This is a genomic window from Streptomyces sp. NPDC001903, from assembly GCF_042891345.1.
Taxonomy (GTDB): domain Bacteria; phylum Actinomycetota; class Actinomycetes; order Streptomycetales; family Streptomycetaceae; genus Streptomyces.
Window position 1 is genome coordinate 394,268 of record NZ_JBIASZ010000001.1, and the last position, 54,217, is coordinate 448,484.

The 54,217-nt window shown below is 74.0% G+C and carries 57 protein-coding genes (2 of these 57 cut by a window edge); 21 read left to right on the plus strand and 36 right to left on the minus strand.

Annotated elements, in window-relative coordinates:
* A protein-coding gene (gene lon / locus ACFYZS_RS01810) for an endopeptidase La (RefSeq protein WP_389005727.1) crosses the window boundary here: on the plus strand, positions 1-839 show its 3' end. 1,558 nt of this gene lie to the left of the window's left edge; 839 of the gene's 2,397 nt are visible here — the last part of the coding sequence; the start codon falls outside the window, past its left edge; its stop codon occupies positions 837-839.
* 160 nt (positions 840-999) lie between these two features.
* Entirely contained in the window at positions 1,000-1,452 is a 453-nt protein-coding gene (locus tag ACFYZS_RS01815; protein WP_030153656.1) for a MarR family transcriptional regulator, read from the plus strand.
* Between the two features lie 48 nt (positions 1,453-1,500).
* On the opposite strand, the gene ACFYZS_RS01820 is transcribed toward ACFYZS_RS01815, so the two are convergent.
* Entirely contained in the window at positions 1,501-2,274 is a 774-nt protein-coding gene (locus tag ACFYZS_RS01820) for a protein phosphatase 2C domain-containing protein (protein ID WP_389005729.1), read from the minus strand.
* Between the two features lie 471 nt (positions 2,275-2,745).
* On the opposite strand from ACFYZS_RS01820, the gene ACFYZS_RS01825 reads away from it, so the two are divergent.
* The 5 genes from ACFYZS_RS01825 (at position 2,746) to ACFYZS_RS01845 (ending at position 8,725) form a co-directional block, all read left to right on the plus strand.
* Positions 2,746-5,835: a nitrate- and nitrite sensing domain-containing protein gene (locus ACFYZS_RS01825; protein WP_389005731.1), complete on the plus strand. Its 3,090-nt coding sequence runs from the start codon at positions 2,746-2,748 to the stop codon at positions 5,833-5,835.
* Positions 5,832-6,332, plus strand: a complete 501-nt coding sequence (locus tag ACFYZS_RS01830; RefSeq protein WP_389005733.1) for a roadblock/LC7 domain-containing protein — start codon at positions 5,832-5,834, stop codon at positions 6,330-6,332. The genes ACFYZS_RS01825 and ACFYZS_RS01830 overlap by 4 nt, the downstream gene beginning before the upstream one ends.
* Positions 6,329-6,760, plus strand: coding sequence for a DUF742 domain-containing protein (locus ACFYZS_RS01835; protein ID WP_389005735.1), 432 nt, complete (start codon positions 6,329-6,331; stop codon positions 6,758-6,760). Before ACFYZS_RS01830 ends, ACFYZS_RS01835 begins: the two co-directional genes overlap by 4 nt.
* A 13-nt stretch (positions 6,761-6,773) precedes the next feature.
* Positions 6,774-7,391 (plus strand): ATP/GTP-binding protein, encoded by a 618-nt coding sequence (locus ACFYZS_RS01840; protein WP_389006288.1) that lies wholly within the window; start codon positions 6,774-6,776, stop codon positions 7,389-7,391.
* An 83-nt stretch (positions 7,392-7,474) separates the two neighbouring features.
* Positions 7,475-8,725 (plus strand): styrene monooxygenase/indole monooxygenase family protein, encoded by a 1,251-nt coding sequence (locus ACFYZS_RS01845; protein WP_389005737.1) that lies wholly within the window; start codon positions 7,475-7,477, stop codon positions 8,723-8,725.
* On the opposite strand, the gene ACFYZS_RS01850 is transcribed toward ACFYZS_RS01845, so the two are convergent.
* The 3 genes from ACFYZS_RS01850 to ACFYZS_RS01860 form a co-directional block, all read right to left on the minus strand.
* The gene (locus ACFYZS_RS01850) at positions 8,686-10,269 is read right to left on the minus strand and encodes an NlpC/P60 family protein (RefSeq protein WP_389005739.1); all 1,584 of its coding nucleotides are present in this window, start codon (positions 10,267-10,269) and stop codon (positions 8,686-8,688) included. The genes ACFYZS_RS01845 and ACFYZS_RS01850 overlap by 40 nt on opposite strands.
* A gap of 146 nt (positions 10,270-10,415) precedes the next feature.
* On the minus strand, positions 10,416-10,751 hold the full coding sequence (locus tag ACFYZS_RS01855) for a hypothetical protein (RefSeq protein ID WP_389005741.1): 336 nt from the start codon (positions 10,749-10,751) through the stop codon (positions 10,416-10,418).
* Positions 10,751-11,140, minus strand: a complete 390-nt coding sequence (locus ACFYZS_RS01860; protein WP_389005743.1) for a DUF6325 family protein — start codon at positions 11,138-11,140, stop codon at positions 10,751-10,753. The genes ACFYZS_RS01855 and ACFYZS_RS01860 overlap by 1 nt, the downstream gene beginning before the upstream one ends.
* 95 nt (positions 11,141-11,235) lie before the next feature.
* Here ACFYZS_RS01860 and ACFYZS_RS01865 point away from each other — a divergent pair, with 95 nt between their 5' ends.
* The gene (locus ACFYZS_RS01865) at positions 11,236-12,618 is read left to right on the plus strand and encodes an FtsW/RodA/SpoVE family cell cycle protein (protein ID WP_389005745.1); all 1,383 of its coding nucleotides are present in this window, start codon (positions 11,236-11,238) and stop codon (positions 12,616-12,618) included.
* A complete protein-coding gene (locus ACFYZS_RS01870; protein ID WP_389005747.1) occupies positions 12,615-14,084 on the plus strand; it encodes a penicillin-binding transpeptidase domain-containing protein in 1,470 nt (489 codons plus the stop codon). Before ACFYZS_RS01865 ends, ACFYZS_RS01870 begins: the two co-directional genes overlap by 4 nt.
* Before the next feature lie 11 nt (positions 14,085-14,095).
* Here ACFYZS_RS01870 and ACFYZS_RS01875 read toward each other — a convergent pair whose 3' ends face one another.
* A complete protein-coding gene (locus ACFYZS_RS01875; protein ID WP_389005749.1) occupies positions 14,096-15,226 on the minus strand; it encodes a ferritin-like domain-containing protein in 1,131 nt (376 codons plus the stop codon).
* Positions 15,227-15,395: 169 nt separating this feature from the next.
* On the opposite strand from ACFYZS_RS01875, the gene ACFYZS_RS01880 reads away from it, so the two are divergent.
* Genes ACFYZS_RS01880 through ACFYZS_RS01890 form a run of 3 tightly spaced genes read left to right on the plus strand, consistent with a single transcriptional unit; the run spans position 15,396 to position 17,369 of the window.
* On the plus strand, positions 15,396-16,325 hold the full coding sequence (locus ACFYZS_RS01880; RefSeq protein ID WP_389005751.1) for a diiron oxygenase: 930 nt from the start codon (positions 15,396-15,398) through the stop codon (positions 16,323-16,325).
* A 29-nt stretch (positions 16,326-16,354) separates the two neighbouring features.
* The gene (locus ACFYZS_RS01885; RefSeq protein ID WP_053689378.1) at positions 16,355-17,071 is read left to right on the plus strand and encodes a TetR/AcrR family transcriptional regulator; all 717 of its coding nucleotides are present in this window, start codon (positions 16,355-16,357) and stop codon (positions 17,069-17,071) included.
* 10 nt (positions 17,072-17,081) lie between these two features.
* Positions 17,082-17,369 (plus strand): hypothetical protein, encoded by a 288-nt coding sequence (locus ACFYZS_RS01890; protein ID WP_389005753.1) that lies wholly within the window; start codon positions 17,082-17,084, stop codon positions 17,367-17,369.
* Here the strand turns inward: ACFYZS_RS01890 and ACFYZS_RS01895 are convergent, their stop codons facing one another.
* From ACFYZS_RS01895 to ACFYZS_RS01905, 3 genes are all read right to left on the minus strand, one after another.
* A complete protein-coding gene (locus tag ACFYZS_RS01895) occupies positions 17,370-18,638 on the minus strand; it encodes an ATP-binding protein (protein ID WP_389006290.1) in 1,269 nt (422 codons plus the stop codon).
* Positions 18,639-18,643: 5 nt separating this feature from the next.
* Entirely contained in the window at positions 18,644-19,369 is a 726-nt protein-coding gene (locus ACFYZS_RS01900; protein ID WP_389005755.1) for a hypothetical protein, read from the minus strand.
* A 71-nt stretch (positions 19,370-19,440) separates the two neighbouring features.
* A complete protein-coding gene (locus tag ACFYZS_RS01905; RefSeq protein WP_389005757.1) occupies positions 19,441-20,043 on the minus strand; it encodes a hypothetical protein in 603 nt (200 codons plus the stop codon).
* A gap of 182 nt (positions 20,044-20,225) precedes the next feature.
* Here ACFYZS_RS01905 and ACFYZS_RS01910 point away from each other — a divergent pair, with 182 nt between their 5' ends.
* Positions 20,226-21,083 (plus strand): nuclease-related domain-containing protein, encoded by an 858-nt coding sequence (locus ACFYZS_RS01910; protein WP_389005759.1) that lies wholly within the window; start codon positions 20,226-20,228, stop codon positions 21,081-21,083.
* 4 nt (positions 21,084-21,087) lie between these two features.
* On the opposite strand, the gene ACFYZS_RS01915 is transcribed toward ACFYZS_RS01910, so the two are convergent.
* Positions 21,088-22,047, minus strand: a complete 960-nt coding sequence (locus ACFYZS_RS01915; protein ID WP_389005761.1) for a GlxA family transcriptional regulator — start codon at positions 22,045-22,047, stop codon at positions 21,088-21,090.
* Between the two features lie 109 nt (positions 22,048-22,156).
* On the opposite strand from ACFYZS_RS01915, the gene ACFYZS_RS01920 reads away from it, so the two are divergent.
* Positions 22,157-22,687: a PaaI family thioesterase gene (locus ACFYZS_RS01920; RefSeq protein WP_389005763.1), complete on the plus strand. Its 531-nt coding sequence runs from the start codon at positions 22,157-22,159 to the stop codon at positions 22,685-22,687.
* A gap of 13 nt (positions 22,688-22,700) precedes the next feature.
* Here ACFYZS_RS01920 and ACFYZS_RS01925 read toward each other — a convergent pair whose 3' ends face one another.
* Positions 22,701-23,792: a Ku protein gene (locus ACFYZS_RS01925; protein WP_389005765.1), complete on the minus strand. Its 1,092-nt coding sequence runs from the start codon at positions 23,790-23,792 to the stop codon at positions 22,701-22,703.
* A gap of 31 nt (positions 23,793-23,823) precedes the next feature.
* On the opposite strand from ACFYZS_RS01925, the gene ligD reads away from it, so the two are divergent.
* Both ligD and ACFYZS_RS01935 read left to right on the plus strand, forming a co-directional pair.
* Positions 23,824-24,729 carry a non-homologous end-joining DNA ligase gene (ligD, locus tag ACFYZS_RS01930; RefSeq protein ID WP_389005767.1) on the plus strand — a complete coding sequence of 302 codons (906 nt, stop codon included), beginning with the start codon at positions 23,824-23,826 and terminating at the stop codon, positions 24,727-24,729.
* Positions 24,729-25,622, plus strand: a complete 894-nt coding sequence (locus ACFYZS_RS01935) for an ATP-dependent DNA ligase (RefSeq protein ID WP_389006291.1) — start codon at positions 24,729-24,731, stop codon at positions 25,620-25,622. Before ligD ends, ACFYZS_RS01935 begins: the two co-directional genes overlap by 1 nt.
* Positions 25,623-25,712: 90 nt before the next feature.
* Here the strand turns inward: ACFYZS_RS01935 and ACFYZS_RS01940 are convergent, their stop codons facing one another.
* Positions 25,713-26,114, minus strand: coding sequence for a DUF6479 family protein (locus tag ACFYZS_RS01940; RefSeq protein ID WP_389005769.1), 402 nt, complete (start codon positions 26,112-26,114; stop codon positions 25,713-25,715).
* A 131-nt stretch (positions 26,115-26,245) separates the two neighbouring features.
* On the opposite strand from ACFYZS_RS01940, the gene ACFYZS_RS01945 reads away from it, so the two are divergent.
* Positions 26,246-26,569, plus strand: a complete 324-nt coding sequence (locus ACFYZS_RS01945; RefSeq protein WP_389005771.1) for a plasmid stabilization protein — start codon at positions 26,246-26,248, stop codon at positions 26,567-26,569.
* Between the two features lie 39 nt (positions 26,570-26,608).
* Here the strand turns inward: ACFYZS_RS01945 and ACFYZS_RS01950 are convergent, their stop codons facing one another.
* Positions 26,609-27,589, minus strand: coding sequence for an XdhC family protein (locus tag ACFYZS_RS01950; RefSeq protein ID WP_389005773.1), 981 nt, complete (start codon positions 27,587-27,589; stop codon positions 26,609-26,611).
* Positions 27,590-27,835: 246 nt separating this feature from the next.
* Here ACFYZS_RS01950 and ACFYZS_RS01955 point away from each other — a divergent pair, with 246 nt between their 5' ends.
* Both ACFYZS_RS01955 and ACFYZS_RS01960 read left to right on the plus strand, forming a co-directional pair.
* Complete coding sequence (locus ACFYZS_RS01955) at positions 27,836-29,149, plus strand: phosphoribosyltransferase family protein (RefSeq protein WP_389005775.1); 1,314 nt, start codon at positions 27,836-27,838, stop codon at positions 29,147-29,149.
* A gap of 124 nt (positions 29,150-29,273) precedes the next feature.
* Positions 29,274-29,966, plus strand: a complete 693-nt coding sequence (locus ACFYZS_RS01960) for a hypothetical protein (RefSeq protein WP_389005777.1) — start codon at positions 29,274-29,276, stop codon at positions 29,964-29,966.
* Between the two features lie 66 nt (positions 29,967-30,032).
* Here the strand turns inward: ACFYZS_RS01960 and ACFYZS_RS01965 are convergent, their stop codons facing one another.
* From ACFYZS_RS01965 to ACFYZS_RS02080, 24 genes are all read right to left on the minus strand, one after another.
* The gene (locus ACFYZS_RS01965; protein ID WP_389005779.1) at positions 30,033-31,307 is read right to left on the minus strand and encodes a glycosyltransferase; all 1,275 of its coding nucleotides are present in this window, start codon (positions 31,305-31,307) and stop codon (positions 30,033-30,035) included.
* Positions 31,304-31,948 carry a tetratricopeptide repeat protein gene (locus ACFYZS_RS01970; RefSeq protein ID WP_389005781.1) on the minus strand — a complete coding sequence of 215 codons (645 nt, stop codon included), beginning with the start codon at positions 31,946-31,948 and terminating at the stop codon, positions 31,304-31,306. The genes ACFYZS_RS01965 and ACFYZS_RS01970 overlap by 4 nt, the downstream gene beginning before the upstream one ends.
* 80 nt (positions 31,949-32,028) lie before the next feature.
* Positions 32,029-32,637: a DNA-binding response regulator gene (locus ACFYZS_RS01975; protein ID WP_078621836.1), complete on the minus strand. Its 609-nt coding sequence runs from the start codon at positions 32,635-32,637 to the stop codon at positions 32,029-32,031.
* A 98-nt stretch (positions 32,638-32,735) separates the two neighbouring features.
* Entirely contained in the window at positions 32,736-33,980 is a 1,245-nt protein-coding gene (locus ACFYZS_RS01980; RefSeq protein WP_389005783.1) for a sensor histidine kinase, read from the minus strand.
* Between the two features lie 84 nt (positions 33,981-34,064).
* Complete coding sequence (locus ACFYZS_RS01985) at positions 34,065-36,374, minus strand: TOMM precursor leader peptide-binding protein (protein ID WP_389005785.1); 2,310 nt, start codon at positions 36,372-36,374, stop codon at positions 34,065-34,067.
* Positions 36,371-36,568 (minus strand): hypothetical protein, encoded by a 198-nt coding sequence (locus ACFYZS_RS01990; protein WP_389005787.1) that lies wholly within the window; start codon positions 36,566-36,568, stop codon positions 36,371-36,373. The genes ACFYZS_RS01985 and ACFYZS_RS01990 overlap by 4 nt, the downstream gene beginning before the upstream one ends.
* Positions 36,569-36,718: 150 nt before the next feature.
* The gene (locus ACFYZS_RS01995; protein ID WP_389006293.1) at positions 36,719-37,927 is read right to left on the minus strand and encodes a cytochrome P450; all 1,209 of its coding nucleotides are present in this window, start codon (positions 37,925-37,927) and stop codon (positions 36,719-36,721) included.
* Between the two features lie 49 nt (positions 37,928-37,976).
* The gene (locus ACFYZS_RS02000; RefSeq protein ID WP_389005789.1) at positions 37,977-38,888 is read right to left on the minus strand and encodes a carboxymuconolactone decarboxylase family protein; all 912 of its coding nucleotides are present in this window, start codon (positions 38,886-38,888) and stop codon (positions 37,977-37,979) included.
* The gene (locus ACFYZS_RS02005; protein ID WP_389005791.1) at positions 38,885-39,757 is read right to left on the minus strand and encodes a class I SAM-dependent methyltransferase; all 873 of its coding nucleotides are present in this window, start codon (positions 39,755-39,757) and stop codon (positions 38,885-38,887) included. The genes ACFYZS_RS02000 and ACFYZS_RS02005 overlap by 4 nt, the downstream gene beginning before the upstream one ends.
* Positions 39,751-40,560 (minus strand): alpha/beta fold hydrolase, encoded by an 810-nt coding sequence (locus ACFYZS_RS02010; protein WP_389005793.1) that lies wholly within the window; start codon positions 40,558-40,560, stop codon positions 39,751-39,753. The genes ACFYZS_RS02005 and ACFYZS_RS02010 overlap by 7 nt, the downstream gene beginning before the upstream one ends.
* The gene (locus tag ACFYZS_RS02015; protein WP_389005795.1) at positions 40,557-41,207 is read right to left on the minus strand and encodes a LysR substrate-binding domain-containing protein; all 651 of its coding nucleotides are present in this window, start codon (positions 41,205-41,207) and stop codon (positions 40,557-40,559) included. Before ACFYZS_RS02015 ends, ACFYZS_RS02010 begins: the two co-directional genes overlap by 4 nt.
* 1 nt (position 41,208) lies before the next feature.
* On the minus strand, positions 41,209-41,952 hold the full coding sequence (locus tag ACFYZS_RS02020; protein WP_389005797.1) for a DUF6182 family protein: 744 nt from the start codon (positions 41,950-41,952) through the stop codon (positions 41,209-41,211).
* Complete coding sequence (locus ACFYZS_RS02025; RefSeq protein WP_389005799.1) at positions 41,949-43,091, minus strand: hypothetical protein; 1,143 nt, start codon at positions 43,089-43,091, stop codon at positions 41,949-41,951. Before ACFYZS_RS02025 ends, ACFYZS_RS02020 begins: the two co-directional genes overlap by 4 nt.
* A complete protein-coding gene (locus tag ACFYZS_RS02030) occupies positions 43,088-44,569 on the minus strand; it encodes an NAD(P)/FAD-dependent oxidoreductase (protein WP_389005801.1) in 1,482 nt (493 codons plus the stop codon). Before ACFYZS_RS02030 ends, ACFYZS_RS02025 begins: the two co-directional genes overlap by 4 nt.
* Before the next feature lie 2 nt (positions 44,570-44,571).
* Complete coding sequence (locus ACFYZS_RS02035) at positions 44,572-45,426, minus strand: class I SAM-dependent methyltransferase (RefSeq protein ID WP_389005803.1); 855 nt, start codon at positions 45,424-45,426, stop codon at positions 44,572-44,574.
* Between the two features lie 65 nt (positions 45,427-45,491).
* Positions 45,492-47,195: a GH3 auxin-responsive promoter family protein gene (locus ACFYZS_RS02040; RefSeq protein ID WP_389005805.1), complete on the minus strand. Its 1,704-nt coding sequence runs from the start codon at positions 47,193-47,195 to the stop codon at positions 45,492-45,494.
* A complete protein-coding gene (locus tag ACFYZS_RS02045) occupies positions 47,192-47,821 on the minus strand; it encodes a hypothetical protein (RefSeq protein WP_389005807.1) in 630 nt (209 codons plus the stop codon). The genes ACFYZS_RS02040 and ACFYZS_RS02045 overlap by 4 nt, the downstream gene beginning before the upstream one ends.
* On the minus strand, positions 47,818-48,549 hold the full coding sequence (locus ACFYZS_RS02050; RefSeq protein WP_389005809.1) for an HAD family hydrolase: 732 nt from the start codon (positions 48,547-48,549) through the stop codon (positions 47,818-47,820). The genes ACFYZS_RS02045 and ACFYZS_RS02050 overlap by 4 nt, the downstream gene beginning before the upstream one ends.
* Entirely contained in the window at positions 48,546-49,436 is an 891-nt protein-coding gene (locus tag ACFYZS_RS02055) for an AfsA-related hotdog domain-containing protein (RefSeq protein WP_389005811.1), read from the minus strand. Before ACFYZS_RS02055 ends, ACFYZS_RS02050 begins: the two co-directional genes overlap by 4 nt.
* Positions 49,437-49,476: 40 nt before the next feature.
* On the minus strand, positions 49,477-49,695 hold the full coding sequence (locus tag ACFYZS_RS02060) for a tautomerase family protein (RefSeq protein WP_030857091.1): 219 nt from the start codon (positions 49,693-49,695) through the stop codon (positions 49,477-49,479).
* Between the two features lie 12 nt (positions 49,696-49,707).
* Complete coding sequence (locus ACFYZS_RS02065) at positions 49,708-50,616, minus strand: hypothetical protein (RefSeq protein ID WP_389005813.1); 909 nt, start codon at positions 50,614-50,616, stop codon at positions 49,708-49,710.
* A complete protein-coding gene (locus ACFYZS_RS02070; RefSeq protein ID WP_389005815.1) occupies positions 50,609-51,229 on the minus strand; it encodes a hypothetical protein in 621 nt (206 codons plus the stop codon). Before ACFYZS_RS02070 ends, ACFYZS_RS02065 begins: the two co-directional genes overlap by 8 nt.
* A gap of 87 nt (positions 51,230-51,316) precedes the next feature.
* Positions 51,317-51,559, minus strand: a complete 243-nt coding sequence (locus ACFYZS_RS02075) for a phosphopantetheine-binding protein (protein WP_389005817.1) — start codon at positions 51,557-51,559, stop codon at positions 51,317-51,319.
* Positions 51,560-51,730: 171 nt separating this feature from the next.
* Positions 51,731-52,591, minus strand: coding sequence for a helix-turn-helix transcriptional regulator (locus ACFYZS_RS02080; protein WP_389005819.1), 861 nt, complete (start codon positions 52,589-52,591; stop codon positions 51,731-51,733).
* A 150-nt stretch (positions 52,592-52,741) separates the two neighbouring features.
* Here ACFYZS_RS02080 and ACFYZS_RS02085 point away from each other — a divergent pair, with 150 nt between their 5' ends.
* Both ACFYZS_RS02085 and ACFYZS_RS02090 read left to right on the plus strand, forming a co-directional pair.
* Positions 52,742-53,545 (plus strand): thioesterase II family protein, encoded by an 804-nt coding sequence (locus ACFYZS_RS02085; protein ID WP_389005821.1) that lies wholly within the window; start codon positions 52,742-52,744, stop codon positions 53,543-53,545.
* 56 nt (positions 53,546-53,601) lie between these two features.
* Positions 53,602-54,217, plus strand: the 5' portion of a protein-coding gene (locus tag ACFYZS_RS02090; RefSeq protein ID WP_389005823.1) for a helix-turn-helix transcriptional regulator. The gene runs 257 nt beyond the window's last position; the window shows 616 of its 873 coding nt (coding positions 1-616); its start codon is at positions 53,602-53,604; its stop codon lies beyond the right edge, outside the window.

Here is a 54,217-nt window from a genome sequence, read left to right on the forward strand (position 1 = left end):
AGCGCGCCGGGCTCGGCGCCGACGAGGTGGTGCTGGAAGAGGACGCCCTGCGCAAGCTGGCCGGTGAGTACACCCGCGAGGCGGGCGTGCGCACCCTGGAGCGGTCCATCGCGCGCCTGCTGCGCAAGGTGGCCTCCCAGCACGAGCTGGGGGAGCGGGAACTGCCGCTGCGCATCGGCGCCGAGGACCTGCGCGGGCTCATCGGGCGCCCGCACCACGTCCCGGAGTCCGCGCAGGACCCCGCCGAGCGGCGCACCGCCGTCCCCGGCGTGGCCACCGGGCTCGCCGTGACCGGCGCGGGCGGCGACGTCCTCTTCGTCGAGGCCTCGCTGGCCGACCCCGAGACGGGGGCCGCCGGACTCACCCTCACCGGGCAGCTCGGCGACGTCATGAAGGAGTCGGCGCAGATCGCGCTCAGCTTCCTGCGCTCGCACGGCGCGGAGCTGGAGCTTCCGGTCGCCGACCTGAAGGACCGGGGCGTGCACATCCACTTCCCGGCGGGCGCGGTGCCGAAGGACGGCCCGAGCGCGGGCATCACGATGACCACGGCGCTCGCCTCGCTGCTCTCCGGGCGGCAGGTGCGGACCGACGTGGCCATGACGGGCGAGGTCTCGCTGACCGGGCGCGTGCTGCCGATCGGCGGGGTCAAGCAGAAGCTGCTGGCCGCGCACCGGGCCGGCCTGACCACGGTGATCATCCCGAAGCGGAACGAAGCCGACCTGGACGACGTGCCGTCCGAGGTGCTGGAGGGCCTCGAGGTCCACCCGGTGACGGACGTGCGCCAGGTCCTGGAACTGGCCCTCGCGGCCGACGCCGTCCCGGTGACCGCGGCCGCCTGACCGGCCCCGCCACGCGACGAAGCCGGCCCCCGGGACCACATGCGGTCCCGGGGGCCGGCTTCGTCGCCGGTGGCTCCGGGTGGTGCGCCGGAGCGGTGTGGCGGGGTCCCGGGGCGGGGGCGGGGGTGCTGCGAAATACTGGTGCCTCAGGACACCACCGATGGGAGCGGACGTGCACGGAAGCGAAGACCAGGAGTTCCTCGCGCTGGAGCGGGAGCTGTCCGTCTTCCTCCGGCGCGCCAGGGCCTCCTCCGGGGAGATGGCCCGCGCGCTCCATCCCGAACTGGAGCCGGCCGCGTACGGGCTCCTCGTGCGGCTGGAGGCCGCGGGGCGGCAGCGGGCCACCGAGCTCGCCGCGTACTTCGGGGTCGGGAAGGCCACTATGAGCCGGCAGCTGCGGGCCCTGGAGGTGCTCGGGCTGGTGGCGCGCGAGCCGGACCCGGCCGACGGCCGCGCCTTCCTGGTCGGCCTCACGGACGAGGGCCGGGAGCGGTTCCTGCGCGTACGCGGGGCCCGGCGCGAGCAGTACATGCGCAAGCTCGCCGACTGGGACCGGGGAGAGGTCGCGGAACTTGCCCGGCTTCTCCACCAGTTGAACCAGGGCGCGGAATAGCGGCCCGAACGGCCGTGGCCATGGCCACGGCCCAGCCCGCGGCCGCGGCTACAGCTCCGCGTACGCCGCCGAGGCGTCGTCGTGGCGCTTGCCGCGCCGCAGGGGGCGGGCCGGGTCCGACTCCAGTGCGCGGACCCGGGCGATCAGGGACTGCGCGCCCTCCTTGCGGAGCACCGCCAGGCACTGCGCCCAGTCGCCCTCCCCGAAGGTGTCCGTCCACCGGCTCGCCCCGTCCGTGAGCGCGGCCAGCGCCCGGACCCGCCCGCGCGGGGTGCGCCCCGTCACCGCGCGCGCCGCGACCTCCGGGTCCGCGGCCGCCGTGAAGAAACCGCCCTCCGCGTTGCGCAGCGCGTCCGCCGAGGCCCGCGTGCGCAGCAGCTCGCGCGGGATCCGGTCCAGCCGGTCGTCGAGCACCGCCGTCACCTCACCGCCGGGCGCTTCGAGGAGCAGTACGGAATCCGAGAGCACGAGGTGCTCCACGTACGCCTCGTCCCACCGCACGACCACCACCGTCGCCTGCGGGGTCCGCACGTGAGAAAGGTCACAGGTTTCGCGGTGCGCGTCCGCGGCGCCGCGGATGGACTCCGCCAGGATCCGGTCGAGCGGCATGTCCGGTCGCGATCCGGACAGTTCGGTCAATCGGCCCCCGAGGCGGGCCGCGAACCAGGGCACGCCGTGCGAACAGCCCACCTCGCCGCCCGGCGGGGTGACCCCGTCCAGGGCGACCAGGACTCCACCTCCCGCGGCGGGCATCGCCGCCGATAGCCAGTCCTCGTTGGGGCGTTCCGGGTCGCCGGGGGCCGAGGCGAGGTCGATGCGCATACGGACATTCTGCCCGCCCCGCCTGCACCGGGCAGCGGGAGCCGGATGAAAAGTCCGTACCAATGGGGTGTCCACCGGACGCGGGGCGTCCGCCCGGCCGGGAGGGGGTTCGGCGCGCCGGCGGAGGCTGTGGGCGCGCATATTGCCAAAGCCCTCACCGATCTTTCAACCACCCGTCCATGACGGCCCCCTGAAGGCGCACCGCCGAGTTGGTCGCCAACTCATCCGTGATGTTCACTCGTTCGAGTGGCCGGGTGGGCGATGTCAGGCTCTCTCCCCAACACACTGCAAAGGTCTGAGGCGGTACGAGGGGGCAGGGGGCGTTTACTTGTTGACCGGCCGTTACCTCGGCCACACGAGTAGACGAGCACGAGCACACGTACAGGATTGCGAGCACCGGTGCAGAAGAAGCGGTCTCGGAAGAACGGCACCGCCACCGACGGACCAGCCCCCGCAGGACGCCCCGTCCGCGTGCGCAGCAGGCTCGTCATCGGCGTCGCCGTCGCCGGCCTCACCGTCCTCGCGGCCGGCGCCCCAGCCGTGGTCTCCGCGACGCGGGAGCTGAACGACTCCCAGCAGCTGGTCACGCTCGCCGAGCAGACCCAGCACACCCTCACTCTCGCGCACCTCCTCGGCGACGAGCGCGACGCCGTCGTCGAGTACGTGGCCAAGGGCCGCCCCGGAGCCCAGGCGAAGGGCCCCGTCCAGGAGCGCGCCGCGCTCACCGACCGCCAGCTCGCCGAGGTCCAGAACGAGGCCGACGAGGCGCTCGCCCGCGCCATCGGCCGCGTCCAGGCCGTCCGCACCGAGGCCGTCGACGGCAAGGGCAGCGCCCTCGCCGCCCACCAGGCCTACGCGGCCGTCATCGCGGAACTGCTCGCGCCGGGCGACCGGCTCGCCGAGCTGACCCCGCCGCGCGCCGTCTCCGCCCTCGCCACCACCCGCCCCCTGGCCCCCCTCGGGCAGGCCGTGGAACAGGCCTCGGCCACCCGCGGGCTGCTGCTCGCCGCCCTGGCCGTCCCCCGCGGCGAGCAGCCCTCCAACACGGCCGCCGCGGACGAGCTCAGCACCGCCGCCCAGCGGGCCCGGGTACGGGAACAGGCCGCGCTCGACGACTTCAACCGGGTCGCACGGCCCGACGTACGCCAGACCCTCGCCGCCACCGTCACCGGACCCGACGTCAAGACGGCCGACGACTACCTCAAGCGGCTCACCGAACGGCCCACGCTCTCCCCGGCCGACCGCCGGCTCGACGGGGCCTCCGTCGCCCCCTCGCTCACCGCCCGCATCGACCGGATGCGCTCCGTCGAGGCCACCCTCGCCGGACAGCGCGCCACCGCGCTCGCCACCCTGCGCGACGACGACGTGACCCGGCTGGAGATGCTGGTCGCCGTCCTCGGCCTGCTGTTCCTGGTCGCCGTCGGCTTCTCCACGGCCGTCGCGCGCTCGCTGACCCGGCCGCTGTCCGTACTGCGCCGCGGCGCCGCCCGGCTGGCGACCCCCGAGGGCTCGGTGGAGCCGGTCCGCTTCACCGGCCGCAACGACGAGTTCGCCGAGGTCGTACGCCACCTCAACGCGGTCCGCGACCAGACCGTCTCCCTGCACACCCGGATCGCGGGCCTGGACGCCGACGGGCGCCGCCTCATCGGCCGCAACGAGGCGCTCTCCGCCGCCCGCGACGCGCTGGAGCAGGAACTGACCACGAGCCGCGAGGCGCTGGAGGAGGAGCTGACACAGCTGCGGGCCCGGCTCGAAGAGCACCGCCGCATCATGTCGACGACCTCGGTCTCGCTCTCGCTGCGCACGCTGGGACTGGTGGAGCGACAGCTCGCGGTCATCGAGGAGCTGGAGTCCAAGGAGCAGGACCCGGACCGGCTGGCGACCCTGTTCAAGCTCGACCACCTGGCGACGGTCATGCGCCGCCACAACGAGAACCTGCTGGTCCTGGCCGGGCAGGAGCACGGCCACGGCGCCGGGGCCGCGCCGGTCCCGCTGGTCGACGTCATGCGGGCCGCGGTCAGCGAGATCGAACGCTACGAGCGCGTCGACCTGGCCTCGCTTCCGCCGTTCACTCAGGTCGCGGGACACGCGGCCGACGACATCTCGCACGTGCTCGCCGAACTGCTGGAGAACGCGACGACGTTCTCCCCGCCGGAGGCGAAGGTACGGGTCTCCGGCTGGCTGCTCGACTCGGGTGACGCGGTGCTGTCCGTCGTGGACGAGGGCATCGGGGTCACCGGCGACCGGCTGGAGGCGCTGAACGCCCGCCTGGCCACGCCGGAGGCCTACGACGAGGAGCCCGAGGCCGAACACGGCCTGGGCCTCGGCCTGTACGTGGCGGGCCGCCTCGCGGCCCGGCACGGGGTCACCGCCGAGCTGCGCCCCGGGCGCCACGCGGGCACGGAGGCCCTGGTGGTCGTCCCCGCCTCGCTGCTGCCGACCACGCCGCCGAGCTCGCCGGTGCACACCTTCGCCGCGCCGGCGCCGGGCGTGCCGCAGCTGCGGCTGCCGGGTGTGATCGCGGAGGCCAACGAGAACACGATCCCGGGGCGCCGCCTGCCGGAGCCCGCGGAGACGGAGCGGGAGCCCGAGGCGTCGGCCGACGCGGCCCCGACCCCGGTACCGGTGACCCCGGCCCCGGCTGCCGAGCCCTTCCGGGACCCGGGCCCGGAGGCGGACGCGGAGCTCCTGCGGGGCATGGAGTGGGACCCGGCCGAGCCGGAGGCCCCGGAGGCTCCGGACGAGCCCCTGGCCCCGGGCTTCGGACCGGACCTGGCGGGGGGCCTGGAGCCCGACGCGGGTCTGGCCCCGGACTTCGGACCGGACCTGGCCGGAGGGCTGGAGCCCGACGCGGGTGGGCACACGCCGGCCGTGGACGGCCCGCTGCCGCCCGCCGACCAGGTGTTCACCGCCGGACACGGCTTCGAGGACCCCTCGCACGCACCGGCCCCGGCCGAGGAGCTGCTGGCCCGGGTGGTGCCGGACGCCGCCCCGCCGGCGGAGCCCGAGCTGCCCGGCCCCGACCAGGTGTTCACCGCGGCCGGCGGCACCGAACAGGCCCCGGGCGAGTCCGATCCCGGCGAAGAACTCCTCGCGCGCGTCGTCCCCGACGCCGCACCGGAGGCCTTCGCGGAGCCCGACACCGACCCGGCGTCCCCCGACCGGCTGCCCGATGCCGGCCCGCGGGCCGACGTACCGGAAGCAGAACTGCCGCTGCCCGGGGAACCCGCCACCGCCGTCGCCCCCGACGGCCCGGCGGAGCCCCACCGGCACGCGCCCGACGAGGCCGACTGGGTCCCCCGCCAGGGGAGCCACCCCGACTCCGGGCCGGAGACGGCCGTCACCGACAAGGGGCTGCCCAAGCGCACCCCGCGCACGGTGGCCGCGCGCCGCCCCGAGGCCGTACGGCCGCCCGAGCCGCCGCGCCGCGTGGACGCCGACGAGCTGCGCCGCCGACTCGGCGGCTTCTACCAGGGGACGCGGGACGGACGGCGCGTCGTGGCCGCCGAGCTCGCACAGGACACCGACCAGGGGGACACCGCACAGGAGGCACGCACATGACCGCGCCCAGTACGTACGGACTGAGCACCCAGGCCCGCAACCTGCAGTGGCTGCTGACCGACCTGGTCGAGGAGGTGCCCGGCGTCAACTCCGTCGCCGTCGTGTCCTCGGACGGGCTCCTGCTGCTGTCCTCCGACCCCGGGGGAGCTGCCGCGGGAGCCGCCGCCGCCCCCGGCGAGGGCCCCGCGCGCACCAAGGGCCCGCGCGGCGCCTCGGCCGACCTGGCCACCATCGTCTCCGGCCTCGGCAGCCTCACCACGGGCGCCGCCGAGCTCATGGAGGGCGGGGCGGTCAAGCAGACGATGGTGGCGATGGAGCACGGCTCCGTCTTCGTCATGGCCATCAGCGACGGCTCGCTGCTCGGCGTGCACGCCACCCCCGACTGCGACATGAGCGTGGTGGCGTACCACATGGCCCTGTTCGTGGGCCGGGCCGGCCACGTCCTGACCCCCGAAGTCCGCAGCGAGCTGCGCCAGTCGATGGAGAAGACCCCGTGAGGAGTACGGCCTCGGCGGCGGCCGCCCCGGCCTCGGCGCCCGCGTCCGACCGCCTGCCGATACGCGGCGCCGACCGCCGGCCCGCCCGCGTCCGCCCGTACTCGCTGACGGGCGGACGCACCCGCTTCGCGCAGGTCCTGCACGTGGAGACGTTCGTCGCCGCCTGCGACACCCGGGCCTCCGAGCCGCAGCGGCCCGAGCCCGACGACCGCATGCCCGAGATGCCGGCGATCGTCGAGGTCTGCCGCCGCATGCGCACCATCGCGGAGATATCCGCGCTGCTGAAGCTGCCGCTCGGGGTGGTCCGCGTCCTGGTCAGCGACCTCGCCGACCAGGGGCGAATACGCGTCTACGGAACCGGGCACGGCCCCGGGCGACCCGAACGCGCGCTGCTGGAAAGGGTGCTCAGTGGTCTTCGCAGTCTCTGACCCGCCCGCCGGCATGCCCGCCCACGCCAAGAGCGTCCTGGACGACGAGCCGGTCCAGCCCTGGCAGTACGACCGCTCCCGCGCACCCGTCGCCGTCAAGGTGCTGGTCGCGGGCGGCTTCGGCGTCGGCAAGACCACCTTCGTGTCCTCCGTCTCCGAGATCACCCCGCTGCGCACCGAGGCGGTGATGACCCAGGCCAGCGTCCCGACGGACGACCTGTCCGGCACCCCGGACAAGAGCACCACCACCGTCGCGATGGACTTCGGCCGCATCACCCTCGCCGACGACCTCGTGCTGTACGTGTACGGGACCCCGGGCCAGGAGCGGTTCTGGTTCATGTGGGACGACCTGGTGCGCGGCGCCATCGGCGGCATCGTGCTGGCCGACACGCGCCGGCTGCGGGACTGCTTCCCGGCGCTCGACTACTTCGAGAGCTGCGGGCTCCCGTACGCGGTCGCCGTGAACCACTTCGAGGGCTCGCACGCCTACGAGCCGCAGGACGTGCGGGAGGCGCTGACCATCCCGGCGCACGTGCCCGTCCTGATCATGGACGCGCGCCGCCGGGACACGGTGGTCGAATCCCTGGTGACGCTGGTGGGCCACGCGCTGGACGCGACGCCGGAACCGTAGGACAGCCGCATCGCCCAGCGCTGCATCGCCGCAGCACAGCACCGCCGAATCGCCGTACCGCACAGCCGAATCGAGAACGTGACATGCGCAAGATACTCGTCGTGGGGGCCGGCCAGTCCGGCCTCCAGCTCGCCCTCGGCCTCCAGGCGAAGGGGTACGAGATCACCCTCATGTCCAACCGGACGGCGGACGAGATCCGCACCGGTCAGGTCATGTCCACGCAGGTCATGTTCGACACGGCGCTGCGGCACGAGCGCGACCTCGGGCTGGGCTTCTGGGAGCGGCAGGCCCCGCGGATCGAGGGTGTCGGCCTCTCGGTCGCCGCCCCGGACGGTTCGCGCCCGATCGACTGGCTCGGCCGGCTCAAGGGGTACGCGCACTCCGTCGACCAGCGCGTGAAGATGGCCGGGTGGCTCGACGTCTTCGTACAGCGGGGCGGACAGCTGGTGGTCCACGGCGCGTCCGTCGCCGACCTGGACTTCTTCTCCCGCACGTACGACCTGGTGCTGGTCGCGGCGGGCAAGGGCGAGCTGGTGTCGCTGTTCGGGCGGGACGCGGCGCGCTCCCCGTACGACGCGCCGCAGCGCTCGCTGGCCGTCTCGTACGTGCATGGGCTGGAGCCGCGGCCCGAGCACCCGCAGACGGAGGCGCTGCGCTGCAACGTGATACCGGGGGTGGGCGAACTGTCCGTCATACCGACGCTGACGGTGTCGGGACGGGCGGACATCCTGTTCTGGGAGGGCGTTCCGGGCGGTCCCCTGGACGCGTTCCGCGGGGTGCGGCATCCGGGTGACCACCTCGCGCTCACGCTGGAGCTGATGGAGAAGTTCACGCCCTGGGAGCACGCGCGGGCGGCGGGGGCGGAGCTGACGGACGCGGGCGGCACGCTGGCCGGGCGGTACGCGCCGGTCGTCCGGAACCCGATCGGGCGGCTGCCGGGCGGCGGGGCGGTGCTGGGCGTCGCGGACGTGGTCGTGGCGAACGACCCGATCACCGGACAGGGGTCGAACGCGGCGTCGAAGTGCGCGGCCTCGTACCTGTCGTCGATCCTGATGCACGGGGACAAGCCGTTCGACGAGGCCTGGATGAAGGCGACGTTCGACAAGTTCTGGTTCACGACGGGCAAGCCGGTGACCCAGTGGACGAACGCGATGCTGAGCCCCCTGCCGGAGCACGTCCTGAGCCTGATCGGTGCGGCCGGGCGGTTCCAGGCCGTGGCGGATCGGTTCGCCAACGGCTTCGACCAGCCGGCCGACTTCGACGCGTACTTCTACGACGCGCAGGACGCGCAGGACTACTTGGCCGAGGTCGCGGGAGCCTCTTCGGCGGAGTAGCCGGTGTCGTCGCCGTCGCCCCCGCTCCCGTTGTCGGGAAGCGCCGGCGCCGTGAACGCGGCGAGCGGGGCGGCCTCGGGATCGGGCCGTACGGCGCCGAGCAGCGGATTGGCCGCGATGGGGGACACCTTGACCTTCGCGCCGGGGCGCGGGGCCTGGATCACCTTTCCGTCGCCGACGTACAGGGCCACGTGGGTGGCGGTGGGGAAGTAGACCACCAGATCGCCGGGGCGCAGCTCGTCCAGGGGCACCTTCGGGAGCTGCGCCCACTGCTCCTGGCTGGTGCGGGGGATGGAGCGGCCGGCGTGTGCCCAGGCCTGCGAGGTGAGCCCCGAGCAGTCGAAGGAACCCGGGCCCTCGGCGCCCCAGACGTACGGTTTGCCGATCTGCTCGGTGGCGTAGGTCAGGGCGGCGCCGCCGGCTGCCGTGGGCGTACGGGGGGTGGCGGCGAGCCGGCCGGAGTCCAGCAGCTCCCGCTGCGCGGTGGCGGTGTTCGCGGCCTCGCGCGCCCCGAGCCGGGAGAGCTGCTCGGGGGTGAGGGAGGCGAGGACCCGCTCGACCTGTCTGAGCTTGAGATCGACCTGCTGTTTGTGCAGTCTGCGCTGCGCGGTCAGGTTCTGGCGGGCGTCGAGGGACTTGCGGGCGGCGGTGGCGAGGAGCTCGGCCCGGCGCTCGCCGCGGGTGAGGCGGGCCAGCACCCCGGCCCGCCGGGCGCCCTCGCGAGCGGCGAGCCGCCGCTGGTCCTGGGCGGCCTGGGGGTCGCCGGTGAGCAGCATCCGGGCGTACGGGGAGAGGCCGACGGCGCCCTGGTACTGCTCCCGGGCCACCCGCCCGGCGGCGGCCTTCTCGGCGCCGAGGGCGGTACGGGCCCTCGCCAGCTCGGCACTGAGCCGCCGCTCCTCGTCCTGCCCGGCCTTGAGCGCGATCTCGGTGGCCTTGTACCCCTCGGCGGCGGCCTCGGCCTCCCGGTAGAGCCCCTGCAGCCGCGCGAGCAACTCCCCGACGCCCAGCCCCTCCGGCCCGCCGGCCCCGGACGCGGCCGCTCCCGACCCCGGCTCCGGCAACGGGTCGGCACCTGCGCCGCCGGGGTCCGGCGCGGCGGAGCCGTCCGCCGCTGCGGTGGCCGCCGGGTCGGCGGCGGCCGCGGTGCGGGGGCTCCGCGGGGCGGTTGCGTCCGCGCCGGGCCCCTGCCCGGCGCCGGGGCTCCGCCGGGAGGGGGCGGCTTGCGGATCGGGGTCCCGCGTCGCGCCGGCGTCCCCGGACGCCGCGCCCTCCGGGACGTCGGCATCCACCGGGCGGAGCCCCTGGCCGTGGGCGGCGCCTGCGGCGGGGGCCGCCGGGGCGGCGGCCCGCCGGGCGGTGGGGGCGGCGGGGGCCGCGGTGGTGCGGGCGGCGGGGGCCGCGGTGGTGCGGGGCGGGCGGGTCGTGGCGGCGGCCGAGTCCGCCGGGAAGCCGGGCACGGACCCGGCGTGGGTGACGGGGAGCGGGCCGGCCGACACGAACAGGGCGGCGAGGCAGGCGGCACGGAGCACGCGGCGTGACATGGGGTCACCTCCAGGCGGCCGATGCTGCCACGCCCGGTATGACAAATCGCCCACCCGGGACGGCCGGTTGCCCGCGCCCACCCGTCCGGCCCAGCTCCCGCGGCTTCGCGGGGGCCGGTGCCGGGCGGGCGGGGCCTGTCGGGCCGTCAGGAGTGGAGGAGGCGGGTCTTGGCCTCCTTGAACTCCTGGGGGGTGAGGAGGCCTTCCCGGGCCAGGTTCGCCAGTTGGGCCAGTTCCGCGGCCAGGCCGGCCGGCGGGATCCCCTGGTCGGCCGCCTTGTGCCCGGCCGCCTTGTGCCCCGCCGCCGCGGGTCCGGCCGGTGCGGGTGCGGCCGGCTCGAATTCGGCCGGCTCGGATTCGGCCGGCGTGGGGCCGGACGGCTCCGGGCGGCCCGCCGCGCGGGCGAGGAGGCCCTGGAGGAGCGGGCGGCCCGTGGGGCGGCGGGCCGGTTCCACCCTCGTGCCGATCGGGCGGATGAACATCAGGCCGCCTCCGTCCGCTCCGGCGGGATCCGGACCGAGCCCGCGATGCGCCCGCCCGCCGCCCGTACGGCGATCGCCGCGTCCTCGGCCCACACGTGCTCCACCAGCAGCAGCAGCGCGCAGCTGCCCCGCTCCAGCAGCTCCGCCGACTCCTTCACGTCCTCGGCCCCGATCAGCTGCGCGGCCTCCCGGTGCCGCAGCAGCCCCTGCAGCTCCAGGAAGGCGTCGAACTCCGCCGCCAGCACCTCGCCGCCCGCCGTCTTCGTGACCACGAGCCCGTCGATCAGCCGTACGACCCCCGCCTTGCGCAGCCCCATCACGGCCTCGACCGCCGGCACCCGCAGCTGCTCCTCCGGGAAGGCCAGGACGATGAATTCCACTGGTCCCATGTCGCGCCGCTCCCACTCGTGACCGATTCTGACTACTCATCGGCACTCTATGACATAAGCGGACATACCATCCGTCCGCTTGCTACGTTTCCGATATGACCGCTCTGACGGCAGAGGTGGCGGAGCCCGCGCCGCCCCCGCCCCCCGACGGCTCCGCGTCCACGCGCAGAGGCGTCGAGCTGACGCTCCTCGCCGGAGCCGTCCTCATCTGCGTCCTCGGCCATCTCTACGTCGGCCTCGCCACCGCCGGCCGCACCCCCGGGTCCGCCGGCCGCTACGCCGCCGGGCTCGCCGGCGCCGCCCTGCTCGCGCACCTCGCCGTCCGCCTCCGGGCCCCGTACGCCGATCCGCTGGTCCTGCCCATCGCCGTCCTGCTCAACGGCCTCGGCCTCGTCCTCATCCAGCGCCTCGACGCGACCACCCCCGGCCACCTCACCGCCGGGGACCAACTGCGCTGGTCGGCGCTGGGGGTGGTGCTGTTCGTCCTCGTCGTCGTGCTGCTGCGCGACCACCGCGTGCTCCAGAAGTACGCGTACCTCTCGGTGGCCGCGGCCCTCGCGCTGATGCTCGTCCCCGTGTTCTTCCCGGCCGTCAACGGCGCCCACATCTGGATCCGCTTCGCCGGACTCTCCTTCCAGCCCGGCGAGTTCGCGAAGATCCTGCTCGCCGTCTTCTTCGCCGCCTACCTGGCCGCCAACCGCACCGCCCTCGCGCTCACCGGGCGGCGGCTGTTCTGGAAGCTGCGCCTGCTGCCCGGCCGGGTCCTGGGCCCGATCCTCGCGATCTGGCTGCTCAGCGTCGGCCTGCTGGTCCTGGAAAGGGACCTGGGGACCTCGCTGCTGTTCTTCGGGCTCTTCGTGATCATGCTGTTCACCGCCACCGGCCGGATCGGGTGGATCGCGATCGGGCTGCTGCTCGCCGCGGTCGGCGCGTACGCCGTCGGGACCTTCGAGCCGCACGTGCACGGCCGCGTCGAGGACTGGCTGAATCCTTTCGCCTCCATCGACAGGGGGGAAGGACCCGGCCAGCTCGCCCAGTCCCTCTTCGCCTTCGCCGCCGGCGGACTGCTCGGCGCGGGGCTCGGCCACGGCCAGTCCTTCCTCATCGGCTTCGCCGCCAAGTCGGACTTCATCCTCGCCACCGCCGGCGAGGAGCTCGGCCTCGTCGGCATCACCGCGATCCTGCTGCTCTACGGACTCCTCGTCCACCGCGGATTCCGCGCCGGGCTCGCGCTGCGCGACCCCTTCGGCCGCCTCCTCGCCACCGGGCTCGCCTCGATCGTCGCGCTCCAGGTGTTCGTCATCGCCGGGGGAGTCACCGGGCTGATCCCGCTCACCGGCATGGCCATGCCCTTCCTCGCCCAGGGAGGCTCCTCCGTCGTCACCAACTGGGTCATCGTCGCGCTGCTCGTCCGGCTCGGCGACAGCGCCCACAGCCCCCGCCCGGCCGCAGCCGGCGGCCAAGGGGGCGGCGCGTGATCCGGTACATCCGCTGGTGCGCGTACTTCTGCGCGCTGCTGCTCGCGGCCCTGCTCGTCAACGTGGCCCGGGTGCAGGTCTGGGAGGCCGCCGCGTACGGGGCGAACCCGGCCAACAAGCGCCCCGCCGTCCAGCGCTACGCCGAGCCCCGCGGGGACATCCTGGTCGACGGGCGGCCCGTCACCGGATCCCGGGACAGCGGCCAGCTGCTGCGCTACGAGCGGACGTACGCGAACGGCCCGCTGTACGCGCCGGTCACCGGGTTCTCCTCGCAGACGTACGGGACCAGCCTCCTCGAGCGCGCCGAGGACGCGGTCCTCTCCGGCACCGATCCGGGGCTCTCGGCCTTCCCGCTCTGGTACGACCTGGCCCGCGGCCGCCCGTCCGGCGGCAACGCCGAGACGACCGTACGGGCGGGTGCGCAGCTGGCCGCGTACACCGGGCTCGCGGGCCGGCGCGGCGCGGCGGTGGCCCTGGAGCCGGCCACCGGCAGGATCCTCGCGCTGGTCAGCAGCCCCTCGTACGACCCGGCGGCGCTCTCCGGCACCGGCGGGCAGGTCAAGGCGGCCTGGGCCCGGCTGAACGCGGACCCCGCGCGGCCGATGCTGAACCGGGCGCTGCGCGAGACGTACCCGCCCGGCTCCACCTTCAAGATCGTGACGGCGGCCGCGGCCCTGGACGCGGGGGTGGTCACCGATGTGGACGCGCCCACGCAGACGCCCGACCCCTACCCGCTGCCGGGTACGGACACCCTGCTGCCGAACGCGGGCACCGGCTGCCAGGACGCCTCGATGGCGGACGCGGTGCAATGGTCCTGCAACACCGTGATGGCGAAGATCGGCGTACGGGTGGGACTGCGCGCGATGGCGGACGCGGCGCGCCGGTTCGGGTTCAACGACGGCGGGCTGCGGGTGCCCGCCTGGGTCTCGCGCTCGAACTTCGACACCGACATGAGCCCGGACCAGCTGGCGCTCTCCTCGATCGGGCAGTTCAACACGACGGCCACGCCGCTCCAGATGGCCATGGTGGCGGCGGCGGTCGCCAACGGCGGTGAGCTCGCCTCCCCGTACCTCGTCGACCGGACCACCCAGGACGACGGGGACCAGGTCCGGCGCGGGCAGCAGCGCAGTCTGGGCCGGGCCATGAACCCGGCGACGGCGCTGCGGCTGCAGGAGCTGATGGTGCAGGTGGTGGAGAACGGCACGGGGCGCAACGCCGCGATCCCGGGCGCGGTGGTGGGCGGCAAGACCGGCACCGCCCAGCACGGCGTCGGGAACGCGGGCACCCCGTACGCCTGGTTCATCGGCTGGGCGAAGGCCGAGGACGCGCCGCGGCCGGGGGTCGCGGTGGCGGTGGTCGTCGAGGACGCGGAGGCGCGCCGCGGGGACATCAGCGGCAATGGCGCGGCGGCCCCGATCGCCCGGGCGGTGATGGAGGCCGCGCTCGCCGCGCCGGCGGACCGTTGACCGGAGCCCTGCTACTGCGCTTGCGTCCCCTCCTCGATCGCCGCCCGCACCTCCGCGACCCGCTCCGCCTCCTCCGCCGCGAAGCGTTCGCGGTCCAGTGCCTCGGCGATCTCCTCGTCCTGGGTCATCAGCAGGTCCAGGTTGGAGTTGCCCATCTCGAAGACGCCCATGTCCAGGTACGCCTTCTGCAGCCGCTCGCCCCACAGCCCGATGTCCTTCACGCACGGCACGATCCGGCTGAACAGCAGCTTCCGGAACAGGTGCAGGAACTCGGACTGCTCGGTGAACTCCTCGGCCTCCTTGCGGGAGATGCCGAAGTTCTCCAGCACCTCCACCCCGCGCAGCCGGTCACGCATCAGGTGGCAGCCCTCGATGACGAACTCCTCGCGCTCGCGCAGCTCGGCGTCCGTCAACTGCTTGTAGTAGTCGCGCAGCGCCATCCGCCCGAACGCCACGTGCCGGGCCTCGTCCTGCATCACGTACGCCAGGATCTGCTTCGGCAGCGGCTTGTCGGTGGTGTCGCGGATCATCCCGAACGCCGCCAGCGCCAGCCCCTCGATGAGCACCTGCATGCCCAGGTACGGCATGTCCCAGCGCGAGTCGCGCAGGGTGTCGCCGAGCAGCGCCCGGAGGTTGTCGTTGATCGGGTAGAGCATCCCGACCTTCTCGTGCAGGAAGCGGCCGAAGATCTCGGCGTGCCGGGCCTCGTCCATCGTCTGGGTGGCGGAGTAGAACTTCGCGTCCAGGTCCGGCACCGACTCCACGATCCGCGCCGCGCAGACCATGGCGCCCTGTTCACCGTGGAGGAACTGGCTGAAGTTCCAGGCGGTGTAGTGCCGGCGCAGTTCGCCCTTGTCCTTCTCGGTGAGCTTGGACCAGTGCCGGGTGCCGTAGAGGGTCAGCGCCTCGTCCGGGGTGCCGAGCGGGTTGTACGGGTCCACCTCCAGCTCCCAGTCGATGCGCTTGGCACCGTCCCACTGCTTGTCCTTGCCCTTCTGGTACAGGGCCAGGAGCCGCTCGCGGCCTGAGCCGTTCTCCTGGCCGACGAACATGGCCTCCCAGCTGAAGCGGGCCGCGCCGGAGGCCGGAACCTGCCAGACGTCCGCGCCCGGGTCCTTGGTGTAGAGCTCGTGCGTCGACACTGACGCCCCCTCGGCTCGTGTACTTCCGTACAGGACTGGATGGTTGGCAGCGTCACACGTTGGTAGACGCGGGGTCAACAAGTCGTGCGCAGGGGATTGACGGTCTTGCTGACAAGCAGTCTCATAAGTGTTGACCGCCGGTAACCCGATGAGCGAGGTATCCGAAGCCATGACGACCGTGACCGATCGAGGCGCGCTGCAGGACGCGCTCGGCCTCCTCAAGGACCGCGAAGAGATCGCCGCGCGACTGCTCGAATCCTCCGCCAAGCACTCCTTCGACCCCGACAAGGAACTCGACTGGGACGCCCCGCCCATCGACGGGAAGTACTACTGGCCGCCCGAACTGCTCTCCCTCTACGACACCCCGCTGTGGAAGAAGATGGGCGAGGAGCAGCGCATCGACCTCTCCCGGCACGAGGCGGCGGCGCTCGGCTCGCTCGGCATCTGGTTCGAGATCATCCTGATGCAGCTGATGGTCCGGCACATCTACGACAAGTCCCTGACCAGCAACCACGTCCGGTACGCGCTCACCGAGATAGCCGACGAGTGCCGCCACTCCATGATGTTCGCCCGCATGATCCAGAAGGCCGGAGCCCCCGCCTACCCCGTCTCCCGCACCAACCACAACCTCGCCCGCATCCTCAAGACCATCTCCACCACCCCCGGTTCCTTCGCCTGCACCCTCCTCGGCGAGGAGATCCTCGACTGGATGCAGCGCCTCACCTTCCCCGACGAGCGCATCCAGCCCCTCGTGCGCGGCGTCACCCGCATCCACGTCATCGAGGAGGCCCGGCACGTCCGCTACGCCCGCGAGGAACTGCGCCGCCAGATGCTGACCGCCCCGCGCTGGGAGCAGGAGCTGACCCGCGTCAGCTGCGGCCAGGCCGCCCGCGTCTTCTCGCTGGCCTTCGTCAATCCGAAGGTCTACGAGAACGTCGGCCTCGACCGGCGCGAGGCCCTCGCCCAGGTCCAGGCGAGCGGCCACCGGCGCGAGGTCATGCAGACGGGCGCCAAGCGGCTCACGGACTTCCTCGACGACATCGGCGTCCTGCGCGGAGTCGGCCGCAGGCTCTGGAAGAGCTCGGGACTCCTCGCCTGAACCGGCTGTTTCGGAGCTACCCTGCGGGCATGACGACCGTACGCGCGTACCGCAGGCTGAGCGTCGAGGAGCGGCGGGCCCAGCTCCTCGACGCCGCCTTGTCGCTGTTCGCGCACCGGGCCCCGGAAGAGGTCTCGCTCGACGACGTCGCCGAGGCGGCGGGCGTCTCGCGGCCCCTGGTCTACCGCTACTTCCCGGGCGGCAAGCAGCAGCTGTACGAGGCCGCCCTGCGGTCGGCGGCCGACCTGCTGGAGCAGTGCTTCGCCGAACCGCAGGCCGGCCCGCTCACCCAGCGCCTGTCCCGGGCCCTGGACCGCTACCTGGCCTTCGTCGACGAGCACGACGCCGGCTTCTCGGCCCTCCTCCAGGGCGGCAGCGTCGTCGAGACCTCCCGTACGACGGCCACGGTGGACGGCATCCGCCGGGCCGCGGCCCAGCAGATCCTCTACCACCTGGCCGTCCCGGCCCCCGGCCCGCGGCTGCGGATGATGGTCCGCACCTGGATCACCGCCGTCGAGGCGGCCTCCCTGATCTGGATCGACGAGGGCAAGCAGCCGGAGGTCTCGGCCCTGCGCGACTGGCTGGTCGACCAGTTCATAGCCCTCCTGACGGCGACGGCCGCCACCGACCCGGAGACCGCCGCCGCCGCGCGGGCCGCACTGGCCCTGGAATCGGCGGACGGCCCGGTCGGGGTCCTGGCCCGCCGCGTGATCCCGGTGGTCTCCGAGGCCGCCCACCTGCTGTGACACTGGTGGAGTGAGAAGCGAACCCACGCCCTTCGAGGGCGGCCCGATGGACGGCCGTGTCCTCCCGATCCTCCTCGGCCCGACCGGCCACCCGCCGAAGTGGTACGAGATCCCGGTCCCCTCTCCCGACGGCGGCCCCGCGACGGTCCTGCTGTACGAGCGGGTCCCCGCGGGCCATTCCAAGCGGCTGCACCTGCAGAAGGGCTGGAAGTACGCGTACTCCCCGTCCGGCCGCAAGCCCGGGCTCCGCTGGCCCTGGACGAAGTCGAAGCCGAAGACGACCCCGCCCGCCGCCTGATCAGAGCCCGGGCACGGGTGCGGCCGAGGGCTCCGGCAGCGTCAGGACGGCCAGCGCCCCGCCGCCCTGCGCCTCCCGGAACTCCAGCCGCGCGCCGATGACCTCCGCCTGCCCCACCGCGATGGTCAGCCCCAGCCCGTGCCCCTTGCCCGAGCCCACGCCACCGGTCCGGAACCGCTGCGGGCCGTGCGCCATCAGGTAGTCCGGGAACCCGTCGCCGTGGTCCCGTACGGTCACCACCGGACCGTCCACCGTCAGCACCACCGGCGCCCTCCCGTGCTTGTGCGCGTTGGCCACCAGATTCCCGAGCACCCGCTCCAGCCGGCGCCGGTCCGTCTCGACGTGCGCGTCCCGGACCACCACCAGCTCCGTCGGCGTCCCGGACGCCCGGACCACCCGCCCCGCCAGGCGCGCCAGCTGGTGCAGGTCCGTCTCCACCACCTCGCGCCCCGAGTCCAGCCGCGAGATCTCCAGCAGGTCCTCGGTCAGCTTGCGCATCGTCCGCACCCGCTCCCGGACCAGCTGCGTGGCCCGCCCCTCGGGGAGCAGCTCCGACGCCGCCTGCAGACCCGTCAGCGGCGTGCGCAGCTCGTGCGCGACGTCCGCCGTGAACCGCTGCTCGCTCAGCAGCTTCGCCTGCAGGGTCCCGGCCATCGTGTCGAGCGCGCCCGCCACCGTCGCCACCTCGTCCTGGTGCCGGGAGGGGTCCTTCGTACGCGGATCGTCCACCCGCGCGTCCAGATCGCCCTGGGTGATCCGCCGGGCCACGGTCGCCGTCTGGTGCAGCCGGCGCGTCACCCGGGTCACCGCGAAGGCGCCCACCAGCAGCGTGCCGCCGATCGCGAGCACGGAGGAGCCGATGATCGCGTTGTCCAGGCCGTTGATCGTCCGCGCGCTCTGCGCGTAGTCCACGGCCGCGGCCAGGACCTTGCCGTCCGCCGGGGCGGCCGCCCACATCGTCGGCCGGCCCCGGTGGTCGGCCACCATCGTGGCGCGCTGCCCGGACATCGCCAGGGCGCGCAGCTCCGGGGGCAGCCCCACCGGGTCGATCCCCGCGCGGGGCGGGAGGGCCTCGCCGGCCTCGTACTCGCGGGACACGTCGTGCAGCCTCTCCAGCGCCCTGTCCCGCGCGGCCGCGACGGTCTGCCGGGTCACCTCCACGTGCACCAGTGCGCCGAGCACGGCCGCGAGCGAACAGCACATCACGACGATGAACAGCCCGGCCTTCCAGGTCAGCGTGGCCGTCCAGGCGGGCAGCCGCCCCCGCACCCTTCTCACGGCGCCCCCTCGGCGGTCGGCTTCGGCGGCCGGGAGGGGGAGGGGCTCTGCGCGGTCCCCGGCAGCCGTACGATCTGCTCGCGCGTCGGCAGCATCGTCCGCTGCTTCTCGTCCCAGGACCACGCGGTGATCAGCTCGTAGCCGGGATGGCCGCTCGGCATCCGCAGGATCACGTCCCGCCCGGCCACCTCCACGGTGACCACGGTCTGCGTCGTCGCCATGATCCGGTTGAGGCGCCCGTCCGGGTCCGCCGTGTACGCCCGTACGGACATCATCCGATCCGGCATCTCGATGCCGATGACGAGCTCGTCGCGGCCGTTGCCCGTCAGATCCCGGTAGTACGGGGCCAGGACCGGGCACTTCTCGCGGGGCTGCCCCGCCCGCCCGCACGCCTTGATCGCGGCGACGGTCTCCGCGGGCATCCCGTCGGGGCCGACCTCGGTGTTCGGGTGGGCGGTCAGCTCCGCCTGGACGAGGGCCACCGGATCGACCTCGTGCACGTTCTGCCCCGTCACGGGCGCCAGCCCCCGCACGTACTCCGGCGGGGCGCCCCCCGGATCGGCAGGCGGTACGGACGCCCCCTTGCGCTCCGGCCACAGGTGTACGGGCCCGCTCGCGGTCGGGGTCGGACCGGCGCTCACGGGGCCGCCGGTGTCGCCGCAGCCCGCGAGCAGGGGCAGCAGCGGGAGCAGGGGCAGGGCGAGCAGGGCGGCGCGGGTCATCGGCGAATCTTAGCCTTATGCGGAGATATGACCGTTTAAGGAGCCTTCGGGGCCTCCCGGGCGGTCGCGGATCAGCCCTCGGTGCGCCCGCGGCGCAGCATCGCGAAGCCCAGTCCGGCGGCGCCCACGGCCGCGATGCCGCCACCCGCGGCGAGCAGCAGCACACCGTCGCCCGGCCCGTCCGCCAGCGTGTCCAGCGTCCCGCCGGCGACCGTGCGGGCGTGCCCGGCGGAGGCCTGGACGACCTTGCCGTCCCGGATCCCGGTCTTGTACCCGTCGGCGACGGGCGTGGCGGTGTGGCCGCCCGCGCCGTCCGTCTCGCCGACCCAGGAGGAGAGCCGGCCGTCGGGCTGCAGGGCCGCGTGGAGCGTGCCCGAGCGGCCGAAGCCGGCCACCCCGTCACGGCTGGTCAAGGTGGCGGCCTTGGCGCCGTCGGCGGCCAGGATGTCGGCCTGGAAGCCGCCCCCGGCGACCCGGTAGACGTTCGCCCTGGACACGCCGTCCGCCAGGGCGAGGCTCTTGACCAGGGTCCGCGGCACGCCTGCGGACCGCGCTGCCGACGCGGCGGGCACCCCTTCGGCGAGTGCGGCAGCGGCGGGCAGCGCGAGGAGGGTTCCGGCGCAGACGGTCACTGCGGCGGCTCGTACGAGAGTGCGGCGGTTGACGGTGCTCACGGGAAATCCTTCGGTCCGGTCCAGGTGCGACAAACCTAGGAGCCCGCTGTGTCAGTACCGCGATGAGCATGTAACAGGCACCCGGCGGAGTCCCGTAGAAGCTGTTACACGGCCGAGAACTCCACCGGGGGATTGCCGAGGGGCGTCCGGGCTGCTCCCATGTACGGCGGGGGGTGAGGTCCATGCGTGGACTCAAGGTGCTGCCGAGCGGCCGCCCCGGCCGCGGCCGGCTCTACGTCAACCTGCCCGACGGCCGGGCGGTGGCCTGGTACGACCGGCAGACCAACCGGATCAGCGTGCTCGCCGACCAGCACCGCGACGCGGTCGTGGCGGCGTTGCGCCCGTACATCGCCGGCCCGTTCACGGTCGGTCCGCCGCCGGTGCCCACACCGGCGGACCTGCGCAGACTCGCCCTTCCGCCGGACGAGGACCTGGCCCCGAACCGCCCCGGCGAACTCCTGCTGGGCGAACTGGAACACGGTGCGGCGGGCACCCGGACCCGCCACCGGCTCCGCCAGGACCTGACCGCCCAGCAGCGCATGGGCGACCTCCTCGACACCCTCGAACCGGACGGCTGGCGGGTCCTGCACGGCGTCCCGCTCCCGGGCCTGGGCGGCATCGACCACCTGCTCATAGGCCCCGCGGGGATCTTCTGCGTCCGCACGGTGCCCGGGCGCCGCCAGCGGGCGGCCGTCGGGGACCTGCTGCTGACGGTGGGCCGCGCCGAGCCGCGCCCGGACCCGCGCTGGATCCGCCGGGCCGCCGCCGCGGCCACCCGGGCGCTCGCGGCCCCGGTCCTGCCGGCCCTGGCCCTGGTCGACGCCTCCCGCGTCGACGTGGCCCCGACGGTCCGCGACATCCGCGTCCTGGAGGCGGCGACGGCCCGGGCCCACCTCGCCTCGGCCCCGACCACCCTCAAACCCCCGGACATGGAAGCCCTGTTCACCCAGGCCCGCGACGCGCGCACCTGGCTCCCGCCCCTCCCGCACCGACCCCGCCCGCGCTCGTCCGCGTTCCGCAGGCCCGGGAGCGGCAGGTAGGCCGTCAGGAGCGCAGCGCGCGGGGCTCCTTGCCCAGGCGGCGGCGCAGCAGGGCCCGCAGGGCGCCGGGGCTCTCGTAGCCGACCCTGCGGGCGACCGCCGCCAGCGGCAGGCCGGTGGTGCGCAGCAGGTGCTCGGCCTGCTCCACCCGCAGGTCCTGCACCAGCCGGATCGGCGTGCGGCCGAGCGTGCGGGCGACCGTGCGCTGCAGGGTGCGCTCGCTGACCCCGAGGTCGCGGGCCGCCTCGGCGATGGACAGCGGCTGCGCGATGCGGGCCCGTACCCACTGCTCGAAGGCGGCCACCAGCGGATCGTGGCGGGCCAGGGCGCTCGGGATGGCGTAGGCGGCCTGCGAGGCCCGGTCGTCGACCACGAGGTAGTGCCGCACCAGGTCGGCGAGGGCGGGGCTGCGCATCCCCACGATCGCCAGCGCGAGGTCGAGGTGGCCGAACGCGGCGCCGGCGGTGGTGATCCCGTCCGAGGTGGTGACCATCCGCGTCTCGTCCACGGTGACCTTGCGGTAGCGGTCCCGGAAGACCGGGGCGAGCCACCAGCTGGTGGTGGCCCGGTGGCCGTCGAGCACCCCGGACTCGGCGAGCAGGAACGTTCCGGTGCAGGACGTGGCGAGGGGGGTGCGCCGTTCGCGGGCCTCGGTGAGCAGCCGGCGCGCGGTGCGGTGCCCGGCGGAGGCCACCGTCTCCACCAGCGCCTCGGGGCGGCGCTCCATGAGGGCGGGCACGACGAGGAGGTCGGCGTCCTCGGCGGTGCGCGCGGGCTCGGTTTCGATCCGGTGGCCCAGGCCCGTACGGACCGTGCGCCTGACGCCGACGGTGCGGATGTCGAAGGCGGGCGGCGGGGCTCCCGCCAGCCGGCCGCGCAGGGCGTTGGCCGTGTGCAGGACGTCGAGGACGGCCGAGACGCCGGAGTCGAACACCCCGTCGAGGACCAGGACGGCGGTTTTCACCGGCTCACCCTAGCGGTCGCGACCGTGTAGGGGCGAGTGTCGGAATCGGTGCGCAAGGTGCCGGATCCGTCACTCCCGCGGCGGGCGGGGGCGCGCCTAGGCTCGGGTCATGACCACGCTCCGGACCACCCCGTACGCCGCCTCCGCCGACGCCGACCGCTCCCGCACCCACACGTGGCACTCGCGCCCCGAACTCACCCCGGAGATCCTGGGCATGAGCGGGCTCGAGATCCTCCAGGCGTGCCTCAAGGGCGTCCTGCCCGCGGCCTCGATCATGAGCACCCTGGGCTTCCGGCTGACGGAGGCCGAGGAGGGCTTCGTCGTCTTCGAGGGGGATCCGGGCGACCACCTCCTCAACCCGATGGGCACGGTGCACGGCGGGTTCCTCGCCACGCTCCTCGACTCCGCGCTCGGCTCGGCCGTGATGACCCGCCTCCCGGCGGGCACCACGTACACGACCGTGCAGTTGGGGGTGCACATGATCCGCCCGGTGCTGGCGCACACGCCCACGCTGCGGTGCGAGGGGACCGCCCTGCACGTGGGCCGCACCACCGCCACGGCCGAGGCGCGGGTGGTCGGCGCCGAGGACGGCAAGCTGTACGCGCACGCCACGACCACCTGCGTGGTCCTGCGCTCCTGATCCCGGCGCGCGTTCAGGCGGAGGCCCGCTTGCGCGGGGTCGCCTTCTTCGCCGCGGCGGTCGTCTTCTTCGCCGAGGCCGCCTTCGACGTGGACTTGGCGGTGGACTTGGCGGTGGACTTCGTGGCCGTCGACTTCGCGGCCGCCGGCTTGCCCGCGGCGGACTTGGTCGAAGTCGACTTGGTGGAGGCGGTCTTCCTCGTCGCGGCGGCCGCCGTCTTCTTCGTCGCCGCGGCCGTGGACTTCTTCCCGCCCACCGCCTTCGGCGCGGCCGCGGCCGTCTTCCGCCGCAGCGGGGTGACCTCCGCCTCCGGGCCCGCCTCCCCCCGCGAGGCCTTCGCCGCGCTCACGCTCTTCTCCAGCGCCGCCATCAGGTCGATGACCTTCCCGCCCGCCGGTTCCACCTCGGCCTCAGCGGGAGGCTCGAACGCGCCCTCCGACTTCGCCGAGATCATCGCCTCCACGGCCTGCCGGTACTCGTCCGTCAGCGAGTCCATCTCCACCTCGCCCAACGTCGCCATCAGCGCGTCCGCCAAGTCCAGCTCGGCCTCCCGCACCGACACGTTGCCCTCCGGAGCCACCCCCTCCGGCGCGCGGATCTCGTCCGGCCAGAGCAGTCCGTGCATCGCGATCACGTCGTCGACCACCCGCAGCATGCCGAGCCGCTCCCGCCCCCGCAGCGCGTACTTGGCGATCGCGACCTTCCGGCTCCGCTTCAGCGCCTCCCGCAGCAGGGTGTACGGCTTGGCCGCCGTGGGGCCGTTCGCCGCGAGGTAGTACGCCGCGTCCATCTGGAGCGGGTCGATCTCGTCGGCCGGTACGAACGACACGATCTCGATCGTCTTCGCCGTGGCGATCGGCAGCTGCGCCAGGTCCTCGTCGGTGATCGGGATGATCGACCCGTCCGCCTCCTCGTACCCCTTGCCGATCTCGGCGGTCGCCACCTCCTCGCCGTCCAGCTCGCACACCTTGCGGTAGCGGATCCGTCCGCCGTCGCCCAGGTGGATCTGGCGAAAGGAGATCGAGTGGCTCTCGGTGGCGTTCACCAGCTTGATCGGGATGCTGACCAAGCCGAAGGAGATCGCCCCGTTCCAGATGGATCGCACGGTTCCTCCCGATTCATGGCAATCTCATCGTATGACGCCGATCACCATGGTGGAGGGGCGTCGCATCCCGCTCTCCAACCTCGACAAGGTCCTGTACCCCGAGACCGGCTACACCAAGGGCGAAGTGCTGCACTACTACGCCACCGTCGCCGGTCCGCTGCTGGCCCACGTGCACGACCGGCCGGTGTCGTTCCTGCGCTATCCCGACGGCCCGGACGGCCAGCTCTTCTTCACGAAGAACCCGCCGCCCGGCACCCCCGCCTGGGTGAAAACCACCCCGGTGCCCCGCTCCGAGGACCTTTCGGCCGAACAGGTGGTCGTCGCCGACCTGCCCTCCCTCATGTGGGCCGCCAACCTCGTCGTCGAGTTCCACACCCCGCAGTGGCCGGCCGGCAGCCCGGCCGTCGCCGACCGGCTGATCATCGACCTCGACCCCGGCGCGCCCGCCACCGCCGTCGAGTGCTGCGCCGTCGCGCTGTGGCTGCGCGAGCGCCTCGCCGCGGACGGGCTGGACGCCTACGCCAAGACCTCGGGCTCCAAGGGCGTGCACCTGGCCGTGGCCCTGGAGCCGACCCCGTCCGCGCGGGTGTCGGCGTACGCGAAGGGCCTCGCCCAAGAGGCCGAGCGCGCACTCCCCGACCTCGCCCTGCACCGCATGGCCAAGGCCCTGCGCCCCGGCAAGGTCTTCGTCGACCACAGCCAGAACGCCGCCGCCAAGACCACCGCCGCCCCCTACACCCTGCGCGCACGGGCCCGGCCCACCGTCTCCGCCCCCATCTCCTGGGAGGAGGTCGCGGCCTGCCGCACCCCCGCGGACCTGGTCTTCCTCGCCGACGACATCCCGCCGCGGCTGGAGCGCGACGGGGACCTCTTCGCACCGCTCACCGATCCCGCCCGCGCCCGCCGGCTGCCCGCACTCCCCGGGGGCTGGCCGTGATCCGCGTCGCGCTCGCAGCCTCCGTACGCACCCTCCCGCGCGGGGACGGCCTGGCGTACGAGCCGAAGTTCGACGGCCACCGCCTCGTGATCGTGCGCACCGCCGAGGACGTGGTGCTGCAGGCGCGCTCCGGCCGCGTCGTGACGGCCGCCTTCCCCGATCTGGCGGCCGCGGCCCGGCAGTTGCCGGCCGGGACCGTCCTCGACGGGGAGGTGGTCGTCTGGCACGCCGGCCGTACGGACTTCGCGCTCGTCCAGCGCCGGGCGGCGGCCACGGCCGCGCGGGCAGCCGTACTCGCCCAGAGCCTGCCGGCCTCCTACGCGGCGTTCGACGTACTGGAACTGGCCGGGCTGGACCTGCGCGGGCGCACGTACGAGCGGCGCCGGGCGCTGCTGGTCGACCTCCTGCTCCCGCTGGGCCCGCCGCTGCAGCCGGTCCCGATGACCACCGACCCGGAACTCGCCGCCACCTGGTACGAGACCCTGCCCGCCAGCGGCATCGAGGGGCTGGTCGTCAAGCGGCTGGACCAGACGTACCCGGCGGGCCGGCGTGGCTGGCAGAAGCTGCGGCACACGGAGGTGAGGGACGCGGCGGTCGTCGGCTACACCGGCACCCCGCGGCGCCCCCTCGCGCTGGTCCTCGTCCTGCCGGTCGGGGACGAGACCCCCTTGGTGTCGAGCCCGCTGACGGCGGCACTCCGGGCGGACGTGGTGGCGGTGATGGCCGCCCGCGAGGGCGGGGCCGCGGCCCCGGCGGGGGCCACGGTCACGGCGATCGGGCTCGGCGAGGTGCCCTACCGCCCGCTCGACCCGCCGCTGACGGCCGAGGTCCGCCACCCCTCCACGGCCCGGCACCCGCCGCCGGAGGTGCTCAGGCTGCGGACGGAGCTCTGACGCCGTCGACGCTTCTGATGCCTTCGACGCCGCTGACGCTTGCGACCCGCGCCGTGGCGTGGCGCGGGTCGCAGGCGGGACGGGGGAGCGTCAGGCGTTCCCGGTCGGCTTGTAGACCGGCGGCTCGCCGTGCGGGGGCTGCTGCGGCCCGGGGTACCGGGGCGGGTTGCGGTACCCGGCCTCCCGCTCGGCCCGAGCCTCTTCCTGATGGCTGTTCGTGGTGGAGCCGAAGTTCCCGTAGCCCTGCATCTCGTGCGGGCGCAGGCCGCCTTCGGGGATCTCCACGCCCTCGCGCTCCTCGCGGACCTCGTAGACCGCGCCCCCGTTCGGCAGGTGGGGCTGGCTCTCGGCGGTCGGCGGCGGGGGCTCCTTGGCCCGGACCCGCTGGCCGAGCTTGAAGGCGCCCAGCAGGAAGCCGACCACGATGATCCCGACGACCAGGAACCACGCGATGTTGCTCAGGGTCTGGTCCAGACTCAAGGTCATGTCCATACGCACTATTTTCCCGCATTGGTGCCTGTTTCACCCTGAGTGCGGGGAGAGCTCTGATCCGAGGACCGGGCGACTGCCGCGCCGGATCGGGGGCAGGCGCAACGGCGACCCGCCCGGAAAGGAGTCCGAAAATGCCCCGCGGATCTTCACCCAAACGAGAACGCCAGTACGAGCACATCAAGGAGAGCGCCGAGCAGCGCGGCGAGTCCGAGGAGCGGGCGAAGGAGATCGCGGCCCGGACCGTCAACAAGGAGCGGGCCCGGGCCGGCGAGTCCAAGACCGCCAGCCGGGAGTCGCTGGAGGACATGTCCTCCGGCCGGCGCGGGGGCCTGCACTCCCATTCGGGATCGGAGGGGCCGACGTACGAACAGCTCTACGCGGAGGCCAGGCGCCGCAACATCCACGGCCGCTCCGACATGAACAAGACGCAGCTCAAGCGCGCCCTCGGCGGCTGAGACCCCGGCCGAGACCCGGCACGGGCCGCAGCCCTTCGGCTACCGCAGCGGCCCGTCCGAATCCCGCAGCGCCCGGACCTCGTACCCCCCGAGCACGGCCAGGATCTCCGCGCAGATCGCCAGCGCCGTCTCCGGGGGCGTCCGGGCCCCCAGGTCCAGCCCGATCGGCCCGTGCACCCGCGCCAGGTCCGCCTCCGACACCCCGGCGGCGATCAGGCCCTCGCGCCGCCGCGCGGTCGTCTTGCGGGAGCCGAGCGCGCCGACGTACGGGATCCCGAGCGCGAGCGCGCTCCGTACGGTCGGCACGTCGAACTCCGGATCGTGGCTCAGCATCACCAGGCAGGCGGCGTCCCGGCGCGCCTCCAGCAGCTTCTCGGCCCCGGCGACGGAATCGACGAGTCCGGCCCCCCACCCCAGCAGCAGGGCCTGGGCCTCGATGATCTCGGCGAGCTCGCCGCCCCCGCCGATGACCACGTACGGGGCGGACGGGTACGCCTCGACGAACACCAGCCCGCGCTCCCCGTACAGCGCGTCCCGCCCGGGCCGGCGCGTGGCCAGCAGCTCGCCGGCCCGCCGCTCGGCGTCGTCGGTCGGCGCGTCGACGGCCCGCACCACCTCGCTCACCGCGTGCTCGGCCCGCTCGTCGAGCCGGGTCACGAGCGCGACGCCGACGCCCTCGGCGAGCAGGTCCCACCACGCGGCGGGCACGGCCGACAGCGGCTGCAGCAGGATCTCGGCCCGCCCGCCGCAGGTCAGCTTCGCCTGGACCGCCTCGTCCGCCCCCACCGAGACGTCGCAGACCCGCGCGGTGGCCCCGGCGGCCATGGCCGCGGCCTCGGCCGCCAGCTCGGCGTCGAAGACGCCCCGGTACAGGGCCCCGACGCACTCCCCGCGCGCGTCCACGAGCAGGGCCCCGGCCGGGTCCCGCGGCCCGAACCCCTGCTCGGCCACCGGCCGGGCCAGGAACGCGGCCCGCCCCTCGGCCGCCCACTGCCGCGCAGTCTCCACCAGCTCACGCATCGCCGCCCCATCCTCGTCGTCAGAGCCCGCACCGAAGCACCAGGTCAGCGGCGCAACGCGGCCTCACGGCCAACCTATGCACGCACCCCACCCCTACCCATCCCCCAAAACCCACAGACCCGGACCCACCTGATTCGTACGGACCACCGGGCGCGGCGCCCGACCCGAGTTGCAGGCGGGCGCCGGGAGGCGTTGTTTCGAAGTACGGCAGGGAACGCCGGGGACGACCCTTGGGGATGACCCGCAATGCTCTTCACGGACCGCGACGACGCAGGCCGCAGACTCGGCACCGAGCTCGCCGGGTACGCGGCGGACCACCCCGTGGTCCTGGGGCTGCCGCGCGGCGGGGTCCCGGTTGCCTTCCACGTGGCCCACGCCCTCGGCGCCCCGCTCGACGTGATCGTCGTCCGCAAGCTGGGGGTCCCGTACCAGCCCGAGCTGGCGTTCGGCGCCATCGGCGAGGGCGGCGTACGCGTGATCAGCGAGGACATCGTCCGGCGCGGGCGGCTGAGCGCGCGGGACATGGCCTCCGTGGAGGCGGCCGAGCAGGAGGAGCTGACCCGCCGGGCCGTCCGCTACCGCGCGGGCCGGCCGAGGGAGGACCTCCGCGGCCGGACGGTGATCGTGGTGGACGACGGCATCGCGACCGGCGCCACGGCGGCCGCCGCCTGCCAGGTCGTACGGGCGCAGGGCGCGGCCCGGGTCGTGATGGCGGCCCCGGTGGCCCCGCCGGACGCGCTGGGGCGGGTGGGCGAGGTGGCCGACGAGGTGGTCTGCCTGTCCGCGCCGCCTGGGTTCTCCTCGGTCGGCCAGTGGTACCGGGACTTCTCCCAGACCCCGGACGAGGAGGTCGTCTCCCTCCTCGCCCAGTCCCCGCGCCGGCCGGACCCGCCGGAGCGGGCCGAGGTGGAGGTGCCGGTGGAAGGGGCCGCGGGGCTGCTCCTGCCCGGCGACCTCACCCTCCCGCCGGGCGCGGGCGCGGTGGTCGTGTTCGCGCACGGCTCGGGCAGCAGCCGCAGCAGCCCCCGCAACCGCGCCGTGGCCGCGGCCCTGAACCGGGCCGGACTGGGCACCCTGCTGTTCGACCTGCTCACCCCGGCCGAGGAGGCGGACCGCTCGAACGTCTTCGACATCGAGACCCTGGCCGCCCGCCTCGCCGCCGCCACGGCCTCGCTCCGTACCTGGACCCAGGCCCCGCCGGCCTACTTCGGGGCCAGTACGGGCGCCGCGGCAGCCCTCGCGGCCGCGGCCTCCCCGGACTCGCCGGTCTACGCGGTGGTCTCCCGCGGCGGCCGCCCGGACCTGGCCGGAGCCCGCCTCGCCGGGGTCCGGGCCCCCACGCTCCTGATCGTCGGCTCGGAGGACCACCAGGTCCTCGCCCTCAACCGCGAGGCCCAGACGCACCTGCGCTGCGAGAACCGCCTGGAGATCGTCCCGGGCGCCACCCACCTCTTCGAGGAGCCCGGGGCCCTCCACGAGGTGTCCGCCCTCGCCGAGGACTGGTTCGCCGCCCACCGCCCGCGGCCCGCGGCGGGCGCGGGAGCGGGGCCGCACGGGTGATCGTCGCCGCGACATGGGTCGCAAACTGATCATTTGACCACAAACCGTCCACAATGGCTGCGTTCGTAGCCAGAGGCGCGCGCTGGAAGGCGCGACCCCTCCCAGTCCCGTGAGGACGGTTCTCTTGAGTCATCGAACGATCCGAACCAGACGCCTGAAGTCCGCCACCATGGTCGGGGCGGGCGTGCTCGCCGTGGCGCTCAACGTCGTCCCGACCACGACGGCCATCGCCGACGCGATCCACCGTTCCGGCACCGACAGCGCCGTGGCGCTGCCCGGCCCGGCCGGTGTGGTCACGGGCGGCGACCACGGCGGCAAGCGCGGCCCGCAGGGCCCCCAGGGCAAGCCGGGCCGCCCGGGCCACCCGGGCCGACCGGGAGTCCAGGGCCCCCAGGGCTTCCAGGGCGAGCCGGGCGAGCGGGGTCCCCAGGGCTTCCAGGGCAACCAGGGCTTCCAGGGCACGCCGGGCACCGGCAGCCAGGGCACCCAGGGCTTCCAGGGCGAGCCGGGCGAGCGCGGTCCCCAGGGCTTCCAGGGCAACCAGGGCTTCCAGGGCTTCCAGGGCAACCAGGGCTTCCAGGGCGAGGCGGGTGCGACCGGAACGGTGACCACCTACGTCAACTCCGCCACCGAGGACTCCACGGTGACCGTCACCTGCAACACCGGTGACCTCGCCACCGGCGGCGGATTCCTGACCGCGACGGGCGCCGTGCGCGTCAGCCGCCCCATCGGCACTCCCCCCAACGGGTGGCAGGCCACGACCACGGCCGAGCAGCCGATCACCGCCTACGTGGTGTGCGTCGACTCGACGCCGTAACCCTCCCCGCAGAACGGCGGCGCCCCGGGGCCTCGGCCCCGGGGCGCCGCCGTGCGTGGTGCCCGCTCACACCAGCAGCGGACCGCCGCACCGCGCGGCGCCCTCCTTCATCGCGATGAGGTTGGCCACCACGTAGGAGATGTCGTTCCTCGAGTGCCACTCGCTCGGGAAGTACGTGACCAGCCTCGACGACTGGAACTTGGCCTCGATCGTCGGCACGAAGGTGCGGTACTGGTCGTCCGTGTAGTACCAGAACGAGTTCTCGTTGTAGTACGCCACGTGCGTCGGGTCCTGGTAGGCCCCGCGCCCGTCCGAACTCGGCGTCATCGTCAGGAGCATGCCGCCCGGTGCCAGCAGCCGGTACAGCTCGTTGATCAGCGGCACCTTCGACGGCACGTGCTCCAGGAAGTCCACCGCCCGCATCAGGCCCACCGAACCGTCGGGCAGGTCCAGCTTCCCGGGCAGCGTCGCGACGATGTCGACGCCCTTGCCCGGGTACTGGTCCACGCCCAGGTAGCCGGGCGGCTTGCGGTGGGCCGCGCCGAGGTCCAGCGCGAGCAGGCCGCGCCGCTGGGTCCACGCGAGGGCGTTGGCCTCGATGTACTTGTCGTACAGGACCACCGTCTCGCGCTGGATGTGCGCGTTGATCTCCGGGTCGCTCTGGGTGTTCGCGGGGTGCACCCGCTGGAGGTACAGGCAGCGGTCGATGTGGTGGAAGTCCCCGATGTGGAACAGGCGGCACATCAGGTCCTGGTCGTCCAGGACCGTCCGCGCGGCGTCGTACCCGCCGGCCTGCTCGTAGCTCTCCTTGCGGAACGCCCTTACGTGGTTGGGCGCGTACCAGATGTAGGAGACGTTGTGGGGGGTCGGCGCCAGCGAGACGATCTGCTGCAGCTTGCGGCCGTCGACCTCCACCTCCTCGTACTGCCAGCCGCAGGACTCGTCCCACCGGGTGTCGTCCCGGCTCCCGTCCTCGGTGATCTGCGCGGTGTTGCTGTAGACGAAGACGGCTTCGGGGTGCTCGTCGAACGCCGTGCCCAGCTCGGCCAGGCAGGCCTTCGCCAACAGGTCGTCGTGGTCGAGCTCCACGAGGATCTCGCCGCGGGCGAGTTCGCAGGCCCTGCGCTTGGCCGCGCCGACGCCCTGCACCTCGTCCGCGACCACCACGCGGACCCGGTCGTCGGGCCGTTCCGGCCGCCATCGGGCGCCGCTGTTGAGCAGGACGATCCACTCCCAGTCCTGGCAGGTCTGCGCCTGCAGGGTCGCCAGGCACTCGTCGAGGAAACGAGGCCGGTGGCTGGGGGTGAAAACGGAGAACCTCGGTGTCGCGGTCGACGTCATCTGGTGCTCCCGGCTGGGGTCGGTGTGGATTCCGGCGCAAGGGCCGGTGTGGGTGCGGGACTTGTGGAGTCCCTGAACTGCTCCGGTACGCGGCCGCGCAGGGCGGGATCGGCCGCGACGGCGCGGCCGAACTCCTGCGCGGCCTCGTCGGTACGGCCCTGGTCCGCCAGGATCCGGCCGAGGTGGAGATGGGCCGTGGCCGCCTCCGGCCGGGCGGCGATGGCACGCCTGAGGAGCCCTGCGGCCCGATCGGGCTCGGCCTGCTCGATCAGGACCGCCTCGTTGAAGAGGGCCGAGGGGAACGCGGGGTCGATCTTCAGGGCCTTGTCGTAGGAGGCGACGGCATCGGCCGTCCTGCCCTCCTGCTGGGCGATGACCCCGAGGTTGTACCAGGCGAGCTTGTTGCGGGGATCCAGCTCCACCGCGCGCCCGAGGGTGCGGCCGGCCCCCTTGGGGTCGCCCTGGTTCTGCTGCGCAAGGGCGGCATCCAGCAGTGCACTTGCCTCCTGCGTTCGCAGCCGCGCCGGCGAGGTCTTGGATTCCCGGGCGGGAGCCGGGTGGGGCTGGAGCGCCCATACGGCCACCCCGGCGGAAGCCGCGGCCAAGCCGGCGATACCTGCCCACAGTCGCGTACGTTTCATTTGCCGCGACGTTACGAGGGCGCCCGGGCGATGCCGCCCCATGGCAGGCGGTCAGCGCCCAAGACCACTCGAATGTACGGTCAGACCAGCCAGCCGGCGTCGCGGGCGATGCGGATCGCGTCGACGCGGTTGCGGGCCTTCAGCTTCATCACCACGGTCGTCAGGTAGTTCCGCACGGTCCCGGTGGACAGGTGGAGCTCGCCGGCGATCTCGGCGGCCTCCGAGCCCTGGGCCGCCATGCGCAGCACCTCGGTCTCGCGGTCGGTCAGCGGGCTCTCCAGGCCGTTCCAGGCGGCCACGGCCAGCTTGGAGTCGATGACCCGCTGGCCGGCGACCACCCGGCGGATGGCGCTGGCCAGTTCCTTCGGGGAGTCGTCCTTGAGGAGGTAGCCGGAGACCTGGGCGGCCAGGGCCCGGCGCAGGGTGCCGGGGCGGCCGAGGCTGGTGAGCATCAGGGTCCGGCACTCCGGCAGGTGCTCGTGGATCTGCATGGCGGCGCTCAGCCCGTCGAGCCCCGGGAGGTCGATGTCGATGATCGCGATGTCCGGCCGGACGTCGAGGGCGGCGGCCAGGATCTCGTCCCCGCGCGACAGTTCGCTGACGACCTCCAGGTCGTCCTCCAGGTCGAGCAGGGCGACGAGCGCACCGCGCACCATGTGCATGTCTTCGGCCAGCAGGATTCTGATCACCGTGACGAGCCCCCCGTCCGCGCGGTCGATCTTGTACTTACGATCATAGCAACCGGCCCGGTCCGGAGGCCGGTTGGCGGCCGGCGCGCACCGTCACCTCAGGCGACGAGCCAGCTGCGCTCGCCCTCCGCCGGCTCGTCCGTCTCGTCGAGGTCGCGGTCGACGTCCCCGTGCGCGGGAACCTGCGCCACCAGCCGGAAGAGGGTGCCGGGGCCCCGTTCGACCGTCAGCTCCCCGCCCACCGCCCGCAGGCGCAGTCCCAGGTTCCCCAGGCCGCTGCCGCTGTGCGGCGAGGTGTCGCGATAGCCCTCGGTGACGCCGTCGTTGGTGACGGACAGCGTCATCAGGCCGTCCTCCTCGATGGCGGTGATCTCGCAGTGCACGGCGCGGCTGTGGCGCAGCACGTTGGTGACGGCCTCCCGCAGCACGGTGGCGAGCACCGTGTCCACCGGCGAACTGACCTCCCCCATGCGGATGTCGGTCACCGCGTCGACCTCGGCGGCGCCCAGGACCGACTTGGCCGAGGCGATCTCCTCCTCCAGCGACATGTCCCGGTATCCGCTCGCCACCCGTCGTACGTCGGCCAGCGACTGGCGGGAGATGGCGAGCACGTCCTCGATCTCGTCCATGGCGCGGGCCGGATGGGCCGGGATCAGGCGGTGGATGAGCTCGCCCTTGAGCTGGATCGCGGAGAGGCTGTATCCGAGCAGGTCGTGCAGATCGCGGGCGAAGCGCAGCCGTTCGCGGGTGACGGCGGCGCGGGTGAGTTCGCCGCGGCTCTCGTGCAGGACGCGGACCAGCTCCGACAGCCGGGTCAGGCCGAAGGTGACCAGCCCGGTCAGCAGGGTGGTCTGCACCAGGTAGATGCTGTCGAGTACGGGCCGCCCCTCCAGCAGCGGGGGCACCAGCATGCTGACGCCCACGAAGCCGTACAGGATCCAGCCCAGCCGCGGGGGCAGGAGCAGCAGCAGGGAGCCGGCGAGGAAGCCCGCCATGGCGCCCCACTGCGATTTCAGGGCGATCAGCGGCAGGTAGGTGAAGGCGGCCTGGGCGCCGAGGGTCACGGCCCTGCGGCCGGTGGGCACGCGCTGCGTGCTCGTACGGGAGTGCAGGAGCTGGAGGGCGAAGACCGCACCGAGGCAGCCGAAGGCGGCGGCCAGGGCCGGCCCCTCGACGCCGGCGCTCAGGATGTTCAGGGCGGTGATGCCCACGTAGCAGAGGAGTGCGGCGATGAGGATGACCTGGGCCATCCGGGGTGCGGGTAAGTCCCGGCTCCGTCGCAGAATGCCCTCGACCAGGACCGCCTCCGACGGTCCATCCGAGGACTTGAGGCGGCCAGGCATGTCAATCCCCCTTAAGCGTTCCTCTGTTACACGCCAGGTGTGAGCATAGGGGAGGGGCGTGGGCAAGGGGCGCGAATCGTTCCCTCATACGAACAGCGGGACGGGGTTGAGCTGGTCGTACGGTGTGGGTTCGGCCAGTCGGCCGAGGTGCACGGGGACGTCGAAGAGCCGGCCCGACCCGTACCTCGCCCAGAAGTGCCGCAGTCCCGGTACGACCACTTTCGTCACGGGAAGTCCGAGGTCAGGTCGGCTCTGGTCGAGTACGAGAAGGTCCATGCCTTTGCTCCGGACCAGCTCCGTGACCACGCGTACGTCGTCGAGCAGATCGGTGCCCCGGACCGACGGCCAGTGGCCCGGCGTGCGGGTCTGCGCCATCGGATCGGCCGCCAGATATGGCTGGTTGGCGACGGTGGCCCGCCGCCACCACGACAGCGGCTCCGGATCGGTGATCCGGTATCCGCCGCCGTCCCCGCGCGCCCCGCCGACGGCCGGCAGCAGCTGGCCCAGCTCCGACAGCGCCCGGGACAGCGCCACCCGGGGGTCGAAGTGCGCGCCGAAGCCGAAGACCACGTCCTCGGCGGGCTTGTCGGTCCGCCGGGACAGCGCCGCGAACACCGGGATCCCCAGGTCGGAGGTGAGGTCGAGGGCCCACACCTCCCGGTTCGCCCGGCGCAGGCCGTGGCGGATCCGCTCGACCCACTCGTCCTCGAAGGACCCCAGGTCCACCCCGGGTTGACGGGTGCGGTTGTACCACCACAGGGCCACCGCGTCCCGCTCCACCAGCTCCAGGAAGCCCTGCACCACCGCGTCCTCGGGGCTGCTGCCCGCCGCGTTGCCGTTCGAGTCGGCCCAGGGCTCGTCCGCGGCGGGAGCCGCCCCCCGCCCGAAGTACAGCATCGAGGTGGGGAGCAGCCGCCCGCGTCCCTCGGTGAGCGACCACACCGGGGTCCACTCGGTCGGCCGGGTCTCGTCGAACGGCGCCGGTACGTGGTGGAAGCGGGAGTGCCGCGCGTTCCACAGCTCCCGCTCCGCGAACTGGCGGCGGCTGTAGAGCTGGCAGTCGTTGGGGTGCACGGCCGCCTCGCCCAGGCCGCGCAGGGAGTCGCGGACCACCGGCTCGTCTCCGTGCCGCGTCCCGCTGTAGCGCTCGACCGCCTCGCACAGTGCGCTCGTCCGGGCCTCCTCGGCGGTGCGTCCCTTGCCGCCGCTGAGCGCGCGCAGGCCCGAGCTGAGTCCGGCGAACGAAGCCGACTCCATCGCCAGGTTGTGCCCGGAGGTGTACGCGTGGACGAAGTCCGGGGCGCCGGAGGCCTCGCGGATCTCCTTGACCACCCCGGTCACCGGGTCCACGAGGTGGCCGTACGTACGCAGCATCTGCGCCGGGGTCAGCGCGCGGTCCCCGCCCCCGGTCGCGGCGGCCTTGGGCCGGGACACGGGGACGAAGGGCGCGCCGGCCCGGCGGGCCACCAGGCCGGGGTCCCCGCAGGCCGCGCACTGCGGGAGCCGGGACACGGGGTGGCTGGCGGTGCTCAGGCGCAGGGTGTCGAAAGTACGGATGTGGGCCTGCTCGGCATGGCGCAGCCCGGCCAGCCACTTGGCGGCCTCCAGGACGGCGAGGTTCACCGCGAGCGCGGTCCCGGCCGCCAGCCCGGCGGCCGGCCGCGGCACGGGCCCGTCCAGGCCCAGCGCGCGCCGCACCGGCACCTCGGAGTGACGGTGACCGCGCAGCCGTACGGCCAGGCAGTGCCAGCAGGGGCCGGAGCCGGGCTGGAAGAACGGGCCCACCCAGGGGTCCGTCCCGCACAGCTTCGCCGGCAACCACGGCCGGCCCGCGGCGCGCTGGCGTGCGTCCACGGCGGCCAGCGCGGGGGAGAGGTAGTCCTCGCACAGGACGAGGACCAGGTCGGCGGCGCCGGGGTCCGCGGCGACCGCGATGCCCGACTCCCGGCAGGCCTCGGCCACCGGCCGCGGGTCCACGCCGGGCAGCGCCTCGATCCCGACGGCGGCCCGGGCCAGCCCGGCGGCGGCCATGCCGCCGTCCAGCCCGGCCAGGTCCCAGTACGCCTCGGCCTCGGCCTGCGCCGCCGGGGTGGTGGAGCGGATCAACCCGGCTTCGGCCAGGGAGAGAAGGGCCGCCTCGGCGTCCTCGGCACCCAGGGTGAGCGCGGCCTCCTCCCGGACCGCCAGGGCGGTCCGGGTGCCGTCGAGCAGGGGTACGAGGATCTCCGCCCCGCTCCCGCTCAGGGCGGTCACCCCGCGCCGGGACACCAGGTAGGCCGCGTCGCCGGGGACGACCGTCGGCCGCAGATGGGACTTGAAACCCACCAGCGCCTCGGCGCTGCCCGGCGGGGCCGCAACCGGCACCGCCGGCCGCTCGCGCTCGGCAGCGCTCATGCCCCGAGCCGTCCGGCGATCGGCGCCGCCGGGCCCGTGAGCTGCGTCTGGCTGCAGACGGTGAACAGGGCGTACGCGGTGTCCGGCAGGGCGTCGAGGTTCTCGATCACCAGGCCCGGCCGGGAGGAGCGGACGGGTGTCGGTACGGATCCGGTGCTGGGACTGATACGGGTGTTGGCCGAAAGGCTGGTCATGGCGGTGGCGTTCCCTCTGCGTCGTCGTGGCGCGGGTCGGTCCGTTCACTGACGATTCTGCGAGGATCCGGTGATCGCGGGACAGTGCCCCGGTCACCAGCGAAAGGTGAAGTTTTCACATGGTGCGCCGCCGCCGGCGGACCTGAACGGTCAGCTCCGCCAGCGGACGGGGAGCCTCCGGGGGCCGCGGATGAGCAGGCCTGTGCGCCAGGCGAGGTCAGAGGGGTCGGCGTCCAGTGACAGGGCCGGACAGCGCGCCAGGAGCGCGGTGACGGCCGTACGGGCCTGCAGGCGGGCCAGCGGGGCTCCCAGGCAGTAGTGGATGCCGTGGCCGAAGGCGATGTGCCCGCCCGCCGGGCGGCGGATGTCGAAGCGGTCCGGGTCGGGGAAGCGCGCGGGATCCCTGCCGGCGTCGGCGAGCGCGACCAGCACCAGTTCGCCGCCGCCGGGGACCGGGGTCCCCGCGATCTCCACGGGCCCGGTGGTGAACCGGTACGTGGTGGTCTCGACCGGCCCCTCGTACCGCAGCACCTCCTCGACGGCGTTGTCGACGAGCGAGGGGTCGGCGCGCAGCGCGGCGAGCTGGTCGGGGTGGCGCAGCAGCGCGAGGACACCGCCGGAGATCAGCTGGACGGTGGTCTCGAAGCCGGTGACGAGCAGCAGCCAGGCCATGCCGATGAGTTCGTCGGGGGAGAGCCGGCCGCCGTCCTCGTCGGTGGCGCGGATCAGGGCGCTCATCAGGTCGCCTCGGGGCCGCTCGCGCATCGCGTCCGCCATGCCGACGAGGTAGCGGGTCATCGCGGCCGTGGCGGCGGTCCGGGTGGCCTGATCCGGGCTGCTCAGTGCCTGTTCGGCCCAGTCGCGGAAGGCGGCGCGGTCGAGGGAGGGCACGCCGAGGAGTTCGCAGATGATCCCCATGGCCAGCGGGAACGCGAGGGCCTCGACGAGGTCGGCCGCGCCGGCCGGCCGGGCCAGCATCGCGTCGAGGAGCTCGCCCGTGAGGGCCCGTACCCTCGGGGCGAGCGCCTCGACGCGGCGCGGGGTGAACTCCTTGGCCACCAGCCTGCGCAGCCGGGTGTGGTCGGGCGGGTTCGAGCTCAGCAGGTTCTCGCCCGCGGAGAGCCGGGCCAGCGGCAGCGAGGGCGAGGCGTCCCGCCAGGACTTGGACAGGGAGGGCTCGGCGAGCGCGGCGCGGCAGGCCTCGTGGCCGACCACGAGCCAGGCCTCCGCGCCCTCCGGCACGCGGACCCGGTGCACCGGGCCCCGGGCGCGGAGCGCCGCGTACACCGGATGGGGATTCCTGGTGAACTCCTCACCGAGCGCCCCGAAGTCGGCCGCGATCTCCGCCGTGCTGTCCATTTCCACGGATCAACCTCCTATCGTCCTGCCCCCGTTCCGCCCCGCCGCCCTACCGCACCGGGGTGTTGCGCTTCTCGAACACCTCCCTGGCCACGCCGATCGCGTTCAGCACCCGCGGGAATCCGGCGTACGGCACCACGTGGATCAGCGCCTCCACGACCTGCGCCGGAGTCAGCCCGACGTTCAGGGCCGCGCCGATGTGCACCCGCAGCTGCGGCGCGGTGTCGCCGAAGGCCGTCAGGGCCGCGACGGTGACGAGCTGGCGCCGCCGCGGCGTGAGCCACGGGCGGTGGTAGACGTCCCCGAAGGTGAATTCGACGATGAACCGGCCGAGGTCCGGCGCGATGTCCTTGAGCGACTCGATGACCTCCAGGCCGTGGTGCCCGTCGATCTCCACCAGCTTCTCGGTCCCGCGCACGTAGCGGTCGCGCGCGTCGTCCATGACCGGCGGCTCGAAGGCGACGCCCCGGTCGGCGAAGACCTTCCGGGCGACGCCGACCGCGTTGAGCGCCCGCGGGAACCCCGTGAAGGGGACGATGTGGATCAGGGCCTCGACGACCTCCTCCGGCTCCACCCCGACGTGCAGTGCCGCGTCGATGTGGAAGTCCAGCTGCGGGGCGGTGTCCCCCTGGGCGGCCAGCGCCGCGACCGTCGACAGCTCCCGCTCGCGCAGATCGAGTCCCGGCCGGGCGTAGACGTCGCCGTACGCGAACTCGACGACGTAGCGCCCGAGGTCCGGGGCGATGTCCCGCAGCGACTCGATCACGCCCGCCCCGCGCTCGCCCGAGGTCTCGTGCAGGACGGCCAGCCCCCGCCGGTAGCGGGAGTCGTCCCCGGAGGTGGCCGCGGCCGCGGCCGACGCCGGGTTCAGCAGGCCCTCGGCGAGGCCGATGCCGACGAGGGCGCCCCCGGTGAGGGTGGCGCGCCGGGTCATCTCGGCGGTGCTCCGTACGTCGTTCATGGTGTGTCGTCTCCATCCATCGATGCGAGCGGCACCCTGCCGATCGCGATGACGTTTCCCTCGCTGACGTATCCGTCCGGGTCGCGCAGCGGGCCCGCCGGGTCCTCGGGGTCGAGGAAGGGGGCCCAGTCCCCCGGGATGCCCTCGTCCGCCGCCTGCCGGGCGAAGCGCGCGCAGGCGTTCGCGTAGAACCGGAGGGCGGCCGGGGCCAGCGGAGCGTGGTGCTCCATGAGGACCGTGCGCTGCGTCACGTCCGTCAGGCCGGCCGCCCGCAGCCGGCGGTACAGGTCGCGGCCGCGCAGCAGCTGGCGGGCGTAACCGGGGGAGGCGGCGGACGCCCGGAGGAAATCGGTGATCAGGAACGGGTCCGCCGGGCGGACCGTGCTCAGCGAGCCGTCCACGTCCTTGACCGCGACGAGCCCGCCGGGCCTGGTGACCCGGCGCAGCTCCGCCAGCGCACGCGCCAGCTCCGCGTCGTCCAGGTACTGCGTCGTGTTCGAGCACCAGACGGCGTCGAACATGCCGTCCGCGTACGGCAGGTCCAGGACGCTGCCCTGCCGTACCACCAGCGGTGCGGCGGTGGGGTGGTCCCGCAGCCGCCCGGCGGCGCGCCGCACGTTCTCCGCGGCCAGGTCGACGGCCGAGATCCGGCCCGCCGGGCCGACGAGTTCGCAGATCCGGGGCAGGAACGCGCCGCTGCCGCAGCCCGCGTCCAGGACGTGCCACCCGGGCCGGATGCCGACCCCGTCCAGGGCGTCCAGGTAGTGGGCGGCGCAGGCCTCGAAGTGCGGGTCCACGATCTCCTCGTGGGTGAACGGAAGCCCGGTGGACGTCGCGTACCCCCACCCCGCCTGGTCGGCCGTCAGCATGCCGCCGCCTCCGCTTCCGCCCGTACGCGCGCCTGCGCGAGCAGGCCCGCGAGGATCTCCGCCGTCGCCTCCGGCGCCTCCAGGGGCGCGAGGTGGCCGACCCCGGGGAGGACGACGAGCCGGCCGCGCGGCAGCGCCTCGGCCGTCCGGCAGGCCTCGTCCAGGGAGACGAGCTCGTCCTCGGCGCCGATCACGACCACCGCGGGGAGGTCCGCCGCCCGCAGGGTGGCGGTGGAGTCCGTACGGGCCGCGATGGCGCGCTGCGCCCAGGCGACGGAGCGCGCAGGGGCCGCCAGCGCCAGGTCGCCCACCCGGGCCGTCAGCCGCGGCCGCCGGGCCCGCGTGGTGGCGCCCAGCAGGGAGGGCGTGGTCGCCGCGACGAGCCCGGCCCGCGCCGGCTCGTCGAGGACCGCGTCGGCGAAGCGCAGGCGCCGGCCGGCCGCCTCCGCGGAGTCGGCCGTACCCCTGGCCGCGAGCAGGCCCAGCGCGCGGACCCGGTCCGGATGGCGGCGCAGGAAGGCCATCGCCACGTAGCCGCCCATGGAGCAGCCGGCCAGGGCGACTTCGCCGATGCCCTGCCGGTCCAGCTCCCGGGCCAGGCCGTCGGCCACGCGATCGAGCGAGGGCGGCCCGTCCGGCGGCGGTGCGGCGCCGAAGCCGCACTGGTCGGGGGTGAGGACCTGGTGGCCCGCCGCGCGCAGGACCCGGGCCGTCCCGTCCCACAGGGAGGAGTCGAGGGGCAGGGCGTGGAGCAGGACGAGGGGGAGGGGCAGGGGGAGGGGGAGGGGCAGGGGGAGGCTCATCGCAGCGCCGCCCGCTGCGCGTCGGCGACGAACCGCCGTACGTGCTCGGCCGGCCCGGTGTCCCGCAGCCAGGCGAAGGCCACCGGGGAGGGCGGCAGATCGTGCACCGGCACCACCTTCACGTCCGGCGCGACCACGGCCTCCAGGGACCGGAACGAGAGGTGGACCGCGTACGTGCTCCTGAGCAGCTCCGTCATCGCGGTGAGCGTGGTCATGGCGTGGATCCGGCGGATCGGCCGGCCCAGCGGGGTCCGCGGCGGCACCACCAGGTCCCAGACGTGAGGGGGGAACTCCCCGGGGCACCGGAAGCCCCCGTACTCGGCGACCTCCTCGACCGACACCGAGGCCCGCCCGGCCAGCGGATGGTGGGCTCCGACGAGGACGGCCCGCCCGTCGAAGCCGACCGGCCCGCTCACGGCGAGGTCCGGCTCCAGCGGGTCGTACTTGACGATCATGATGTCCGCGTCACCGGCCCGCAGCGGCCCGAACGGCTCGGTGACCTCGTACGGGACGTACTCGACCGACTCCGGCGCATGGCCGGCGGCCGCGACCAGGCGGGAGGCCAGGTGCGTCGAGCCGTGGACGCCCATGCGGACGGTGCGCGGCGCGGTGCGGGTGGCGGCGGGGGTTGGGGCGGGGGTGGGCATTTCAGACCTCCGTGGTCAGTCCGGCATAGGCCTGGAGTTCGTCCGGGCGGTGGACATCGGTGTCGACGCGCAACATGGCGAGCTGTGCGCCCAGGCCGCTCAGGCGCGGTACGAACCGCAGGGTCAAGCGGTCCCCGGGACCGATCAGCCCGTCCAGGACGGCCTCGGCGAGCAGGTGGTTGACGTGCACGAGCGCCTCGGTGACCGACACCCTCGCGGTGGCGATGAACAGCTCGCGGTGGGCCGGGGGACGGTCCCCCGGGCGGCCGGGCACGGTCACGGTGGCCGAGCGCTGAGCGGTCAGCTCGTGCGCGGCCTCGAAGGTCTTGAGCAGCCGGCGCAGCGTGGCCGTCTCGGCGCCGGGCGCGGGCCCGGCCCAGGCCACCGAGTCGTCCCCGGCGACGTGGGTGAAGGCGAACCGCTCGCGGAGGTTGGCCGGGCTGCCGGCCAGATGGACGGTACGGGTGAACGAGCGCCGCCACGCCTCCCGTTCCCCGGGGGCCAGCGCGAGGGCGAAGGCGCAGGTCTCGCGCACCCACCGGGGCAGGTCGAGCCGGCCGATGACGACCACCGCCGACACCTCCTCGCCCGCGGCGGTCCGGGAGCCGTGGAGCCCGGCCCGTAAGGCGTTCAAGGCCTGCGCGCTGGACAGGTCGAGCCCTTGCGCCAGTTCGGGCCGGGCGGACCGGACGCGGTCCGCGGCCGACTTCAGCAGCGCCGCGGAGGACAGGGGGAAGGGGGTCACAGGAACACCGCCGACAGCAGTGAGGGATCGGGGGCCGGGCGGCCCTTGCCGAGGAGCGAGCAGGCCAGCCGGTAGGGGTCGACGTACGCGTGGCCCCGCCGGTGCGGCTCCAGCACCTCGGCCAGGTCGCCCGCACCGGTTGCGGACCCCGAGCGCCTCAGGAGCCGGGCCGCCACGGCCAGGCAGTGGCGCAGCAGGTCGTGGCGGAAGGACTGCTGCTGCCCGGGGCCGAGGGTCGCGATGAAGTACAGGCGCATGCCGAGCCGGAGCGCGTCGTCGCCGGCGCCTTCGCCACCGGCGCCGTCCCCCGTCGCGGCCCGCAGCAGCGCGCCCGCCGTGTGGTCGCGCCAGCCGCCGTGCCGGGCCGAGGTGATCCTGCCCTCGATGGGCACCCGGCCGATGGGGACCCGGCGCACCGGCGGCCCCAGGCTGGTCAGCACGCGGTGCAGCAGCCGGTAGTCGGCGTCGAGTTCGCGGTCGTACAGCAGGACCACCTCGTCGTACCAGGGCACCAGCGGCAGCAGCTCGCGCAGGGCGCAGGCGAGGTAGTTGGGGCGGCCGTCCGCGGTGACGATCCGGCGCAGCGGCATCCCGTACCGGGTGAGGTCCAGGTAGACGGGGCCCCCGCAGTGCCGCTGGTCGAGGACCAGGCCCACGGCGCCGAGCCGCTGGACCATCTCCTCCAGCCCGAGGCCGGGCGGCTGGTGCTCGCGCAGGCCAGGGTCGTGCATCCCCAGCCGCTCGTAGTGCCCGGCCCACAGCCGCAGCATCCGCTCGCTCGCGGGGTGCACCCAGCCGCCGTGCTCGACGGCGTCCCGGTAGGGGCGCAGGGCCTCGGCGCTCTGGGACCGCTCCTCGGAGCGGTAGCGGACGTACAGGTCCCCGATCTCCTCCTCGGAGAGCTGCGCGTAGTCGGTCTCGCCGCGGGTCCGGTCGAGGTACTCCCAGAAGCCGACGGTCTGTTCGGTCACGTGGTAGGTGGTGTGGCTGTAGCGGTAGGTCACCGCGGCGACGGGGGCGGTGGCCCGGAACATCACGTCCGTCCACAGCAGGCCCTTGAGGTGGCTGGGGGTCAGCGGTTTGGTGGGGGTGACCGTCACCGGGGCCAGCAGGACGTTCTTGCGGGGCGGCACGTTCATCGTTCCTCCCGGTCCGAGGCGTGGGCGCAGACGGTCCGCCGGAGTTCGGCGTACGCGGGCGGGCGGGGTCCGGCGGGCGCCGGGGCGCCCGGCGCCGCCGCCCGTACGCGGGCCAGGAACTCCGGGTCGGCGAAGACCTCGGCGGGGGTGGCCAGGCCCGTCCCGATCCGGGTGACCCCCCGCCATGCGGTGCGGTCGGTGGCGGCCGCGGCGGACGCGGCCGCCCGCAGCGGCTCGGGTACGGGCGGGACGGGCTTGGGCGGGCCGGGCCGGTCGGGTCCGTGGAGCGGCGGTGCCCCGGCGGCGGCGCCCCACTTCTGCGCACGTGACCAGGAGTCGTACACCCCCAGCTCGTACCAGGGCCGCAGGACGCGGTCGGTGAGGTCCGCCGCGGCCAGGCCCAGCCACTCGTCCGCCAGCGGGCGTTCCCCGATCAGGTCCGCGAGCCGGAAGGCGTGCGCGAGGGCGAGCGACAGGCCGCGGCCGAACATCGGGTCGGTGACGCAGGCGGCGTCCCCGACCCGCAGCAGCCCGGCCACCGGACGCTGCCGGCCGGGTCCGGCACCGCGCAGGACGTTCGGCGGCATGGCGATGGCCCGGACCGGGCCGAGCGGCAGCGCCGCGCCCTCGTCGACCCAGGGGGCCAGGTACGGCGAGAGGCGGCAGGCGGCGGTGAAGGCGGCGGGCGTGCGCAGGGCCGCCATCGCCCGGTCGCCGGGCAGGGCGCCGAAGGTGATGGCGAAGACCCCGTTGTCCGCCGGGTGCAGGACGGCGGAGTAGTGGTCCCAGATGCCGCCGGCCGCGTTGCCCCGGTTCAGCGGGCCGGGCGGCGGGCCGCCGGGGTCGCGCAGCCGGTGGAAGCGGCCGAAGGCGTGCAGCCGGCTGGGGCCGGTCAGATCGCCCGCCGCCGGAAAGCCCGCCGCGGCCAGCCAGGACCGGGACGCAGACCGGCGGCCGGACGCGTCCACCACCAGGTCGGCGGGGATCCGCTCGCCCCCGTCCGTGACGACGCCGGTCACGCGCCGCGCCGTCGGCCCGGACGGGGCGGTCAGCACCCCCGCGACCGCGGTGCGGTGGCTGACGGTCACGGAGGGCAGGGCCAGGGCCGCCCGGTGCAGGACGAGGTCCAGGACGCACCGGCGGACGAGCAGCGTGACGAGCTCCTCGTCCCCCGGCTCCGCGGGACCCGGCGGCGCCGCGACGGTGAGGTCGGCGAGCCGGGCCCCCTGCGCCAGCGCCGCGTCGAGCACGGCCGGAGCGTGGGAGCGCAGCACGCGCACGCCCAGCGCGTTCAGGATGTGGTCGTGGCCGGCCTGGGGCACCGAGGGCCGCTCCCACAGCTCGGCGCTCTTGACGAGCGGCCCGTCCGGCGGCGGTTCGCTCCGCTCCAGGACCCGCACCCGGTGGCCGCGCCCGCCGAGTGCCAGGGCCAGGGCGAGGCCGGCGGTGCCGCCACCCGCGATCACGGTGCTCGTCATGGTCAGCGACGCCTGCCGTGCACGAAGTACACCCGCCGCACGTCCTTCACCCCGCGCGGCGGCACCTGGTCCGGCCACCTCCCGAAGTCGGCCCCCGGCTCGCCCGGCTGGACGGCGCGCACCTCGAACCCGTACCGCTCGAACAAGGCCTCCGGCTCGTCGGTGCCGAACACCCACGGGCACCCCCAGCCCGCGAACACGTCCAGCAGGCCGCGCATGTGGGGGAGGGTCAGGGCGGCCCGGTTGACGATGTCGGCGGCGATCCGGCTGCCGGGCGCGGAGATCGCGGCGACCCGCTCCAGCATGCGGCGCGCGTCGGCCTCGGGGATGTAGTAGAGCAGTCCCTCCAGCAGCCACGCCGAGGGGACGGCGGGGTCGTAGCCGGAGGCGACGAGGCGCTCCTCCCAGTCGTCGGCGGTGAGGTCGACGGCGACCGTACGGTGGTCGACCCGGGGCTGCGCTCCCCGCAGCCGCTCGGCCTTGAAGTCGAGCACCGCCGGGCGGTCGACCTCGAAGTAGCGGATGTGCCCGGGCCACGGGAGCCGGTAGGCGCGCGAGTCCATGCCGGCCGGGGCCAGCACGAGCTGGGTCGTCCCCGGGTCCTGGGCCGCCTCCTGGAGCAGGTCGTCGAAGAACCGGGTGCGGATGGCGTTGTAGTCCGGGGTGCTGGGCAGGGTGCGCGGCCGGTCGGGCGGGAACGTCGCCGCCCGGATCTCGGCGAGCAGTTCCGGGCCCGCCTCGCCGACCAGCCCGGCGGCGTACGGGTCCTCGTACAGCCGGTCCTCGCGGCGGGTCTCGGCGGCCCGCAGGGCGGCGGTGAGCAGGGCGGTCCGTTCGACGGGGTTGAGCACGGGCATGGTGGCTCCTTGTACGGGGGTGCGGGTGCCGGACGGCCGACGTGGGGAGGGGCGGGGGAGCGGGGTCAGGCGAGCGGGGCGCGGGGGTCGCGGGTCAGGCGCTCCCAGAGGGCGTCGTCCTGGCGGAAGAGCCGGTCCTTGACCTGGGTCGGGCGGATGCCCGTGCCGACCGCCTCGTGCCAGTCGCGGTCGAAGGCCTCGGCGTCCAGCAGGCGCACGGCCGGGGCGGCCAGCCGCCCGGCCGCCCGGGCCCGCCCGTACCCGGCGGACTGCGCCGCGAGGGAGCGGTCCAGGGCGGCGGTGAAACGTACGGTCTCGGCCGCCTGCCAGGGGCTGCGCGGGGCGACGGCGAAGACGTAGCGGGGGGCGCCGGGCCCGGTGGGGCCGGCCGCCGGCTCCACCCGGCACGCCACGTTGCGCAGCGCGAGCCCGCCGGAGCCCAGGGCCGCGTGCAGGGCCCGGACCACCTCCGCGTCCCGCAGCCGCTCGCCGGCCGCGTCGGACCGGCCGCCCCGGCCGGCGTACTCCAGCCGCGGGACCCCGCCGGGCAGGTCCACCACCCGGACCACGTCGCCGACGGCGTACCGGTACAGCCCGCCGACGTGGCTGAAGATCACGTGGTAGTCCCGGCCGGCTTCGAGCTCGTGCGGCAGCAGGGTGGCGCAGTCGGGGGCCAGGTCCTGCTCGGCCGGCACGAACTCGTACACCGACGCCGACGCGACGAGGCTGCCGGCCGACGGGTGCCGGTCCAGCGCCACACCGACCGGGCCCTCCGAGGCGGCCACCGGCGCCGGCAGCACCGTGACGCCGGCACCGAACTCCTCCCGCAGGGCGGGCAGGTACAGCGAGGCCACGCCGGTCGTCCAGCAGAAGAGCGCCCGCAGCCCGGGCCACACCTGCGCGGGCCGCACGGTGCCGAAGTACTCCGCGAGGTGTTCGAGCTCGGCGGCCCGCTCGGGGTCCGGCGCCCGGTGCGGCAGACCGCCGAGGGTGCCGTCCCGGACCTCCTTCACGATCCGCGGCCACCACAGGTTCAGCTGGTACGGCACGGCGGCGACCATCGCCGGGTTGATGCCGATCAGCGCCCGCAGATCGCTCTGCACCGCCAGCCGCAGCCGCAGGTACGCCCGCTCCAGGTGGTCGCCGGGCTCGGTCGATGCCGGGAGCCTCGCCCACGGTGCGCCCGTGCCGGGCTCGGCCGAGAGGGGTTCGCCGAAGCGGGCGCCGAAGTCCACCTGGCTGGCGCCGACATGGGGCCGGCCGTCGCCCGTGGTGGGCGGGGCGCTCAGCGGGTCGTGCTTGAGGTTGAGGACGGCGTCGGGCCGCTCCAGCACGTCGGGGAAGTGCTCGATCAGCGGGGCCCAGGCGGCGAAGTAGAACGGCATGAAGGTCGTCCGCATGAAGCGCGGGGTGACCGGCACCTTCTTGTGGGCTCCGGTGCTGCCGCTGCTGGTGAAGTAGACGGCGGGCGCGTCGGCCGACAGCAGGTTCCGCTCCCCGGCGGCCGTCCGCTCGATGAGGTCGGCGTGGTCGGCGTAGTCGCGTACGGGGACGGCCTCGCGGAAGTCGTCCACCGTCAGGACCCGGCCGAGGCCGTGCCGCCTGCCGAACCGGGTGGAGGCGTTGAAGCCCACCAGATCGGTGAGGGCGCGCTGCTGCGCGCCGCGCAGGTCGGCGTGGTCGGCGGCCAGCCGCTCGCGCGCGGCGAACACGCGCTCGCGGTAGCGGCCGGCATGGCCGGGGGCGTGCCAGACGGAATCGGCGTTCACGGGGTCAGCACCTCCCGTACGGCTTCGGCCGCCCGGTCGGCGTCGGGCTGCTGCGCCAGCATCGTGACCGGGACCTCCCGCACCTCCTCCAGCAGGAGCTTGCGCAGGTTCCGCTGGTAGCGCTCGAACTCCGCCCAGCTGCCGTCCTGCCCGTCGTACTCCAGGGCGTTGAGCCGCGCGCCGTCCCCGCGGCGGCGCCAGGCGGACTCGGGGGAGACGTCGAGGAAGACCACCCCGCAGGGCTGCGGGAAGGAGCGCCACCAGGTGTACATCGCGCGGTCCTGCACCCCGGCCATCCGGCACTTCGCCAGGATCTTGTAGTAGTACGAGTCCACCAGCACCGGCACCCCGGGATCCGCGTCCCGCACCTGGTCCCGGAGGTGGACCACGGCCGTCTGGAGCACGCTGGCCATGAAGTCCGCGGAGTAGGCGGAGCCGAGACCCGGCAGCAGGTGCTCGTGGACGTCCCGGCGCAGCCGGGGGATCAGGGCGTGCTCGGGGGCGACGAACGCGCTGTCCGTCGACACCATCCGCCACTCGGGCAGCATCGACACCAGACGCCGCATGACCGAGGACTTGCCGGCCCCGTCGGGGCCGAGCAGGACGTGGAACCGGGGCCCGCTCATCGCGCGGCGATCGTCGCGGGGCGCAGGGCCGCCAGGCGGGCCCGCAGTTCGGGGTCCTCGCCCACGGCCACCGGATGCCCCACGAGTTCGAGCATCGGCAGGTCGGAGACGTGGTCCCCGTACGCGAAGCAGTCGCGCGGGTCGACGGAGGGCCGCTCCGCCAGGTGCGCGAGCACCGCGGCGCGTTTGCCCTCGCCGATGACCGGGGTGGCGACCTCGCCGGTGTAGAGGCCGTCCCGGATCAGCGGGCGGGTGCACAGGACCGTTTCCGCACCCAGCTCGCGCGCCAGCGGCTCCAGGAGGGGCGGGAACGAGCCCGAGACCAGGACCAGGGGGGCGCCGGCGGCCCGGTGCCCGTGCAGGGCACGGCGCGTGGAGTCGATGTAGAAGCCGCGGGTGGAGGCGGTGCGTTCGGTGAACCAGTCGTCCGCCAGCCGTGCGACCGTCTCCACGGACTCGCCCGCGTAGTGGCTGTAGTAGAAGCGGTTGATCTCGGAGCGGGGGGCGCCGTCGGCGGCCCGCCGGCCGATCACCGCCGTGATCCGCTCGTACTCCTCCTCGCCGGCCGCGCCGTGCCGGCGCACCAGCTGGTAGTGGAGGAAGTCGAACATGCTCTTGACGGTGATCAGCGTCTCGTCGACGTCGCTGAAGACGATGTAGGGCCGGTTCGTCCCGGACAGGGACGCGCGGACGTACTCGGCCATGTAGCCGGGCAGGTGGTCCGTCATGACGCGGGCACCTCCGCTCGGGCCTCGGCCCGGGCCTGCGCACGGACTCCCGCCCGCGCCGGAGCCGCGGCCTCGGCGGCGGCGGCCGCCGTGGCCAGAGCCACCCCGTCCTGCAGGGACCGCTGCGCGGCCCGCGTCTCCTTGGCGTGGGAGACCTGGGTGTCGAAGGCGGTGAACCGGACCTCCATGCCCGCGGTCTCCGACCCGCCCTGGCTCACGGAGAGTTCGCAGTGGAAGGTCATCCGGGTGCGGTGCGGGGTGCGGTGGGCGAGGACGCGGCAGCGCACCACCGCGGGGAGCGGGAAGAGGAAGTTGCGGTACCGGGTCGCGAAGGAGTCGATGACGAAGTAGCTGCTCCCGACCGCCTCGGGCGGCAGGTAGAACTGCTCGGCCACCGCTATGAACATCTGCCGGCCTGCCTCGGTGGCCAGCATCCCCTGCATGTGCTGTCCTGTGAGGTGGTCGGACATCACCTCGTTGTCCCCGTCGACGAGCAGGTCCGCCTCGTACCAGTCCTCGCCGACCGGACGGGGTGCGGAGATCAGCACGTTCTCGGGACGGTGCTTGTGGGCGATCTCCCGGCCGGCGCGGGTGTGCAGGGCCTGGTCGTCGATGACGACCAGCTCCGTCAGCCCGCGCCGGGCCAGGGTGTCGCGTACGTACTGGACGTCGAACAGGGAGACGCCCTGCCCCACGCTCACGCGGACCCCGCCGGCGCGGTCGGCGCCTTCGGGGAACGTCCCGTTCCTGATCAGGCGGGCCAGCTGCGAGACGGTGAACACGCCTTCGTGGTGGGCGAACTCGGCGAACACGTCGCCCACGAGGAACAGCGTGCCGGGCTTGGCATCGGTGGCCTGGGACGACTCATGGGGCAGGGGCACGGACATGGCTTCGACCTTTCCTGTTCGGGTGGTGGAGGGGGTCACGTCATTCGGTCAGGCGCCGGCTCAGCACCGGGAACTCCGGGTCGCTGCCCAGGGCGCCGCCCTCCGTCCAGCGGTTGCGCGGCACCTCCTGGACGTAGACCGTGATCTTGTCCAGGGGTGCTCCGGTGACCTTCCTGACGGTCCGGGTCAGCTCCTCCATGAGCTCCCGGCACTGGGCGTCGTCCTGGCCGTCCCAGGTGGTGACGGAGATGATGGGCATGGGCGGGACCTCTCAGGGTGTGGTGCGCAGGTCCTGGAAGGACGGGCCGCGCAGTTTGAGGTGGGCGTGGATGTCCCCGCCGAGGCCGAACTCCCCGATGGCGCCGCCGTAGCTGCGCTGGTAGCTCATCCACAGCACGACGACGTTGATGATCCGGTTGGCGCCCGGCAGCTCCGGGTCCGGGAAGGGGTCCGGCATCGTGGCGTGGTAGCGGCCGGAGCCGTCCGCGTCGGTGACGAAGACGTTCGGCACCCCGAGCGGGCCCGGCCGGGTGGGGCCGGCCGGATCCAGGTCGCGGGCGCGCAGCGACATCACGGTGTAGACGCTGTCCGGCACGAGGCGGGAGAAGTCGAAGTCGAAGGTCCCGGACCGGCCGTCCGGGGTGACCGCGACCTCCAGGGTCCCGCTCGCCTCCATCCAGCGGCCGAAGGTCACCGGCTCGACGACCTTGGGCCCGTCCTGCGCACGCAGGTCCGGGATCGGCACCTCGTGGAAGGCGTGGCTCGGCCGCCGGACCCGGTCGGCGTCCGGCCGTTGCTCCGGCGCGAACACCATGGGGTAGTTGTTGCAGGGCAGCGGCAGCGGCAGTGTGTGGAGCACGAGGTCCCGGTCCGCCCCGCCCGGGTCGGTGTCGAGCTCGCGCACCACCGTGTACGGGGCGAGCCGGCCGAACTCGGGAACCGGACTGGCGGGTGAGACCACGGCCGCGCCCCACTCGGGCGCGGTCCCGCCGTCGGCGGCGGGCCGGTTGATCACGCCCACCACCACGAAGTCGCCCGCGCCGTCCATGACCTCGCTCGGCGGGTACAGCGGACCCTGGGTCGTGACGGAGAGCTCGTACGACTCCCGGCGGTTCGGGGTCGCGGCCGGGCGGGCCGCCGTACGGGTCGCCGGGCGGGCCGCCGTACCGGTCTCAGACATCGGCGCGCTTGTAGACGCGGGTGTACAGGCCGCTCTCGCCGCCCACGATGTAGCGGTCGCCCGCCTGGCGGACGATCTCCTGGTACTCCGGCGAGGTGAAGACGGCCTGGTAGTCGGCCGGTTCGACCTCGAAACCGGACACGAACATCACGCCCGGCTGCGAGCTGATCAGCGAGTGGTAGGCGAGGAACGTCTTCACCTCGTCCGCGCGCCGGACGACGTCGAAGATGGTGTTCTCGCGCCACTCGCGGTACGCCGCGTACTCGCGGGGCTTCACCTCGATGTAGCGCAGCTGGACGTACGGGGTCTGCGGCACCGGGTCGGCGGTGTCCTTGGGGGCCTCGACGAACTCCAGGAGGTGGCGCCGGAAGTCCGTGACGAGGTCATCCGAAACGGCCTCCCACAGCTGCTTCCAGCCCGCGTTCAGGCCGTCCAGCTCGGAGAGCTCCTTGACCGGCGTGATCTCCAGGACGTTGCCGTCGTCGGCGCTGACGTACAGCGCGCGGCCGGCCACCGGCTCCTTCCGGTGCAGCCGGCTCCACTCGGCGAGGACCTGGTCCAGCCGACCGGGGGCCACGGCGACTTCATTGAGGACGAGCAGGGTGGAAGACATGGGTGTGCCCTTTCATGAATACGTGAATGCGGGAAATGTGTGTGTGGGGGAATTCCGGGGGAGGTGCCGGGGGAGAGGGGAAACGCGTCAGGAGACGGTGACGCCCTTGGCCGCGATCACGGCGGCCGCCTCGGCGACGGTCTGCTCCGGGACGAGTTCGCCCATCTCGATCTCGACGCCGAATGTCTTCTGCAAGCGCAGTGCCAGTTCTTCCAGCAGCAGGGAATCGATCTCCATCGCCTCGAACGTGGTGTCCGGCGTGACGTCCGCCGTCTGCACGTCCAGCTCGCCCAGGACCGTGATCACCCGGCTGACGATCGAAACATCCATGAGAATCCTCCGTGAATCACTTGGAACGCCGACTTTCGCGTTGCGGGATCGGAGCTGGTGAATTCAGCGGATCGAATTTCCTCCGCGTCCCACGGATTCATCATGGGATCCGGGAACGGGTGGAGGAAGTGTCTCCTGATCATGGTGGTGCGAACACCACCGGCAGGGGAATCAGGCGGCCTCGGCATGGCAGCCGGCCAACTCGCGCGGCCGCACGGCCGATTCCGCACCGGGCCGGGCCACATACAGGGTCAGCAGGGATTCGGGGCTCTCCGGCACGCTCATCACCACGCGGTCGAAGACCCGCACCCCGGCCTGCGGGATCGCGATCCTGCGCCGGCTCTGGTTGGGGCCGACCACCTCGTGACAGTCCCACAGCGTGGCGAAGCGCGGACTGCGCTCGCTCAGCCGCTCGGCGATCCGGCCGAATTCCCGGTCCTCCGGGAAGCGGGCCGACTGCGCCCGGAACTGGGCGACCAGACCCCGCCCCACCTCGTCCGCCTCCGGGTACTTCTCGCGCGTCGACGGCTCGGTGAAGAACTTCAGCACGCAGTTGTCGCCGCGGGCCTCGATGCGGAACAGCGAGCGGGCCGAACGGCTGGCCAGTTCGATGCGCCCGTACCGGTCGGTGATGTACGCCGGATTGCGCGACCACCCCTCGACGAGCGCGTTCATCCGCGCGTACTCGCTGTCCCACCGGCGGCCCGCCGTCGGCTGCGGCGGATTGTGGCCGGCCAGCCGGTAGAAGTACGTGCGCTCCGCGTCCCCGAGCCGCAGCGCATTGCTGACCGCGTTCACGATGCCCTCGGAGACGTTGATGTCCCGCCCCTGTTCGAGCCAGGTGTACCAGGACACCCCGACCCCGGCCAGAGCCGCGACCTCCTCGCGCCGCAGCCCCGGCGTACGTCTGCGCTCCACGTACACCAGGCCGACTTCCTCCGGCGTGATCTGCTCCCTGCGCGCCCGCAGGAAATGCCGCAGCCGCGTCCGCCGTAAAAGTCCCGATACCGGAGGGGAAGCAGTCTTCTGCATTCCTCGACCTCTTTCTCTGTCCGATTTCTCTGTCCGACTGAAGGAAATCCCGGTGGATCGCGCCCGGCCGGCAGGCCCCACCGGTGGTGGTGGCACCACCCCGTTCGACAGACACTCCCTCCCGCCGCAACGGCCCGCCACACTGGCGGCATGTTCCACACAGCGGCGAACATCCCGGCTGCCACGGCGGCGGGTACGGCGGAGAGCATCCCGGCGAAGAACGAATCGGCCCGGCTGCGCCTGTTCTGCTTCCACCACGCGGGCGGCAGCGCCTGGTCCTTCTCGGGCTGGGGGCAGTGGCTCGGCCGCGGCGTGGAGGTGGTGCCGGTGTCCATGCCTCCCAGGTCGGCGCCCGCGACCGGCGTCCCCGGTGCCGTCAGCACGATGGACGACCTCGTACGCGAGGTGACAAGTCAGCTGACCCCCTTCCTCGACGAGCCGTACGCCTTCTACGGACACAGCATGGGAGCGCTGGTCTCCTACGGCGTGGCACAGCGGCACATCGCCGCCGGAAGGCGCCCGCCCGCCTGTTTCGTGGCCGGGGCCCACCGGGCGCCGCATGTCCAGGCTGCGCCCGACCTGACCGTAGGGCTCTCGGATCGAGCCTCCCTTGAGCTGCTGTTGGGTCTGGGTGGAGCCGGACGGCTGCTGCGGGAGAACCCCGTACGGATGAAGACCGTGGTGGAACGGCTCCGCGAGGACCTGCGGGTATGCGGTACCTACCGGCATCCGCAAGCCGGCCACCGGCCGCTGCCCTGCCCCGTCCACGTACTGCTGGGCAGCAGCGACCCGCTGGTGCCCGCGGCGGACGCCGAGGCGTGGCGCGCGCACACGAGCGGACCCTTCTCCTTCCGCACCCTCCCGGGGGGCCACTTCTTCAACCGGGAGCACAAGGACCTGTTCTTCGCCGAGTTGGGGCGCATCCTCGGGACGGCCGAAAACCACACGGTGTGATTCCCGCCGCTGACACCGCGTGGCGGTGTGACCTACCTTCGGGCGGTATGGACGCCATGCCGTTAGGGACCGACCGGACCGACCACCACGACCGCGACGACCGCGGCGACCGCGCTGACCGCGCCGACCGTACGAAGAAGAAGCGCACCGAGCTGGCGCACTTCCTGCGGAGCCGCCGAGCGGCACTCTCCCCCGGGGACGTCGGACTGGCGACGGCCGCCCGGCGCGCCCGGGTCGGGCTCCGCCGCGAGGAGGTCGCGGTCCTGGCCGGGGTGAGCGCGTCGTGGTACGCCTGGCTGGAACAGGGCCGCCCCATCAAGGTCTCGGACGGGATACTCGACGCGATCAGCCGCGCCCTGCGCTTCAGCGAGAGCGAGCGGGTGCACCTGTACCGGCTCGCGGACGCCAACCCGCCGCTGCCGCTGTCGGCTCCCGACCTCCCGGATTCCGGCCTCTTCCAACGGCTGGTCGACACCCAGCTGTCGGGGCCCGCGTGCGTCATCGACCGGTACTGGGAGGTGCTCGCGGTCAACGAACCGGCCGCCGAGGTGCTGCGCCTGGGCCGCGACGGCAACGACAACTTCCTGACCAGCCTGTTCACCGGATCCCACGGCGAGCGGTACCTGAACCGGCCGCAGCTGGCCCGCCGGATGACGGCCCGTTTCCGCCTGC

What these genes read in the sequence shown, in the direction of transcription:
- ACFYZS_RS01815 (WP_030153656.1), top strand. Translation starts at nt 1,000, where the DNA reads ATGGGAGCGGACGTGCACGGAAGCGAAGACCAGGAGTTCCTCGCGCTG.
- ACFYZS_RS01820 (WP_389005729.1), bottom strand. Translation starts at nt 2,274, where the DNA reads ATGCGCATCGACCTCGCCTCGGCCCCCGGCGACCCGGAACGCCCCAAC.
- ACFYZS_RS01830 (WP_389005733.1), top strand. Translation starts at nt 5,832, where the DNA reads ATGACCGCGCCCAGTACGTACGGACTGAGCACCCAGGCCCGCAACCTG.
- ACFYZS_RS01840 (WP_389006288.1), top strand. Translation starts at nt 6,774, where the DNA reads ATGCCCGCCCACGCCAAGAGCGTCCTGGACGACGAGCCGGTCCAGCCC.
- ACFYZS_RS01845 (WP_389005737.1), top strand. Translation starts at nt 7,475, where the DNA reads ATGCGCAAGATACTCGTCGTGGGGGCCGGCCAGTCCGGCCTCCAGCTC.
- ACFYZS_RS01850 (WP_389005739.1), bottom strand. Translation starts at nt 10,269, where the DNA reads ATGTCACGCCGCGTGCTCCGTGCCGCCTGCCTCGCCGCCCTGTTCGTG.
- ACFYZS_RS01855 (WP_389005741.1), bottom strand. Translation starts at nt 10,751, where the DNA reads ATGTTCATCCGCCCGATCGGCACGAGGGTGGAACCGGCCCGCCGCCCC.
- ACFYZS_RS01860 (WP_389005743.1), bottom strand. Translation starts at nt 11,140, where the DNA reads ATGGGACCAGTGGAATTCATCGTCCTGGCCTTCCCGGAGGAGCAGCTG.
- ACFYZS_RS01865 (WP_389005745.1), top strand. Translation starts at nt 11,236, where the DNA reads ATGACCGCTCTGACGGCAGAGGTGGCGGAGCCCGCGCCGCCCCCGCCC.
- ACFYZS_RS01880 (WP_389005751.1), top strand. Translation starts at nt 15,396, where the DNA reads ATGACGACCGTGACCGATCGAGGCGCGCTGCAGGACGCGCTCGGCCTC.
- ACFYZS_RS01885 (WP_053689378.1), top strand. Translation starts at nt 16,355, where the DNA reads ATGACGACCGTACGCGCGTACCGCAGGCTGAGCGTCGAGGAGCGGCGG.
- ACFYZS_RS01900 (WP_389005755.1), bottom strand. Translation starts at nt 19,369, where the DNA reads ATGACCCGCGCCGCCCTGCTCGCCCTGCCCCTGCTCCCGCTGCTGCCC.
- ACFYZS_RS01910 (WP_389005759.1), top strand. Translation starts at nt 20,226, where the DNA reads ATGCGTGGACTCAAGGTGCTGCCGAGCGGCCGCCCCGGCCGCGGCCGG.
- ACFYZS_RS01920 (WP_389005763.1), top strand. Translation starts at nt 22,157, where the DNA reads ATGACCACGCTCCGGACCACCCCGTACGCCGCCTCCGCCGACGCCGAC.
- ligD (WP_389005767.1), top strand. Translation starts at nt 23,824, where the DNA reads ATGACGCCGATCACCATGGTGGAGGGGCGTCGCATCCCGCTCTCCAAC.
- ACFYZS_RS01940 (WP_389005769.1), bottom strand. Translation starts at nt 26,114, where the DNA reads ATGGACATGACCTTGAGTCTGGACCAGACCCTGAGCAACATCGCGTGG.
- ACFYZS_RS01945 (WP_389005771.1), top strand. Translation starts at nt 26,246, where the DNA reads ATGCCCCGCGGATCTTCACCCAAACGAGAACGCCAGTACGAGCACATC.
- ACFYZS_RS01950 (WP_389005773.1), bottom strand. Translation starts at nt 27,589, where the DNA reads ATGCGTGAGCTGGTGGAGACTGCGCGGCAGTGGGCGGCCGAGGGGCGG.
- ACFYZS_RS01955 (WP_389005775.1), top strand. Translation starts at nt 27,836, where the DNA reads ATGCTCTTCACGGACCGCGACGACGCAGGCCGCAGACTCGGCACCGAG.
- ACFYZS_RS01965 (WP_389005779.1), bottom strand. Translation starts at nt 31,307, where the DNA reads ATGACGTCGACCGCGACACCGAGGTTCTCCGTTTTCACCCCCAGCCAC.
- ACFYZS_RS01970 (WP_389005781.1), bottom strand. Translation starts at nt 31,948, where the DNA reads ATGAAACGTACGCGACTGTGGGCAGGTATCGCCGGCTTGGCCGCGGCT.
- ACFYZS_RS01980 (WP_389005783.1), bottom strand. Translation starts at nt 33,980, where the DNA reads ATGCCTGGCCGCCTCAAGTCCTCGGATGGACCGTCGGAGGCGGTCCTG.
- ACFYZS_RS01985 (WP_389005785.1), bottom strand. Translation starts at nt 36,374, where the DNA reads ATGAGCGCTGCCGAGCGCGAGCGGCCGGCGGTGCCGGTTGCGGCCCCG.
- ACFYZS_RS01990 (WP_389005787.1), bottom strand. Translation starts at nt 36,568, where the DNA reads ATGACCAGCCTTTCGGCCAACACCCGTATCAGTCCCAGCACCGGATCC.
- ACFYZS_RS01995 (WP_389006293.1), bottom strand. Translation starts at nt 37,927, where the DNA reads ATGGACAGCACGGCGGAGATCGCGGCCGACTTCGGGGCGCTCGGTGAG.
- ACFYZS_RS02000 (WP_389005789.1), bottom strand. Translation starts at nt 38,888, where the DNA reads ATGAACGACGTACGGAGCACCGCCGAGATGACCCGGCGCGCCACCCTC.
- ACFYZS_RS02005 (WP_389005791.1), bottom strand. Translation starts at nt 39,757, where the DNA reads ATGCTGACGGCCGACCAGGCGGGGTGGGGGTACGCGACGTCCACCGGG.
- ACFYZS_RS02010 (WP_389005793.1), bottom strand. Translation starts at nt 40,560, where the DNA reads ATGAGCCTCCCCCTGCCCCTCCCCCTCCCCCTGCCCCTCCCCCTCGTC.
- ACFYZS_RS02015 (WP_389005795.1), bottom strand. Translation starts at nt 41,207, where the DNA reads ATGCCCACCCCCGCCCCAACCCCCGCCGCCACCCGCACCGCGCCGCGC.
- ACFYZS_RS02025 (WP_389005799.1), bottom strand. Translation starts at nt 43,091, where the DNA reads ATGAACGTGCCGCCCCGCAAGAACGTCCTGCTGGCCCCGGTGACGGTC.
- ACFYZS_RS02030 (WP_389005801.1), bottom strand. Translation starts at nt 44,569, where the DNA reads ATGACGAGCACCGTGATCGCGGGTGGCGGCACCGCCGGCCTCGCCCTG.
- ACFYZS_RS02035 (WP_389005803.1), bottom strand. Translation starts at nt 45,426, where the DNA reads ATGCCCGTGCTCAACCCCGTCGAACGGACCGCCCTGCTCACCGCCGCC.
- ACFYZS_RS02045 (WP_389005807.1), bottom strand. Translation starts at nt 47,821, where the DNA reads ATGAGCGGGCCCCGGTTCCACGTCCTGCTCGGCCCCGACGGGGCCGGC.
- ACFYZS_RS02050 (WP_389005809.1), bottom strand. Translation starts at nt 48,549, where the DNA reads ATGACGGACCACCTGCCCGGCTACATGGCCGAGTACGTCCGCGCGTCC.
- ACFYZS_RS02055 (WP_389005811.1), bottom strand. Translation starts at nt 49,436, where the DNA reads ATGTCCGTGCCCCTGCCCCATGAGTCGTCCCAGGCCACCGATGCCAAG.
- ACFYZS_RS02060 (WP_030857091.1), bottom strand. Translation starts at nt 49,695, where the DNA reads ATGCCCATCATCTCCGTCACCACCTGGGACGGCCAGGACGACGCCCAG.
- ACFYZS_RS02065 (WP_389005813.1), bottom strand. Translation starts at nt 50,616, where the DNA reads ATGTCTGAGACCGGTACGGCGGCCCGCCCGGCGACCCGTACGGCGGCC.
- ACFYZS_RS02070 (WP_389005815.1), bottom strand. Translation starts at nt 51,229, where the DNA reads ATGTCTTCCACCCTGCTCGTCCTCAATGAAGTCGCCGTGGCCCCCGGT.
- ACFYZS_RS02075 (WP_389005817.1), bottom strand. Translation starts at nt 51,559, where the DNA reads ATGGATGTTTCGATCGTCAGCCGGGTGATCACGGTCCTGGGCGAGCTG.
- ACFYZS_RS02080 (WP_389005819.1), bottom strand. Translation starts at nt 52,591, where the DNA reads ATGCAGAAGACTGCTTCCCCTCCGGTATCGGGACTTTTACGGCGGACG.
- ACFYZS_RS02085 (WP_389005821.1), top strand. Translation starts at nt 52,742, where the DNA reads ATGTTCCACACAGCGGCGAACATCCCGGCTGCCACGGCGGCGGGTACG.